This is a genomic window from Roseibium marinum (genome assembly GCF_002906165.1).
GTDB lineage: Bacteria > Pseudomonadota > Alphaproteobacteria > Rhizobiales > Stappiaceae > Roseibium > Roseibium marinum.
The window spans coordinates 1-55,783 of the sequence record NZ_PPCN01000017.1 but is presented as its reverse complement, the minus strand read 5'-3'; the positions used below and the strand labels follow the sequence as shown (position 1 = coordinate 55,783).

The window sequence follows — 55,783 nt, the reverse complement described above, 5'->3', positions numbered from 1 at the left end:
GCGGTCCAAAGGCCGGTGAACCGGGACATCTCAAGTCCGTGCAGGCCGTAGTCGAGCACGTCCTGGATATCGGAGGGATTGAGCACCGGAATTTCCGCATGCTCGAAATAGAATTCGCTTTGCGCCGGCAAAATGGAGGACTTTGCCAGGTGATCGTCACCGGCAAGGGCAAGAACGCCGCCATTACGGTCGGTGCCGGAGGCATTCGCCTGTCGCAAGACGTCCCCCGCCCGGTCGACGCCCGGCGACTTGCCGTACCAGATCCCGAAGACACCGTCGTAATCGGTCGCGCGGCCGATGCCGCCCTCGCCGCGCAGTTTCTGACTGCCCCACACGGCGGTCGCGCCCAGTTCCTCGTTCACGCCCGGTTTGAAGACGACATCATGGTGCTTGAGATGGCGCTGCGCCCGCATCAGTTCGGTGTCATAGCCCGCGAGCGGCGAGCCGCGATAGCCGGAGATGAACCCGCCGGTTTTCAGCCCCGCCTGCCGGTCGAGCCTTGCCCGGTCCAGAGCCAGACGGACCAGCGCCTGGATCCCGGTCAGGTAGACCCGCCCCTGAGTGGCGACATATTTGTCTTCAAGGGTCACCGCTGGCATATGCACATTCATCCGACATCCTCCTAGACCGGCAATTCGGGCGGCAGCGCGTCCGGTCAACCTCTTCTCAGATAAATATCATCCTTTTCTCCGGTAATTTCTGTGCTATCGTCACGGCAATTCGCCCCAACACAGCATAAAAATTCCTGAATCCTTCCATGACAGACAAATATCTTCTCGACCCCTCCGACGTTCGCGTTCTTCGTGTCCTGCAGCGCGATGCCTCGCTGTCCATAGCCGAGGTCGCCAAGGAGGCCGGCATGAGCCAGACCCCCTGCTGGCGCAGGATCAAGCGGTTGAAGGAACAGGGCATTATCCGCCAGATAACCGCCATCGTGGACAGGGAATCCGTCGGCCTCGGTTTCGTCGCCTATTCCTTCGTCAAACTCGCGGTTCCCAGCCGGGACAACATGGAGACGTTCGACAAGCTGGTGCATCACTGGCCGGAAGTCGTCACATGCGAACGCATCACCGGGGCGGTGGACTATCTTATAAAGGTAGTTACAGACGACATCAAAACCTACGACAATTTCCTCAGGCTGAAGCTGCTCGACAACACCTTGGTTTCGGACGTCCAGTCCCGTATCGTGGTCAATACGGTCAAGGACACGGTGGCCCTGCCTCTGCGCGAGAGCTGAACCGCAAGGCGCTTCACGCCATGAACCGGAGCGGCGACAGGCCTGTCGGGTCCAGTATGGGCGTCTTGCCGGCAATCATTTCGGCGAGCAGCCGGCCGGTAATCGGCCCGAGCGTGAACCCGTCATGCGCATGGCCGAAATTCACCCACAATCCCGGGATCGTCGGCGAGGCCCCGACCACGGGAAGGGAATCGGGCAGGCACGGCCGCGACCCCATCCAGGGGGTATCCTGCAGCGGCCGCCCGAGGGGAATGAGATCCTCCGCCCGTCTTCTGGCCATTGCGATGATATTCGGATTTTGCGGAGCGTCGCGCTCGGCCAGTTCGACACCGGTCGTCAGACGAATGCCATTGTCGGTCGGGGTCAGCACCAACCCGTTTTCCACGTCGACGAGCGGACGTGACAGGGAAGCTCCCGACAACGGCCGGTAATGCATGTGATAGCCCCGCTTGACCGCAAGCGGATAGTTTTCGCCCAGCGCCTTCATGATATCCTGCGACCATGCCCCCAGCGCGATGACCGCGTTCCCGGCAAAGACAGTGCCGCGTTCACCCTCAAGACGCCATCCGCCGCGCTTGCGTTGCAGCTTTGCGGCATCGGCGCGGAAATATTTTCCACCTTCCCGGACAAAGCTCCGCCAGAAGGCGTCAACGACCGCGCCCGGATTGGAGACGGAACAGCTCTCGGTCCAGTGGACCGCTTTCAGGCTTGCCGCCCTGTGACTGGCGATTTTCAGGCCAGGTTCAAGGGTGCCGATCTCGCCGGCCGTCAACTCATCGTAAGCGACCCCGAAAACCCTCGCGTAATAGCGCTCTGTCTCGCCCAGGCTGTAGGAGGACCCGGACCTGTAAAGATGTATCCAGCCGCCCTGCCGGTAGAACCTGTCCGCATTCGCGGAGCGCGCAAGCTCAAGATGCTCCTGAACCGCCAGTGCCCGCAAGGGAGCGACGACACGCGAATAAAGTTCCGCGGCCCTGTCGCCGCTGGCCGCGTGATAGCGCCGCAACCAGGGAAGCAGGCGCACCAGCGTCCCAAAGTCATAGGAAACGGCGCTCGATTGCCTGAACAGTATCCCCATCAGCTCCCGCGCACGCAATGGCACCGCGTGCGGCACGAAGCCGTTGCGCTGAACGATGCCTGCATTGCCGAAGGATGCTTCCAGGCCCGGATGTGTCCGGTCGATCAGGGCAACGTCCAGACCCAGACGGCGCAGGTGAAGCGCTGTCGAAACCCCGACGATGCCGGCACCGAGAACCATCACCTCGAAAGACTGGTTTTGCTTTGCCTGCTTCGCCATTTCCTTAAGCCACGCACTCCCGTCCCGTGTCGTCAAACGGATGGAGAATTGCGGCCCGTCTCCCCTCGCGCGTCCCGCATCCGGACGAATGCAGGCGCGGTACGCTCTAAAATCGATAGACTTTCCGCATTCAAATATTCCCATATGAATGCTGGCTGATCTAAAAGACTGGGGCGTAACCTGCCGCCCTACGTTTTTTCCGGAGACAAGTTTAGATGATTCGAGTGTTTGGGGCAGGTCTTGCATGGATAGGCCTCCACGGAACCGCCGCGCTGGCCGTGAGCATATTCATCGGCCTTGCACTACCGGCATTATCCACCTTTTTGCGGCCCTATCTGACCCTGGCCGTTTTCTGCCTCCTGACCCTGGCCTTCCTGCGGGTCGACAAAAACGCGATCAGGCTGCGTCTGCGCCGCCCCGCGCTTCTGGTTGCCGCACTCGTCTGGATGATGCTCGGCGCGCCTCTTCTGACCTGGCTGGCGATCGAAGCCTCCGGTCTCGCGGTCCTCGGTCCGGACGTCGTCCTGGCGCTGTTCATCGCCACCGCCGCCCCGCCGGTCATGGCCGCCCCCGCCTTCATCTATCTGCTCGGCCTGGACGCAACCCTCAGCCTCGCGCTGTCCGTTGCCGCCCTGATCGTGACCCCGCTCACCGCGCCCTTCATCGGCGAGTTGATGCTGGGCCCTTCCCTGCCCCTGAGCGTTGGCGGACTGGCCGTGCAACTGTCCCTCCTGCTCACCGGCGCTTTCCTGCTGTCCGCGGCATTCCGCAAACTGGCCGGTGCGGAGCGCCTTTCCCGCAGCAGTCTTCACATCAGCGGGTTGAATGTGCTCCTGCTTCTCTTCTTCGCCATCGCCGCCATGGACGGTGTCGCGCTGAGTTTTCTGCAAAAGCCGGCGTTCACCCTCGGCCTCACCGCCCTCACCTTCGTATTGGCGCTGCTGCAGATCGGGCTGACCCTGCTTGTTTTCGCCCCCGCCAGCCGCGAGGATGCCTATGCGATCGCGCATACCTGCGGAACCCGCAACATGGGCCTGATGGTGGCGGCATTCGGCGGCACGCTGCCGGAGTTCACCTGGCTGTGGTTCGCGGTCGGTCAGTTTCCGATCTACATGCTGCCGATGCTGCTCAAGCCCTTCGTCCGCGTTTTCTGCCGCCCAAACAGCGAAAGTGTGACGTAGCGGACCTGACAATCCGCCATGTCACGCTTAAGTTGCGGAAATCGAATTCGAACAATATTTGATTTCAAAGGAGCGCGCGGTGACCCACCTTCAACCAGGACTCAGCCTTCTCTTAAAAACAGCGCTGCGCTGCCTGTCATTCCTCCTGGCCTTTCCCCTCCTCGCATCGGCCGCCATCGCCGGTGACACGGCGAAAGCCGAAATCCTTGGCTTTTCAAAAGACGGCGCCTATTTCGCCTTCGAGCAATACGGGATCCAGGACGGCTCCGGCTTTCCCTATTCGGAGATCTTCGTGCTCGATGTCGCCAACGACCGCTGGGTGAAACCCTCGCCCTTCCTTCTGCGCAACCAGAACGAAGACGAAATCGAAGCCGGCGGCATCTTCGACCCGGATGCCCTGGTGACAGCGGTGCGCTCGGAAAACCGCGAAAAGGCGCAACAGCTTCTTCAGACGACGCGGATCGCCGGAAAGGGCCTGACAGCGGGTCACAACCCACGCACCGAACTCAATTCCGACCCGTTCCGGATGGTCGTCGCACCGCGCGATTTCTTCCGCCCCGGCGAGGACGAGCTGGAATTGAACCTGAACGAATACCTGCTGACCTCGGACACATGCGCGGGCATCAAGATCGACGATACGCGCGGCTTCCGGCTGACCATGACCTACAAGGGCCAAATCCGCGTTCTGAACGAGGACACCAGCCTTCCCGAAAGCCGCGGATGCCCGCTCGCCTATCGCGTCGAGCGCATCGTCACCCATTTCCCGGAAGATGGACCGCCGGTCTACGCGGTCCTGATCCAGATGGACACCCACGGCTTCGAAGGCCCGGACCGGCGCTACCTGGCGATCACCGGACAACTCTGAGCGGCAAGGATCTCAAGTTCCTGCCCGGAAATTAGCGCGAAAAACTCCAATTATGAACGGTCCAGTTTTCGGGGTTCAGAGCACCATCAGCTAATGAAATGGTAGCAGTAGACCTAAATATGGTGTCGACCATTATGAGTTGCCCCAATCAGACAAAACATCTCCCAAGGCTGTAGATAGCCGGAATTTTAAAACTCCGCTCCTAAAATCACTACCCCCATCCACAAGAAATACGTAAAAATATATCCCTTTATCTTTTGTCTCTGCAAATTCAAATATAATTTTCGTAACAAGCGGGGGAATATCTTCTCGCATTATCGCTCTGCAACTCCCAAATCCTTGCGGCGCATATTCGTTAAGCTGAATCATTAAAGAATCTATTTCACCATATTCTTCCAAATCAATGCTTTTACCGATAGCTGACTTGAATTTGTTGCCGTCACCACTCCTAAGTGCCTGAAGAATTTCATTCAGCGAATTTGACCATTTTTTTCCATTTACTTCGCATGCGTCTGCAGCACCTACGCAGCAAATCCAAATCGCAAATACATAAAATCCGTATTTTTTCGCAGAAACAACAAATTCTCTCATGATCTAAACCTATGTATCTTAGTGGTTATTGGTATCGTGCAGATATTCTCTGCAACGGTCACCATCCCGCAGCGCCGGAAGAACCCCTCCGGCTGCGCCACGGCCTTGTCAAAGATCGCCCGGGCCTTTCCTTCAGAAAACGCAATATCCCGAAAGATCGTTTTGAGATGCACTTCACGCGCAAGATGGATGCCGGCGCGGCAATCGGTTTCCGAGCCGTCCGCCAGCCGGGGTTTCACGCTGCTGCGTTTGAGCGCGGGCGCAGCACCGATTGCATCACTCGATCCAAGGGTGAGAGATCCAGCAATGCTCAACCGCGCGGCCCCAGCTTTTGATAACCCCGCATGAGAAACGCCATAGTCAAGAACGCTATCTCAAGCGGCTTCGACGTCGTCAACTGTGACATCTTTCAAGATCCACTCATATGGACCAATTTCCTTGTTATCTGTCATTTTTTCTCACAAAAACACGCGTCAGCATTGCCATCATCGGCACTGACGCCCAGGACAAACTTACTGACACGCCAGATGCCAATATCGGAAACCCGGGTCCCACCCAGAATTGCATCAGAGGTACGCTGGTCTTCTCTTCAATAGGAAAGGGGAAGAATAGTATAAAATAGAAAAATCCACCCACTGTTAAAGTATAAATTATAGATCCGAACAGTTTTTTAAAGCTTAACTCAGCAGAATTATGGCCTCTTTGAATATTATATGCATACAATTTTATATAAATTAAAGATATAATAGCTATTGATGGCAAGAACATTAAAAGTGAAGAGATATACCAGAACATCACTTGGTCACCCATACCAAGTAATGAATCATATCTTTTTTGGGCAATTGGGAACAATGAGAGAGTCGTCTCAGACAAGGATCTGCGTAAAGCAACTGGGATTAAGAATGGTGCCGCGTAGACGCAAACCAAAAATACAGGAATGTATATCTTAATAAATTTTTTATAAAATCTATTCCAGCTATCGTATAGCTCTTTACATTCCATCACAGAGCCAATTACATAATCTAAGAGAAATTCATGTTTTCTCTTAAACGTTTCATAGTCTTCTTTATTTGAACTACGGTTCACGCAATGCGCTCCTAAAATGTCAGCTTCGTTCCGTTTGCAGTGGCCACGAGATATTTCCCCCCAAGCGTTACCACCGCTCACCGCCGGAAGAACCTGTCCGCATCTTCCACATTGTCGTCATTGGTGACATGCACCATCCGATGCGTGCAGCTTCTGACCTTGGCCCAATGACGCACCGTCTGGACGAGGCGCAGCGCGACCTTGCCGCCGAGCAGCGTGCCGGTGTCCAGAAAATGTTCGCCCGCATTTACCGAGGCAAAGACCAGGAGCCCGTCTTCGGTCAGTAACACATCCGCGCTCGGCACAGCATAAATCAGCCCAAAGCATTCTGGCTGGGACCTCGCATTCTCAAAGATCGCCCGTGGCTTGTCTTCAGAAAACTGAATTTCCTTAAAGATAATGCGCCGACACGCTCCCCGCGCCAGATGATACCCGACTCGCACTGTCTGGCGATCACCGGACGGCTCGGAGCGCTGAAAAACCTCCGGTACCGGCCACCTTTTTGTTCTCATGACGCATAAAACGCGAGAACACTCCTGCGCGGGTTGTTCAATCCATAGATCCTGAAACTGATTGTGTTTGGTCACCAACCAGTTTCAGACCTTCAATGCGAATGAACAACCTTCTTGGAACTCACACCTAGCGTGCCTTCACGACGGGTATCTAATTGATACTGCGCAGATTTGAGTCTACTAGTATGGAGTTCTAAGTTGTACTTATAGTTTGCGGCAATATTTATGGTGTCTATATTAGATTGGAGGGATGCAGCAGCGGCAGTAAAGGCAGCTGACCGGAAATCTCCTAATCTGAGCGCGATTGCCGCGCTGGTAATAGAATCCGCGGTTGACGCGAGAGAGGCCGTTATTTGATTAAATACGTTCACATTGTTGTCGTATAGACTCTGCTGTGCTTCTTTCTTAATGGTGTCCAGATCTGAATCACTAAGTGTGCTATATCTTCTGTATCGATCATCCATAATAGGGCTAATCTATTATTTGCAGTTTCTGTATATATAGGCATTGATATTTCGAATAATACTTCCGGTAAATTCCGTTGGATCTATAAAAACATCTGAATCGTCAATTCCGAAAGTATCAAATCTCTTTCCGTTACAGTATTGATATTTTATTTGAAATGCCTCCCTTGGAGAAGAACTTTTAAAATTGAAAGTGGCAAAAGATAAATTCTTCTCAGGGAGGAAGGAATTCTTTATTCTAATTTTACTAATGTATCTAAGGTCATATTTTTTACTATAGTTACTTACGGCATCACTATATTGGCAAACATTATTATCGTAGCGCACAATTAATGCGCAGTCAGAAATAGTAACTTTCACTGTTTGATTGTTAAATCTATGAATTGACTGTTCAAATTCACGCTCCAATATTTCCTTATTTTCTTCTACAAAGTAGTAATAAGGGAAAAATTTATATAGAAATAATAGTAAAAATATTATCGAAGCAACAAGAATTGCTTTCTTTTCGATTTTATTACTTATCATTTATCTCACTCAAGGTATGCAGAAGATATTTCCCCCCAATCGTCACCATCCAGCAGCGCCGGAAGAACCTGTCCGCGTCTTCCGCGTTCTCGCCAGTGGTGACATGCACCATGAGATGGGCGCAACTGCGCGTCTTCGCCCAGTGGCGCATCGCATGGACGAGGCGCAGCGCGACCTTGCCGCCGAGCAGCGTGCCGGTACCCAGAAAATGCTCGCCCGCTTGCACCGAGGCAAAACCCAAAAGCCCGTCTTCGGCAAGCGGCCGCTCCGCCCCCGGCACGGCATAGATCAGCCCGAAGCGGTCCGGCTCAGCCATGGCCTTGTCATAGATCGCCCGGGCCTTGGTTTCAGAGAACGGAATATCGCGAAAGATTGTGTGCAAATGCGCCTCGCGCGCCAGATGGATCCCGGTACGGCAATCCGTGCTGGAGCCATCCGCCAGCCGGATCTTTACACTGGCCCGCAAGGGCGCGGCTTCGCCACCGGCGGCCCTCCGGCCCGCTGCATCGGCCGGCGTTTTCATTTCGTTTGAAGCGCATTCACCCGTCACACGTTCGCCCCTGCCGGTTTGTCCCGATTGTGCGCCCTTGCACCGCCCCGGGCACTTCATTTCCAAATCGTAGTGCAAGCTTCCCACTGATTACGCCCATTTCTGCGAGAGAGTCGAGCTGAACGCTCCTGCCAAAACCTAAAAGCGCTCCCGCCTCCGTGCTCCCAAATTCAAGCACACCTTGTGCGTTAAGTTCATTTTCAGTTGTCATTGGAAACCTGTTTTTTGATGAGCGACGCTGTCACGGCAATACAAGCCGCGGTCACGTAAGAATAAGCTGATACTATTGCTGGATACAAAGCTCCGACCAGTAGCGTTCCACGATGACTTGTGGAGCTGATAGTGTCAGGGCGATACCATTCAATAAATGGGAAGTATCCGAATAAAACTATTATTAAAACTGAAAAAAAAGTTATTAAATTCAGCTTCTTCCAATCAACGGTAACTGTGAAACACAAGAATACGGTGTAAAAAGGAGTGATGAAATGAAATAAGAAAAAGATCATTATATAGTATTTTGCGGTAAAAAAACTCACCTGCAGCGCAGAGGCATACCGTGTAATGTAAAACTCGCCAAAGAGGGAGTTACACCATTGGAGGAAAGCCAATATCCCGGCCGGAGATTCATTCGTAGGGAGCAAATAACAAATCGAAGGAAAAAGAACTAAGTAGAAAGCTGGAGCAACATACCTGTTTACAATTTTTGCTTTATTCATATTTCTTCCAGAGTGCTAAGCTAATTGCGAGCTCAATTGAGTGGCTGCAAAACAAGGGTGTCGCATAGGTTAGCCCGAACCGCTCCGGCTGGGACGTCGCCTTGTCAAAGATCGTCAGCGCCTTGTCTTCGGAAAACGGAATGTCCCTGAAGATCGGGCGCCCGTGCACCTCCCGCGCCAGATGAACCCCGGCCCGGCTATCCGCCTCCGACCCGTCCGCGATGCGGAGCGTGAGGCCGGGGCGGGCATGCGAACGCTCGTCCGCATCACCGGCCGCCTTCCGGCCCGCAGACTGCCTGCCTGCCGTATCGCCCGGCGTTTTCATCTCGTTTGAAGACAGTTCGCCCAACACCTGTTCGCCCTCGCAGGCACGTGGCCAGTGCCCTTTTCCCCGGCACCACACCGCCGGATCTGCTTCGTTGCCTTGCCCCCGGACGCCTTCTTCCAGTTGCACCACCAAGCTACCGATATGCGGATATTTAACAAGCCACTTGGCGGGCAACCCGCCCGCGAACCGTACAGGTTCCCTCGCGGACTCAACGCTTTATTTTAAGGAAAAAGCTTGGGAACCGGGAAGGTTCCGAAAGTGGGCCAGGAACCGAGTTGGGGTGTGCAAGCTGGAATTCATGACGGAGGAAGGCCGCTGCGAACTGTGGCACCTCCATGCGGCAGTTGGCTGCAGCCTCCACAAACTGGAATTCCCCGGTTCCGGATTGGCTTTCTCACGCCGCCGCAGCAACCGCAGTGCACCAGTCCTTCCGCGTCGCCCGTGTCCGCCTGCTCACCCCGTCGCCATTATCGTCGTAGCGGTTGGTGATCGACAAGCCGTCGGCGCTGGTCACCGAATGGATCTCATAGGCCTTGCCGCCATCGGCCGCATAGGCGGTGGTGGTCAGGCTGCGCGTGCCCGTGCCGTCGACGGATTCCACCTGCTCCACCCGGTGGCCCTCGGCTTCAGCGGCCAGCAGCATGTCGCCAACCGTGCCGGTGGTGCCGTCCGAACGCGTAAACGTGGTCTTGCCGGTGATCACCGACCCGTCGCTCAGCTCAATGTTGCTCGCATCCGCTGTCAGGTCGATCTCGGTGATGCCGAGCTCGGCCAGTGTCCTGGACACCGTCGAGCCGTCGGCCAGGGTGACCATCACCTTGAACTGGCCGAACGCGTCGTCGCCGGCGTTCAGGACGCCGTCGCCGTTGCTGTCAAACACCGAAGCCAGGGCCTCCAGGTCGCTGGTCGATGTCGGGTCCCATTCGGTGAACACGAACTGGCGCTTTTCGGTGATCTCGTCCCGCCCGTCCGGATCGAAATACAAAACCCCGTCGCCTTCACCCGCCCAGGCCGTGCGATGCAGAAAACCGTCGCCGCCCGTGTCCATGAACACCATCGACCGGTCCAGCGCCGTGACCTCTAGGCCGTCGCCGTCAAGGTCGAGAACTACAGGAGACATCGGAACACTGCCGGGATCGGAACCTCCCCTTGTTCCGTCCCCCTTGTCCCCGCTGCGCGTAGCACCTTCGTTGCCGCCAGTCTGTTGTGTATTGCCTCCAGCCTGTTGGCTTCTTCCACCCGCATCCGGATCGCCGTAGCTGCTGCTGTGCTGACCATCCGGGTTCGCGCTGCCACCGCTGTTATTGTTGTTACCGGGGTTGTTGCTGCTGTCGCCGTTAGAGCCCCCACCGGAATTGCCGCCACGTGTTCCGTCTCCCAAGAGCCCACCGCGAGTCGTGCCCTCATTTCCGCCTGATTGACTTTTTCCAACCGAATAACTTGTTCCTCCTGCGTCCAGGTCGCCGTAACTGCTGCTGCCTGAATTCGACTGGCTAGAACTTGCCGCGCTGGTGTTCTGGGTCGTGGCGGAGGCTGCGCTCGAGTTGCCTGCATCGGGGTTGCCATAAGAACTGCCGCCGTCGCTTCTGCCGGCATAGTGGGGCGTAGGCAGGTCGACAACGGTTTCAGGGCCGTTTACGTCCGTCGCGGATTTGCGCTGCGCGGCTAGCTCTTCCTGCTTTTTGGCCTGCAGTCCAGCATAAAACTCCCAGCCGCCCTGGTCGCCCAAAACATCTAGTGCGTTGGTTTCGTAACCAATAGGAATCGATCCTATTTGTCCTGGATACCGGAAGGAAGATAAGGATCCAATGGGTAGTCTCGGTCCAGGAATTGTTTCTATATCGTGACCAAAATACGACGCGGGCACCTCATGAATAGAGCCCAAATTACTTAAATTGATAGCAGCGCTTCCGTATCCTCCAAATCCGATAGGACCGACAATATTTGGTGCGCCTACAATACTACCGCTACTTACAAGGCTGACACCGTCGCCATTGAATCTGAAGCCGGCAAATACAGAAACTCCGGAGCCAAAAGCTATTGTCCCACCAACCCCAATATCATAAGTTGTATCTTCAGGGCCAAAGGTAACTCTTGCTCTAAGTCCTAGTAGCGACCCAGAAACACGCCCCTGAACAGCGTTCGATAGATCGCTCGCTAGTTCTCCGACCGATACCCGCCCTTCGTAACCAAAGCCGACAATACCGATTCCATACTTACCGCCAACGTCTATGCTCAGAACGTCACCATTACTTCCCATTTTAAACGTCGACACCTTCCAAAATATCTTTTGCCTTATTGAGTGAATTTATGTGCCTTTTAAGGTCTTTCAATTCTATTTTATGGTATTGAACATTCCCTGAATAATTGTATTTTACAAAAACACACTTCTTATCAGAGTTGCAAATAAACATTATAGAGTTTTTGCTTATTCTATATGATGATTTAATATTGTGTCTAAATAAAAAAAGTCTATCAATTAGCGATGGCTTGTAGTTTTCAGCGTCATTTTTCATTTATTCACCCTCAATGATAACACTATTTGGATCGAAAAATTCCCCGCCCAAACTAACATTTCGATTTATATCGTGAGATATCACTGACGTATTGTCTCTTAGTGTTTGATTGTTGTTGCTTCATGAATACGTATTGCGCATCGACAGGAATTTTGTAGGAATGGTATGTCTCGGCAATTAGTGCACGCGTGCGCCCCACGCGCCAGATGGATGCCGGTCCGGCAATCGGTTTCCGAGCCATCCGCCAGCCGGAGTTTCACGCTGGTCCTTGCAGGCGCGCTGACGTCCGTTTCACCGGCCGTCTTCCGGCCCACAGACTGCCCGCCCGCTGCATCGCCCGGCGTTTTCATCTCGTTTGAAGAGAGTTCGCCCAACACCTGTTCGCCCTTGAAGGCACCTGGCAAGTGCCTTTTTTTTTGGCACTGCCCCGCCGGATCTGCTTCGTCACCTTGCCCCCGGACACCTTCTCCCGGTTGCACCCCAAGCTACCGATATGCGGATATTTGACAAGCCACTTGACGACAACCCGCCCGCGAACCGCACAGGTTTCCTAGCGGATTCAGCGCTTTATTTTCTGCAAAAAACTGGGGAACCGAGAGGTTCCGAAAGTGGCCCAGGAGCCGAGTTGGGGTGTGCAAGCTGGAATTTATCACGGAGGAGGGCTGCTGACGAACTGCGGCACCTCCATGCGGTAGTTGGCTGCGGCCTCCACAAACCGGAACTCACCAATTGCAGGTTATCCGAAGTCAAACGAGAATTCAGTCAAGGCGTAGGGTATGGTCCAACAGTCTCAATGCCTTTTTCTTGCGCCTGTCCATCAGCCGTGCTAGCGGGCGGTTACTCTTTCAAGACCTTCCGGAGCCCCCAGATGACCCGCCCGCTCGCCATCGCCCCGTCCATCCTTGCCTCGGACTTTTCAAAGCTTGGCCAGGAGGTCCGAGATGTGGTGGAGGCCGGTGCGGACTGGATCCATCTGGACGTCATGGACGGGCATTTCGTCCCCAACATCACCTTCGGCCCGGATGTGATCGCAAAGCTGCGCCCTCATACCGACCGGATCTTCGACACCCATTTGATGATCGCGCCCTGCGATCCCTATCTGGAAGCCTTCGCCAGGGCCGGGTCCGACATCATCACGGTGCATGCCGAGGCCGGGCCGCATCTGGACCGCTCGCTGCAGGCCATCCGCAATCTGGGCAAGAAGGCCGGCGTCTCCCTGAACCCGTCGACACCGGAGAGCGTCATCGAATACGTACTCGACCGGCTGGACCTGATCCTGGTGATGACCGTCAATCCGGGTTTCGGCGGCCAGAAATTCATCGGCTCGATGGTGGAAAAAACCCGCCGCATCAAGGCGATGATCGGCGACCGGCCGATCGACCTGCAGATCGACGGCGGTGTCACCCCGGACACCGCCCCGCTGGTCAGCGCCGCCGGCGCCAATGTGCTGGTCGCCGGATCGGCCGTCTTCAAGGGCGGAACCATCGAGAGCTACAAAACCAACATTTCGGCGATCCGGAAGGCTGCGGAAGCGGCAATTTCCTGAGGTCACGGTCAGGCCTTCAGATCACTGACAGGCGCTTACCGGTATCCGGCATAACCCACCTATCCCAGATGACATTCCTTCGGCTAGGGTAGTCGCGACAGGGATCGGGGGATTCGTCTTGGCGCATATGCAACGTAATATCGGACTGCTGGGCCTCACTTTCATAGCCATCAGCGGCATACTGGGATCGGGCTGGCTGTTCGCGCCTCTGCTCGCGGCGCAGGCCGCCGGCCCTTCCGCCCTGATCGCCTGGGTGATCGGCGGCTTTGCCATGCTGCTGCTCGCGGCAACCTTCGCCGAAATCGCCGCCATATTGCCGGTTGCCGGCGGCATCGGCCGGGTGCCGCATTTCTCGCACGGTTCGGTGGTGTCGATGGCCATGGGCTGGACCGCCTGGATCGGCTACAACACCACCGCCGCCATCGAGGTGGAGGCGGTGCTGCGCTATTCGAAAAGCCTGGCGCCCTGGCTTTACGGCGAAAGCGGCCATCTGACCACGTCAGGGCTTGGCGTTGCCTGCGTGCTTCTGGCGGTTTTCACGGTATTCAATGCCTTCGGCGTGAAATTCTTCGCCCGCATCAACACGGCGCTCACCTGGATAAAGATCCTGGTGCCGGCGCTGCTGGCCGCCGTCATCCTGACCTCGGAATTCCGCTATACCAATTTCAGCGACTATGGCGGTTTCGCGCCCGAGGGGCTGAAGGGCATCCTGTCCGCCATATCCACCGGCGGTGTGATCTTCGCGCTGATCGGCTTCCGCCATATCATCGACATGGCCGGAGAAGCCCGCAATCCCAAGGTCAACGTGCCCCTGGCGCTGGTTATCAGCCTCGTGGTCTGCCTGGTGATTTACGGCGCCCTGCAGCTCGCCTTTCTCGGAGCGCTTGACCATAACGAACTCAAGGGCGGCTGGCCGGAGTTGCATTTCTCCGGTGAACTCGGGCCCATGGCAGCCCTTGCGACCGCCGTCGGGGCGCTCTGGATCGTCAGCATTCTCGATACCAGCGCCCGCATCTCCAGCTTCGCCGCCGGCCTTGTCTCCGTCGGCTCCAATGCCCGGCTCGGTCTCGCCATGGCCCAGAACGGGCTGTTCCCGAAATTCATAGAAACCCTGTCGGCCCGGGGCGTGCCACTGTTCGCGCTGATCGTGAATTTCGTTGTCGCGGCCCTGTTTTTCGTGCTGTTGCCCTTCAAGGAAGTTATCGCCCTCAACACCTCCTCGATCGTCATGTCCTTCATTGTCGGCCCGGTCGCGGTGCTGGCCTTCCGGCGGCTTATGCCGGATGCGCCGCGGGCGTTCGTCCTGCCGGCAGCACCCGTCACCGGTTGCCTTGCCTTCATCGTCGCCACCTTGATCATTTACTGGAGCGGCTGGGACACGATGCTGCATCTGGGCATTTGTCTTGCGGTCGGCTTCGCGCTGATGCTTTACCGCAACTGGCAGGGCGGCTTCGACAGTCTCGACTGGCGTGAGGCGACCTGGCTCGTTCCCTTTCTCGCCGGGGTCGTGCTTCTGTCCTGGCTCGGGTCGTTCGGCGGCGGTTCCGGCATCATACCTGTCGGACCTGATATTCTGGTCGTCGGCCTGCTTGCCGCCTGCGTCTACGTGTTCGCCGTCCGCCTCTGCCTGAAGAAGGAAAAATTCGACCGTTACATGGCCGAGGAAAAGATGGACGAGCAGATGGAATACGGCTCGAACGGCAACGGCTCGGCTTAGAGCCGTTTCTCATTAAAAGCCGGCCACCGCCCCGGGACTTCTAACCGTCAGGTCAGGGCGGTGAGGCAAAGCCGTCATGCGGTGGCCGGCCGAAATGAGCCGGGCGCCTACGGCGAGGCAATCACGGCAACTGGGTCAGACTGTCCAGGGTCAGGACACCCTCCAGTTCGAAGAATTTCGCCAGAACACCCTTGTCGTAAAGATCGTCGCCCTCTTCCCACTCCGGGTCGTACTGGCAGCCGACATGGACATGGTTGGGATTGTCCCTGTCGATATCCGGATCGTAGCTGAGAGACCAGACCGGCCTTGTGTCACACTCTCCGAGACTGGAGATGGCGGCGCTGAGCCCGGCGGCCCCTGAGGGGGAGGCCATGAATCTCTCGAAATCGACATCCGCCGCAAGGACAGGCGCCGTATTAAAGATAATCATTAACATTGCCGCACAAGCAATTGATCTACCAGTCATTATAACTCCAATTGAAGAACGTGAAACGCAGTCGCGGCGGTCAAATCTGCATGCCGGAATTCAAAAAAGAATGAACCCGGTCCGGCCCGGTGCGATCAGCTGAGAATGCGTCCGGGATTGCGGGCGGTCTCCCGCCTTGCAAGCCGCTCCGTCAATCCGGCGGGATAAAGTTCGAGCCCCCTGGCGGCGAGTTCGTCCAGCGAGATCCATTTCGCCGTACCGTCCGTTTCGTCGCTTTCCTTGAAAGCGAAACTCTCTTTTTTATAAAAGCTGGAATCCATGAAATGGGCGTGGCAGAAAAACACGACTTCATGTCCCGTCACACCGTGATGCTCATAGATGTTTTCCATCACGAAATGGCTGTCGAGCAAGGAGATCCGGGCGCCGAGTTCTTCCAGAAACTCCCGCTGCAGGGCATCTCGCCAGGGCTCTGCGAATTCGACCGTTCCACCCAGCGGGCGCATCCCGGTCACTCTGCCGCTATCGTCGTGAATATCGGTCAGAAGCAGGGCATCGTCCTGCCAGATCAGGGCGAGCGCTTTCACTGTTATGATGTTCGCAGGGCGCCAGAGTTTCATCGCGCTCTCCCCAGGATGGACTCGGTTGCAGGACTTGCCGTAAAATTCACCTTGCAGCACCGCCCCGCAAGCAAAAACCGCTCCGTCCGCATTGAAGGGGCCGTCCCCCTCTGCTATTGCGCTGCCAGAAAACAAAACACGATAAGGTCCTTTCTCAGATGATCCCGCGCTACTCCCGCCCTGAAATGGTCTCCATCTGGTCGCCGGAAACGAAATTCCGCATCTGGTTCGAGATCGAGGCCCATGCCTGCGACGCGCTGGCGGAACTCGGGGTGATCCCTGCGGAAGCTGCGAAGACAATCTGGGAAAAAGGCGGCAACGCGACCTTCGACATCGATCGCATCGATGAAATCGAACGCGAGACCAAGCACGACGTCATCGCCTTTCTGACCCATCTGTCCGAAATCGTCGGCCCAGATGCGCGGTTCGTCCACCAGGGCATGACCTCGTCGGACGTTCTGGACACCTGTTTCAGCGTGCAGCTGGCCAAGGCGACCGACCTCCTGCTCGCCGACATGGACGCGCTGCTTGCGGCGATCAAGCGCCGGGCCATGGAGCACAAGGACACCGTCTGCATCGGCCGCTCGCACGGCATCCACGCCGAACCGGTCACCTTCGGCCTGAAGATGGCCGAGGCCTATGCGGAATTCGACCGCTGCAAGAAGCGGCTGCTCGCGGCGCGCGAGGAAATCGCCACCTGCGCCATTTCCGGCGCGGTCGGCACCTTCGCCAATATCGACCCGGCCGTCGAGGAACACGTCGCCAGGGCCATGGGCCTTCAGGCCGAGCCGGTTTCCACCCAGGTGATCCCGCGTGACCGCCATGCCATGTATTTCGCCACGCTCGGCGTCATCGCCTCGTCCGTCGAGCGCGTGGCCACCGAAATCCGCCACCTGCAGCGCACGGAAGTACTGGAAGCGGAGGAATTCTTCTCCAAGGGCCAGAAGGGCTCCTCCGCCATGCCGCACAAGCGCAATCCGGTGCTGACCGAAAACCTGACCGGCCTGGCGCGCATCGTACGCGGCTTCTCCATCCCGGCCATGGAAAACGTCGCGCTCTGGCACGAGCGCGATATTTCGCACTCTTCCGTGGAGCGCATGATCGGCCCGGACGCGACCGTAACCCTCGACTTCGCTCTGGCCCGCCTCACCGGCGTCATAGACAAGCTCATGGTCTATCCCGAACGGATGACCGGCAACATGGACCGCCTCGGCGGCCTCGTGCACTCCCAACGCATCCTGCTGGCCCTCACCCAGGCAGGTTCGTCGCGCGAGGACGCCTACCGGCTGGTCCAGCGCAACGCCATGAAGGTCTGGGACAGCTACCAGGTCGCCGGCACCGCGTCCGTCGACTTCCTGACCGAACTCCTGGCCGATGCGGATGTGCGCAACTATCTTTCCGAGGAAGAAATCCGCGACCGCTTCGACCTCGGCTATCACACCAAGAATGTCGATGTGATTTTCAAGCGGGTGTTCGGGGAGGCCTGAGACTCGGTTCGCCCGTAATCGCGTTCGCCGACCATGGTTCAGCAACGTCTAGAGGGACTTCGGGTCGTCCCATGGCTTGACCATGGGACCCATGCCGTTTCATATCCATGATCGCCAGGGGCTGAGCCAGAGCTCGATGCGAAGCAACGGCATGGATTGCCGGATGAAGTCCCGCAATGACGCAGCGCGGGCTCATGGAGACATCAATGCCATTTGATCTCAGCGGTGGGTTTTCATGAAAATAGCGGTCATTTCCGACATTCACGGCAACGTCCTCGCCCTTGAGGCGGTGCTCACCGACCTCAAGCTGGAAGCGCCGGATCTCGTCGTCAATCTGGGCGACTGCGTTTCAGGCCCGCTGTGGCCGGAGGAAACCGCCGCGATCCTCAGGCAAACCAACTGGCCGACAGTGCGCGGCAACCACGACCGCTTCCTGCTGGACGATCCGTTCGACACGATGGGCCCCACCGACGCCTTTGCCGCGGAACGTCTTTCGCAGCAGAGCATGGACTGGCTGCGAACCACGCAGCCGACCATCAGGCTCGACGAAGACATATTCCTCTGTCACGGAACGCCTGAAAACGATGACCGCTATCTGACGGAAAAGGTCGAGGGGCCGAAAGGCCATCTGCCCGACGAGGATACCCTTGCGCGGGAACTGAACGGCGAGACCTCACCCGTGATCTGCTGCGGCCATACGCATATTCCGCGGCTCATTCGGCTTCAGGAAACGGGTCAGATACTGCTGAACCCGGGCAGCGTCGGCCTGCCGTCCTATCAGGACGACCACCCGCAGCGGCACGTCATGGAGGCCGGCAGCCCGCACGCCCGTTACGCGCTGATGACAAACAACAACGGTGCCTGGAACTTTCAGCAGAAAATCCTCTCCTATGACTGGGATGCCGCCAGCCGCGCGGCTCAGGAAAACGGCCGCCCCGGCTGGGCGCGGGCGCTGAAACACGGCTTCTACGGGCCGCTCTCCTGAACCCTGCTGAAAATCATAATCGACTATGTCGCGGAACCCCGGCGCCCCGGCCACGTTTGCCTGCCATCATGGAGATGGAGACAAACATGCGATTGAAAGCATTCATCCTGAGCGGTCTTGCCGCCACCGGTCTTCTGGCTGGAGCCGCGCTTCCCGCCGGCGCGGATCCGCTGCCGCTCATGAGGCCCGGAATTACGGTTGATGCCGGCGGTGCGCCGGTCGTGCGTATCGATAACCGCTCCAAACACAAAAACCGCGGCTTTTACGGCCAGAACGGACGTTTTTACTACAACGGCCACCGCGGCTACCGGAAGCCCCGCCAGGGATACCGGCAGTTCAACGGCTGGTGGTTTCCATCCGCGGCCTTTGCCTTCGGGTTCGGCGCCGGTCCGGGGTACGCACCGCCGCCGCGCTACGCTCCCCCGCCGCGTTATGCAGCTCCTCCGCGTTACGCGGCCCCGCGCCATGCACGCGGCTACAGCCCGGCCCACTACCAATGGTGCGACCAGCGTTACCGGTCCTACCGCCCGTCGGACAATTCCTTCCAGCCCTACAACGGTCCGCGCCGTGCCTGCGTTTCGCCATACGGCCGGTAGGGTACGGCCCCTCACCTGCTACGATTAAAAAACGGCTGAAAAAACCTCAGGATCGTCATCCCGGATCTCCGCTACGCCGCATCCGGGAACACGACCTGAGGTTTTTTCTACTTGAACCCGCGTTCCATCGGCTTTTGGGCTGCCAGAGCACTTGCGTTTGACAACAACGCCGGTCATCTGCGAGAGAGCAACAAGGACAAGATTTGCTCGCGACAGGTAGGGCCCCGTGAAAATTTCCGAGACCGACATTCTGCTCATTCCCGGCTATGGAAAAACGCTGCCTGGCCACTGGCTGCTGCGCTGGCGCGACAAGATGCCGACCGCGCGCGTTGTCAAGCAGGCGGAACTGCACACGCCGGGCAAAAAGCAATGGCTGGAGACGCTTGTCGCGGAAGTGGAAGCTTGCGAAAGGCCCGTCGTACTCGTGGCGCATTCACTCGGCTGCATACTGGTCGCGCACGCCGCCCATGCGCTGAAGGAGAGGATCGCGGGCGCTTATCTGGTCGCACCTTCTGACTGGGACCGGGAGGGACTGGTGAAGGAGTTCGACGGCGGCGATTTCCGCCCCGTGCCCCTCAATCCCCTGCCCTTCCAGTCTCATCTCGTCGCCAGCCGCAACGATCCCTACTGCGACCATGAGCGGGCGCGGGAATTTGCCCTTGCCTGGGGCGCCACGTTCCAGGACGCCGGTCAAGCCGGGCACATCAATCTGGAAAGCGGCCATGGCCCCTGGCCGGAAGGCATGATGTCCTTCGCCCATTTCATGAAGCGGCTGGGCTGACCTAGGTAGAGGTGATCTCGTCCACTTCGCGCCGGGCGTTGGCGATGGCATCGCCGACAAACGAGCGGTCGATGCCGTGGCTGATCAGGCAGAAACCCTGCTGAATGGCTTCCTTCACCTTGTCGGCGTTCATGCAGAAAATACCGGCGAGCTTGCCGGCCTTTACCGCCTTTTCCGCGATCGCGGCGCAGACTTTCGCGTTCGCCTCGCCGTTCGGGTCGAGCCGCGCACCGTTCGACAGCGAGATCGACAGATCGCTCGGCCCGACAAACACTCCGTCAAGCTCGGGAACCGACAGGATATCGTCCAGCGCGTCAATCGCTTCCTGGGTTTCGATCATCGCCAGGGAAAGCGTCTGGGAATTGGCCCCCTTGCGGTACTCTTCCATCGTCTGGCCGCTGAGCATCGCCGCCCGGAAAGGCGACCAGCTTCTGTCTCCGTCCGGGGGATATTTGACGGCTCTCGCGAAGGACACGGCATCTTCCCGGGAATTGATCATCGGCGCGATCAGGCATTCCGCCCCCATGTCGGCCAGACGGCCGGCCAGCGCGTTATCGCCGATCGGAATACGAACGATGCGGTGCGCTCCGCCGAGGGCGGTCGCCGCCAGCGCTTCGCAGGCGGAGGCGAAATCGTACATGCCGTGCTGAAGGTCTACCGTCACCGCCTCATAACCGCCACGCGCCATCATTTCGGCGATCATCGGCACACACAGCACGGACCAGCCGGTGATGACCGGTTTTCCGGATCGTAATTTGTCGGCAAGAAAGGATTGTTCGCTCACGGGCAGCCTCCTCGGTCAGGTCAGTCATCAAACTGGCGAAAGACCCGGGCTGCAAGTCTTATTGCTGCGAACCGGTACGCGCAGGCGAAAGATCAACCTGCATTGCCAGGAAACCTGAATAAACAGTGGCTAAAACGAAAACGCCTGCCGCGGGCGGCAGACGTTATGCATTTCCGTCGTCGGCTGCGCGTTGCGCTCAGCCCTGGTTCTGAACCTGTGCGATGGCCGTATGCATCAGTTCGTCCATGTTGCGGCGAATCTGATGATCGGACTGCTCGACGTTACCTGCATCGAAATCCGCACGGATCTTGCGGAACACGTCTTCGTCGCCCGGCTCCTCGAAATCGGCCCGCACGACTTCCTTGGCGTAATCTTGCGCCTTGTCGCCTTCATAACCCAGAAGTTCCGCCGCCCACAGCCCCAGCAACTTGTTGCGCCGTGCTGTCGCCTTGAACCGCAGCTCCTCGTCATGCGCGAATTTGTTCTCGAACCCTTGTTCGCGCTTGTCGAATGTGCTCATAACTCATCGTCTCCTGAACCGCGCTGATGCACTTCCCCCCATATGGGGCCGATTTGGTCTCTTGCATATCCCCGCACGCGCCGCAAATCAACGCAGATCCTGCTCCCTTGCGTCAAAAGCATAACCTCATCCGTAAAATGGCGGAAAACATAAGATTGTACTTTGCTCCCGCTTCGGGTAAGTTCCGCGCCGCAAAATAGGGATTGCCGCCTGAAGGCGCCCGCCGGTTTGACAAGGACGTCCCGGCAGAAAACAGACCAGGTGAGCAAGGACCCTTCCCAAGGATTCTCTTTTAAAAGATAACGGTATAGCCAATGAACCGCCGCCGCCGCATTTATGAAGGTAAGGGCAAGATTCTCTATGAAGGTCCGGAACCGGGAACGCTGGTCCAGCACTTCAAGGATGACGCCACGGCCTTCAACAACAAGAAACACGAGATTGTTGACGGCAAGGGCGTGCTCAACAACCGTATTTCCGAATTCATTTTCAACCAGCTGAATGCCATCGGCATCCCGACCCACTTCATCCGCCGCATGAACATGCGCGAACAGCTGATCCGGGAAGTCGAGATCATTCCGCTGGAAGTGGTCGTGCGCAATGTCGCCGCCGGATCCATCTCCAAGCGGCTTGGCCTGGAAGAAGGCACGCAGCTGCCGCGCTCCATCATCGAGTTCTATTATAAGAACGACGAGCTCGACGATCCGATGGTGGCCGAAGAGCACATCACCGCCTTTGGCTGGGCCACTCCGCAGGAGCTGGACGACATCATGGCGCTGGCCATCCGCGTCAACGATTTCCTCTCCGGCCTGTTCCTGGGTGTCGGTATCCGGCTTGTCGATTTCAAGATCGAATGCGGCCGCCTCTTCGAGGGCGACATGATGCGCATCGTCGTGGCGGACGAGATCTCCCCCGACAGTTGCCGTCTGTGGGATATCGAGACCAACGACAAGATGGACAAGGACCGCTTCCGCCGCGACATGGGCGGCATGCTGGAAGCCTATCAGGAGGTCGCCAAGCGCCTCGGCATCATGAATGTCAACGAGCGGCCGGCCGGGCCCGGTCCGACACTGGTGCAGTAACAATATGCCCCCCCGCCAAGCGAAAGTTTGGCGGGGGTTTTTCCTTTCGCGCGCCTTCTTCCCTTTCAGAACCGTCCAAGCTGGTGTAAGAGCCAGCAAAAGCCCTGCGGGACGTTGATGGAGACAAGACCTCATGAAAGCACGTGTGATCGTCACCTTGAAAAACGGTGTACTCGATCCTCAGGGAAAGGCCATTGAGGGCGCGCTTGGCGGCCTCGGCTTCGCCGAAGTCAGCTCCGTGCGGCAGGGCAAGGTGTTCGACGTCGAACTGGCTGGCACCGACAAGGCCGCCGCAAGAACCAAGCTCGAACGGATGTGCGAGAAGCTGCTTGCCAATACCGTGATCGAGAACTACGCCATCGAGATCGCCTGAACGAATCGCCATGGATGAAGACACGCGCAGGGCCGTAATCTTCATGGCCGCCAAGGCGGCGGTCTTCATCCTTGTGCCCGCGCTCGCGGCCTTGATCGCCGTTGTCGTGCTGCTTTGACTACTTAGGGGAGTGCCCAATGAAAACCGCCGTCATCGTTTTCCCCGGCTCCAACCGCGACCGCGACATGTTCCATGCGCTGGAACACATCACCGGCACGCGCCCGCTCAGTGTCTGGCACACGGAAAGCACCGTACCCGACGTCGATCTGGTGATCGTTCCGGGAGGTTTTTCCTACGGCGACTATCTGCGCGCCGGAGCGATAGCCGCCCGCTCGCCGATCCTGAAGGATCTGGTCGCCAAGGCCGGGAGCGGCGTTGCCGTTCTGGGCGTGTGCAACGGCTTCCAGATCCTGACCGAAGCCGGTCTCCTGCCGGGCGCCCTGATGCGCAACGCCGGACTGACCTTTGTCTGCCGGGAAATCAGGATGGAGACGGTGAACAACGCCACCCGGTTTTCCTCGAAGTTCCGGAAGGGCCAGGTCTGGCGCTGCCCGGTCGCCCATCACGACGGCAACTATTTCGCCGATGCCGAGACGTTGAAGCGCATCGAGGACAACGACCAGGTGATTTTCCGCTATACGGATGGCAGCAACCCGAACGGCTCGATCAACGACATTGCCGGCATCACCAATGCAAAGGGCAACGTCCTTGGCATGATGCCACATCCGGAAAACCTGATCGAGCCCCTCAACGGCGGCGTCGAGGGTCGACTGCTTTTCGAAAGCCTGCTCGACGAAGCGGCCTGACACCGACAAAACCTACGGGAAACGGCCATGACCGAGCTGAAACTCGATAAGGACACCCGGACCCGCCTCGCCTCGCAGATCCAGCGCTTCCTGGACGAGGAACTGGACGTGGAAATCGGCAACATGGATGCCGACCGGCTGATCGACTTTCTCTCAACCTCTCTCGGTGCCCGCTTCTACAATCTCGGCCTCAACGACGCCCAGGCGCTTTTTGCCCGCAAGGCGGACGACATCAACGACGAAATCTACGCCCTGGAACAGCCGGTCGGCGATCGGGGATAGGGATGCCGGAGAACTCCGGAGCCGCGCGGCGCGCCGTGCTTCAGGCCGCCTGGTTCCGCCTTTGTTTGGGCGGATAGCCGAAGCGGCGCGAAAAGGCCCGCGAAAACGCCGCCGGACTTGTGAATCCACATATCGAGGCGACGGATTTGACCTGTAGCCCGGCTTCCAGTTCGGATCTTGCAATGTCCAGCCGCCAAGTGGAGAGATACCCCATGGGTGTGGTTCCGACGCGTTCCTTGAAGGTGACGGCGAATTGCGTGCGGGACATCCCGGCCGTCTCCGCCAGCTTCTCAAGTGTCCAGATGTCGCCCGGCGCCTCGTGTATCGCGACCAGCGCGGCGGCGATGCGCGGATGCGCCAGGCCGCTCAGCAGACCGGTATCCGCCTTGCCCGCTTCCATTGCATGGCGCAGCAGCCGGATGACCACCACCTCGCACAGCCGCTGGAACGCCGCCTGCCCGCCGCATCTTGGCAGGGCAACCTCCTCGATCAGCGGCATGACCACCGCGGTCAGATAGGGATCCTCGGCCAGCGGCACGGAAATACAGTCCGGCAGGGCACTGACGAGTTGCCCGCCGACACCGGAAATCGTGATACGCGCGGCAACCAGAGGCAATTCGTCCGCCGTTGCCTCCATGTCCCGATGATCCCCGGTCACACCGTTCTTCAACGGGCTGTAGACCAGCCGGAGCGCCCGCTCTTCATTCGCGTAAACTCTGAAATTGGCGGCGTCTTCTTCCGGACTTCCGCTCGGCGTATTTGAAACGTGAACCCTGAGCCGGTCGATGAGAGACGACAGCCGGTCCAGCTTGCCGTTAAAGGATGTCCGATAAGGGACCAGCATTTCCGTACTCCAGATCATCTTTTTAGAATGTTCATGCTGCATTCGTTCACTATCTTAAGGCTATCCGCAGGGAAATGTGAAGCCTTGCTCTTGAGCAGAATGAGGAAACAGATGCTTGTTCCACGCCAACCGGTTCCCGGCCTGACGCTAGAAACCCTTTCGGGCACTCCGTTCGACCTGTCCAAAGATGCCGCAGAATTCGCAACGCTCGTCGTGTTTTATCGCGGCCTGCATTGCCCAATCTGCGCCACCTACCTGAAGGAATTGGGCCGCCTGACCCCGGATTTCGCCGAGAAAGGCGTCAAGACCGTCGCGATCTCCTCCGATGATAAAGACCGTGCCCAACTGATGGCGGACAAGGTCGGTTATTCCGATCTGCGCTTCGGATACGGATTGCCGCTCTCGGTGGCAAGAAGCTGGGGTCTCTTCATCTCCACGAGCCGCGGCACCACCTCCATCGGCATTGAGGAACCCGCCCTCTTTTCCGAACCCGGCGTTTTCCTGGTTAAAGCGGATGGCACCCTGTATTTCTCCGCCGTCCAGACCATGCCGTTCGTACGTCCGCATTTCCAGGAAATGGTCGGCGCGCTTGATTTCGTTCAGAAAAACGACTACCCCGCCCGCGGTGAATATACCGGAGCGGTCTAACCCTCTTCATTGACGATGACTTGGTGAATTCAAGGGAAATGCCGGGCACGAACTGCAGCGTGTCCGGCATTTTTACTGTTTCTCCGGGCTTTCGGGCTGTCCCGGATCCGAAGTCCCTGACATCTCGGTTTCGCGCACTTTCTACCGGAACCTTCGCCAGGTTTCGCCACGGGTATCCCAGAATGGCCTTTCAGCTTCCTGGCGTGCGGTTTCGGCGGTCAGGCCGAGATCCTCGAGCGCCGCGTCCGAAAGCTCCAGCAACTGGCTTCGCGTCCGCGCGGTCCGTCTCCAGCCCGCCACCTTCCTCAACAGGAATGCGATCAGCGACCGGAAGGCCGGCACACGCGATATCCGCCGCCCTCCTATTGTCTCTATTGAACTCATCTCACCACCTCATTACGGTTACAATAACTACAATCATCAACATTGTAGCGCTGCAATCTTATGAATTGACTCCTTTTGAGACGCAATATAGAAAATTGTCACCATGACAAATTGGCACCCAGAGATCCCCGAAGGCCAAGGCCCGCTTTACATCCGTCTGGCGGACCGGATTGCCGACGACATTGCCACCGGTGCGCTCGCCACGGGCGCCAAACTCCCGCCGCAGCGCGACCTCGCCTTTGACCTGGGCGTCACCGTCGGCACCATCGGCCGGGCCTATGCCGTGATCCGTCGGCAGGGTCTTGTTAGCGGTGAAGTCGGACGCGGCACGTTCGTTCTTGGCAGCGCGGAGGCCGCTCAGCTCCAGGAATTCGGCAAACCCGATCTCGGCATGGACGTCCAACCGGCCGCCAACGGCCAACGTTCGGCGGCCGAGCCCCCCTCCTGGGTCCGCGAGGCCACGGCCGTTCCGAAGGATGCCGCCTTTGCCGGCACGCGGATCTCCGTGCCCGCCCCCGGCGCAATCCGTTTCGACAGCACCTCGGCACCCGAAATCGGCCAGGCGGAGATCATCGGCCGCCTGACTTCCGACATCACCCGTGACCACCCGCACGAAATCGCCAGTTACACCCGCGACGTGCCGGAAAGCTGGCGCAGGGCGGGCCGGAAATGGCTGGCGCGCGGCGGCTGGGAACCGGCCGAAGGCAGTATCGTGCCGGCAACCGGCGCACAGGCGGCGATCATGGCGATCATGGCGGCAACCACCGCCCCCGGCGATCAGATCGCCTTCGAGGAACTCACCTACAGTTCGATCTCCCGCGGCGGTGCCCTGATGGGCCGGCGGCCCGTTGAAGTCGCCCGGGACGACGAGGGTCCGCTTCCCGAAGACCTCGCCCGCGTCTGCGCGCAAAAGCACCCCAAGGTGCTGTTCGTGATGCCGACCATGCACAATCCGACACTGGGCCTGATGGGCGAGGCGCGGCGCCGGGACATCGTGGCAATCGCCCGGCAGAACAATCTCTGGATCATCGAGGACGAGGTCTACGGTTCTCTCCGGCAAACATCCCTGCCGCCGCTGGCCGCGCTGGCGCCGGAGCGCACCTTCCATGTCGGTTCCCTGTCCAAATCGGTGACCGCCGGTGTGCGCGGCGGCTGGGTCTCCAGTCCCCTGTCCCACGCGCAGCGGATCTATACGGCGCACAAGATGCTGACCGGCGGCATATCCTTCCTTCTGTCCGAACTTTCCGCCCGCCTGATCCTGTCCGGCGCGGCCGATACCTTCCGCGAAAGGATTCTGGTGGAGATCGCCGCCCGCCATGCCCTCGTCAGGCAACATCTTGGCAGCTACGAGCTTGAAGCGGCTCCCGATGCCCCGTTCCTGTGGCTGAAGGTTCCCGAACCCTGGCTTTCGGGCACGTTCAAGGCCGCCGCGGCGAGCGCGAATGTGCTGATCGACGACGAGGACGAGTTCAAGACCGGCCGCTCGGGCAAGGTCTACCACCGGGTCAGGATCGGTGTCACAAACCCGCTTACCCGCGAGGAGACGGCCGAGGGCCTTCGGATCGTCCGCAATATCATGGAAGACAGCGGCGCCTGTTACGACAGTTTCGAATAGGGAGGTTGCTTCCTTCCCGCCGGAAAAAATCTTCCCGTGGAACCGGACCGCCGGAATGTGATTAGCCTCTCCACTTCCGCGATTTGATCTGCTAAACCGGCGCCAGACAGGCCCAGGCGCCCGCGCCGCAGAACCCCGGACCGACATGATCCCGAACGATATCAAGATCACGCCCGACCTCATTGCTTCCCACGGCCTCAAGCCGGATGAATATGAGCGCATTCTGGAACTGATAGGCCGGGAGCCGACCTTCACCGAGCTCGGCATCTTTTCGGCCATGTGGAACGAGCACTGTTCCTACAAATCGTCGAAGAAATGGCTGAAGACCCTGCCGACAGAAGGCCCCAGGGTGCTGCAGGGTCCGGGCGAGAACGCCGGTGTCGTCGATATCGGCGACGGCCAGGCGGTGGTCTTCAAGATGGAGAGCCACAACCACCCTTCCTATATCGAGCCCTATCAGGGCGCCGCGACTGGCGTCGGCGGCATTTTGCGCGACGTCTTCACCATGGGCGCGCGGCCGGTCGCTGCCATGAATGCGCTGCGCTTCGGCGCGCCGGATCATCCACGCACCAGGCACCTGGTCTCCGGCGTCGTTGCCGGCGTCGGCGGCTATGGCAATTCCTTCGGCGTGCCGACGGTCGGCGGCGAAGTCGAGTTCCATCCCCGCTACAACGGCAACTGCCTGGTCAACGCCTTTGCCGCTGGCCTCGCACAGTCGGATGCCATCTTCCTGGCCAAGGCGGAAGGCGTCGGTCTGCCGGTCGTCTATCTGGGCGCAAAGACCGGCCGCGACGGGGTCGGCGGTGCGACAATGGCCTCCGCCGAATTCGACGACACCATCGAGGAAAAGCGCCCCACCGTTCAGGTCGGTGACCCGTTCACCGAAAAATGCCTGCTGGAAGCCTGTCTTGAACTGATGCAGACAGGCGCGGTCATCGCCATTCAGGACATGGGCGCCGCCGGCCTCACCTGTTCGGCGGTCGAAATGGGCGCCAGCGGCGGTCTCGGCATCGAGCTCGATCTCGACAAGGTTCCGGTGCGCGAGGAGCGCATGAGCGCCTATGAGATGATGCTGTCGGAAAGCCAGGAGCGCATGCTCATGGTCCTGCGGCCCGAAAAGGAACAGCAAGCCGAGGCCATCTTCAAGAAATGGGGCCTCGATTTCGCGATTGTCGGCGTCACCACCGACACGCTGCGCTTCGTGGTTCGCCACCAGGGCGACGTCGTCGCCGACCTGCCGATCAGGGAACTCGGCGACGAAGCGCCCGAATATGACCGCCCCTGGATCGAACCGAAGAAACTGCCGGAGCTCATTGCCGCAGAGGTTCCCGAGCCGCAAGACTATTCCGAAGCCCTGAAAACCCTGATCGGCAGCGCCAACGGCTCCTCCCGCCGCTGGGTCTACGAGCAGTATGACACGCTGATCCAGGGCAACACGGCGGCATCGCCGGGCGGCGACGCGGGCGTCATCCGCGTGGAAGGCACGCGCAAGGGCCTCGCCTTTGCCGTCGACGTGACGCCGCGCTATTGCGAGGCCGACCCCTTCGAGGGTGGCAAGCAGGCCGTGGCCGAAGTCTGGCGCAACCTGACCGCCGTCGGCTCCGAACCGCTGGCCGCCACCGACAACCTCAATTTCGGCAACCCGGAAAAGCCGGACATCATGGGACAGCTGGTCTTTTGCATCAAAGGCATCGGCGAAGCCTGCCGCGAACTCGACTTCCCCATCGTCTCCGGCAACGTGTCGCTTTATAACGAGACCCATGGCGAAGGCATCCTGCCGACCCCGGCGATCGGCGGTGTCGGTCTGCTGCCGGACGTCGGTGTGCGGGCGAACGCGGCCTTCTCACAGGAAGGCGACACGATCCTCGTCATCGGCGGCTATGGCACCCATCTCGGCGCTTCGCAATATCTGGCGGAAATCCTCGGCCGCGAGGAAGGCGCCCCTCCCCCGGTCGATCTTGCCGCGGAAAAACGCCGCGGTACGCTGGTGCGCCAGCTGATCGGCGCCGCCCGCCTCACCGGTGTTCACGACATCTCCTCCGGCGGCCTCGGCGTCGCCCTGGCGGAAATGGCGATGGCAGGTGGCATGGGAGCCACGGTCAAGGTGGAAGGCCCGGCACACGCGGCCCTCTTCGGCGAGGACCAGGGCCGCTACGTTCTCACCGTCGCGCCGGACAAGCTGGAAGCCGTGCTGGAGGACATTCTGGATGCCGGTATCGACGTCCGGCAGATCGGCACGACGGGCGGCGCGGATTTGACTGTTGAGGGCATCCTCACCATATCCGTTGCAAACATGCGCAAAGCACATGAAGATTGGTTCCCGAACTACATGGCGACGGCCTGAATGGCTTGGCCTTTCGGGAACTTCATAAAAAGGACGGACGCACGATGCCGATGAACGCGAATGAGATCGAAACCCTGATCAAGACGGCCCTGCCCGATGCTCAGGTTGAGATCCGTGATCTGGCTGGAGACGGCGACCACTACGCGGCCAATGTTGTCTCGGAGACTTTCCGGGGCAAGAGCCGCGTCCAGCAGCACCAGCTGGTCTATGAAGCCCTGAAAGGCAATATGGGCGGCGCCTTGCACGCTCTCGCCCTTCAGACAAAAGCCCCTGACTGACCCGGACGGGGACCGAACATGGTCTGGCTTGCGCCTATCGCGATACTTCTGGTCTTTCTGATCATGGAATTTCGGATATGGCGAGCCGCTTCCAAACTGCTATATAGCGCCGGATGCAAGCTTGTTGCGGCGGCGAAACACAAGGACACACGCTCATGAGCATTCAGGACTGGATCAAGAACGAAGTCGACAGCAACGATGTTGTGCTCTTCATGAAAGGCACGCCGAACTTTCCGCAATGCGGATTTTCCGGCCAGGTCGTACAGATCCTCGACTATGTCGGCAGCCCGTACAAAGGCATCAACGTGCTGGAGGATGACGATCTGCGCACGGGCATCAAGGAATTCTCCAACTGGCCGACCATTCCGCAACTCTATGTGAAGGGCGAATTCGTCGGCGGCTGCGACATCATCCGCGAAATGTTCCAGAACAAGGAACTCCAGGGCCTGTTCACCGAAAAGGGTGTCGAGACCAAGCAGTCCGCCTGAGCGGACTCATACTGCTGACAAAGGTTTGTTCCCAACGTAGTCATCCCGGCCAAGCGAAGCGCGAGCCGGGACCGGAGAGCCGCAAGTCGTTGCGTATAAGAAACCTTTTTCACCGACAGACCTCGGCTCCCCGATCCCGGATCTTCGCCATGCTGCGTCCGGGATGAGGAACGGGAGTCTGTAAACGGCCGGTGCCCGCCTGAGCGGATTCTATTTCTCAGCTTTCGGAGCTAAGGGACCGTTTCTCCGTCTCTTTTGCTTATTCTCTTGCCGCCCGATCGGACAAAACCGCATCACAATTTACTGAGCGGTTCCCCCCGGGGCGTCATTCCGGAAGGGTGTCCGGGCGTTTCCACACTCAACGCCGGTCACCCCGGCCCCCGAGCCGGGGTCCAATCGTTTCCAGGGCATTCGAATGGGTCCTGAGTGGAAGGCATTTTGCCGCCCAACTCATTTCAGTCCTGCCTTTATCCAACGTTGTCCCGAATCGAATCCGGCAGAATTCGGGCATGCACTCGGCAAATTCTGCCGAATCGTCTAGACTGAACGTAAGGTGAATGCGGATTTCAGGATGAGTACAGGTGCGTTCCGCCATTCTTCGACCATATCGCAAGGCCCTGTAAACGAACGGGCCGGGGAATGGGACCGGGGACGATGAACAAGAAAACGATTGCAGCCACCTCCACCTTCGCTCTGGTCCTCGCCGGGATCGGATTTGCCGTGTCCGGAAGCTTTGACGCCGACCGCGAACTGCGGCGCGTCGATTGCCGCACCATCACCATGTTCACACCGGCCCATAACAAACCCGCCGAGGACCTCTGCGCCAACTACGGCGGCGTGGCCCTCAAGGACGCCATCCCGAGCAAGGAAGCTCTGGTGATCCTGGTCCGCAACCAGCCGATGGGCGGCTTCGACGGCAACAAGGCGCTTCGCTGACGCCTTGAAGTGGACCTCGGCGAGATCACCTCACCCGGTAATCGCCTTCAACTCCAGGAAATCCGCCAGGCCGAATTGGGCGTATTCGCTGCCGTTGCCGGGTTGCTTGTAGCCGCCGAAGGGCACATCCCGGGCGGGCCAAGGCCGCGGACTGCAGCAGCCTCACTCCGCCGCGAACAGCTTCGCCGTCATGGCGAGGCTCGCCCCGCAGGGATCTTCAGCTTCGCCGCCGTCCGGTACATCTTCCCCGTCCGCGGGACGCAGATTGACGAAATCGTAAAGCGACCGATCGAGCAGATGGGAAGGTCGCGAGTTGCCCAGCGCGCGGGCCATGATGCCGAGCCGCCCCGGTGTCTCCTTTTCCCAGGTCTGTAGCAAACGCTTGACTTCGTCTCGCTGCAACCCGTCCTGCGAGCCGCACAGATTGCAGGGAATGATCGGGAAACGCATGCCCGTGGCGAACCTGGCGATGTCGCTTTCGGCCGAGTAGGCGAGCGGGCGCAGCACCAGGAGATCGCCCTCGTCATTGATCAGCTTCGGCGGCATGGAAGCCAGACGCCCGCCATGGAAGAGATTCATGAAGAAGGTTTCCAGAATATCTTCGCGGTGATGGCCGAGCACGATGGCTTCGCAGCCCTGTTCCCGCGCCACCCGGTACAGGATCCCCCGCCGCAGGCGCGAGCACAGCGAGCAATAGGTCCGGTGCGCCGGGATCTTTTCGGTGACGATGGAATAGGTATCCTGGCGCACAATGATATGCCTGATGCCGTTCTCCTCGAAGAACTGCGGCAGAATATGCGTCGGAAAGCCCGGCTGCGCCTGATCGAGATTGCAGGCGATCAGCTCCACCGGCAGCAGCCCGCGCCATTGCAGCTCGATCAGCACCGCCAGCAGTGTGTAGCTGTCCTTGCCGCCGGACAGGCAGACAAGCCATTTCGGCCTGTTTTCATCCGAAGCGCCCTCCGCCAGCATGCCGAAATCGCCGATTGCTTCCCGCGCCTGCCTGAGCAGCCGCTTGCGCAGCTTCTTGAACTCCACGCTGGACGGCGCGTTTCTCAGAAGCGCGGGGACTTCGCTCTCCAGACTGTCGGCGGCAATATCGTTCATGTACCGGGCCTTGGGGCTTTCGGGGACAAACATTCGGATTGCGCTGACATAACGGATCGCCACCGCAAGGCCAAGGGAAAAGCCGGTGCTTTCAAGTGCACGCCTTGCCTCTCCGGGTCAGCGGACTTCGCCCGTTTGAGCAGGATGGGCATCGCATCGCGGTCTCCGCGCATTCCGGACGGTCAGCGGCAAGCTGCAAAAAATGCGCCCTGAAGTTGCACCCGCTTGTTTCCCGTCCCGGAAAATTGCGATATCATCCGGTCACCTGGAGGGCACCAGACACATTTTTTCAGCTCGAAAGGATTATTGTTTTGACCATTACACTCGACATCCAGCAGCCCCAGCCGTTCGATCTTGTCGGCTCGAAAATTCTGATTTCAGGAAACGCGGCGGCATTCGAAGGCACCTTGAGCATCCGCGTATCGGAGGGGCATGACGAATATGCTTCCTTTGCCAACGTGGGCGCTCTCGGGCTCAGGCAATTTCAGGGTTCGATAGACATTCCGGACACCAACAGTTTCCAGCTCAACCGGCTGTTCCTGACGCTTGCCGACGACACCGGCAATGAAAACGGTCCTTCCGTTGTCATCCCGGTCCTCTTCGGCCCGAAAATTCTACCCGGTTACGGTGGCTGGCAACCCTATACGGTGAAGCCGGGCGACACACTCACGAAGATCGCGCAGCAGCAATACGGCAATTCCGACTTTCAGCCGATCTTTCAGGCCAACCAGCACATACTGAACGACCCGAATGTGATTTTCCCAGGTCAGGTCCTCCGGATCCCGAGGAACGATATCTGAAACAGGTGCCTTTGATTGGTGAACAGGCAATACGGAAGAACCATCCAGGCAAAAAAGGCCCGCCGGATTGGCGGGCCTCAGACTGCTGACAAACCCAGTTTCATCAGTCCGGACAAGTGAGACACAAGTCGAGCGCCGATCCGGAATCCAGACATATTGCGCGCCGAAGGCGCATATTACTTGTGATCAGGCGGCAAGGCGGCCGGCGATGTCCGCGACGTAACGGCCCTGGTCATGTGCCAGTTGCAACTCGGTTGCCGATGGCACCCGGGAACCGTCCGCACCCGCGATCGTCGCTGCGCCATAGGGACTGCCGCCCCGTGTCTCGTCGGTCTTCGACAACCCGGCTGACGAATAGGGAAGCCCGACAACAACCATTCCATGATGGAGCAAGGTTGAATGGAAGGAAGTGATGGTTGTCTCCTGGCCTCCCCCCGTGCCGGTCGAGGTGAACACGGAACCGACTTTACCGATGAGCTTGCCCTGCGCCCACAACCCTCCGGTCTGGTCCAGGAAGTTGCGCATCTGGCTTGCCATGTTGCCGAAGCGCGTGGGCGTCCCGAAAATGATCGCGTCATACTGGTCCAGTTCGCCAGGCGTCGCCAGCGGCGCGTCCTGGTCGAGTTTGACCCCCGCATTTCTGGCTACATCATCCGGCATGAGCTCGGGAACGCGTTTTACCGACACGTCGGCCCCCGCGTCGCGAGCACCCGCGGCCACGCTGGTCGCCATGGTTTCAACGTGACCATATGTTGAATAGTAGAGTATCAAGACTTTCGTCATGGTTCGCTCCTTTGTTGGGAAGGGAGATGGTCAGGCAGCTTCTTCGCAGCCGTGGCTCAGCCGCCTGAACTCCACCGGCCTTCTTCAGATCGGGTTTTCAGGGCGTCAGCCGATATAGCTGGGAGGAATTCCTGCGCCGGGTTCAAAAAAGTATCGATCTTCCGATCGGTCAGGATCACGCACGGCATCCGTTCCTGGCGGAAACCGTGCTTGTGTCGCGTGGTTTCTTCAGCTTTCGATGAAGGCAAGAAGGTCAGGGTTCAGAACATCGGCGTTTACGGTCAGCATTCCGTGGGAATATCCCTCGTAAACCTTGAGCGTTCCGTTTTTCAAAAGCTTCACAGACAGGTGTGCTGAATCGTCGATCGGCACGATCTGGTCATCGTCGCCATGCATGACAAGCGTGGGAACGCCGATGGCTTTCAGGTCTTCTGTCTGATCGGTTTCGGAAAAGGCCTTGATGCCATCGTAATGAGCCTTGGCGCTGCCCAACATGCCTTGCCGCCACCAGTTCTGTACGGCACCCGGGATCACTGCCGCACCTTCACGGTTGAATCCGTAGAACGGGCCCCCGGGCACATCCAGGAAGAATTGCGAACGGTTTGCTGCGAGACCGGCGCGAAGTCCGTCGAACACTTCAATCGCCAGGCCGCCCGGGTTGGATACCGTTTTCAGCATGAGGGGAGGAATCGCGGCAACAAGAACTGCCTTGGCAACGCGTCCCTGGGGTTCGCCGTACTTTGCGACATAGCGCGCGACTTCCCCGCCACCTGTCGAGTGGCCGATGTGGACAGCGTTCCGAAGATCGAGATGTTCGGCGACAGCCGAAGCATCGGCGGCGTAGTGATCCATGTCATGTCCTTCGGACACTTGGGCGGAGCGGCCGTGCCCGCGCCGGTCATGCGCGATGACCCGGTATCCCTTGTTAACGAAAAACAGCAATTGCGCGTCCCAGTCGTCTGAACTGAGCGGCCAGCCGTGATGGAACACGATCGGTTGCGCATCACGCGGTCCCCAATCCTTGTAGAAAATTTCAACGCCATCGGATGTAGTTACGGTTGCCATGGTCATGTCTCCTTGAGCATAGGCGGGTGATGTTGCCGGCAGGGTGAGAGCCGGCAGGAAAAGGGTTATGGTCAGCACCCCTCCGCCGATCAGCGCCTCACGGCGCGTCAAGGACAAAGGGGTCTCGGTGACGTGGGTCATCGCGCGGCTTCCTTTTCGTCAATTGAAGGTTTGGCTTGCGGATAGAGGTTCGGCGGCTGTCGGTCTGAATGCGCCGGCGGCGCGACTTCTGTCGGGATGCGCCGCCAAATCGCGTTCAGTTGCCTTCGTGGAGATGGAACATCTGGTAGGCATAGGCGATGGCGGGGCCGTACCCGCCGCCATCCTCCCTCATGACCGTCGTGATGTCCGCATAGGCCGCCTGGCGCGCCCGGTCGCGCCGCAACTCGAGCCCGTATCGCATCCAGGTAATCGGTGTGGCACCTGCCTGGGGGGCCATGCGCTGGATGGCCATCGTTTGGGCTTCTTCCCACACGCCGCCGGAAGTGTCGGTCACGACTTTGCCTTTCCCGTGACGATTGACCTCGTCGATGAAGCCCTTGTCTTCCCGGGCGGTCATGGTGGACCGATCAATTGGCACCTGTTCGGGAAAGACAATGGCGTTCTCCGGTAATATCGGTCCGGAGAAGGTTTCGGCCGCTACTGTCGTGAGCACGGTCGGCACCTGAAATGTTTTGCCGAACTTGGCCAGCGCGGCACCACCGTCTTCCATCTCAGCGCCATCGTGAGACCGGACCGCGAACGCCATTTGAGGCTGACGATCGGTCAGGATCAGAACGTGGTTGTCGGGCGTCAGCAGATCTGAACCAGGGTTCGGTTCCGCAACCTGTGCAAAGGCGGTAAAGGCGAATGTGACCGCCGCAATGACCGTGATCGTTGCCAGCAATGAAAGCCGGGGTGCCCGTTTCGTCGTGATTTTGAATTGCAGCAATGGATCTCTCCTTGAACTATCGGTTTCCGCTGTGGCCGCAGCGTGCGGCAGGCGAGGATGTCTGCAAGGGCATCTGCGTCCCTGCCCTCTCAGCATTGATCAAGCGCGGAAATCTGGCGAGTTAGGAGATGTTAGGCGGCGTTAGGCAGCGTTGGCCGAAAGGACGCCGGAGCGCTCACGGTGCCCGGGCCGCACATGAATATTCCCGGCAGCGTCATGTCAGCCGGGCTGAACTCTTTGAGTTTGTGTCAGGCCGAGCCTGTACGCAGCAGGGCGTGTGCGCTTTCCACGATCCCACCGGTCGCGCCGCGGGGAAACCGGCGTGTCAGTTCAGCCAGGTCACCGCGCCACCTCCGGCGTTCTTCGGCCTGTTCGGCGCGTACCGCGAGTTCGATCAGTGCCTGCATCTCCAGATGATGCGCAGACTGGTGGCGCGCGACTTTCACGGCACGTTCAAGCCAGGCAACGGGACTGGCTCCGGTCGACGTCTCGATCGCGGCAGCCGTTACGAAGTGGGCGGCCAGATCGTATTTGCCGCCAGACCGCTCGCTAAGATCTATGCCTGCCTGAAGCGCATCCCGCGCAGCATCATCATCCCCATTCGCCAGGTGGCCCTCCGCGAGGCTTCGCTGAAATGCCGAAACGAGGACATGGTGCGTATCGGACTGGCAGGCAAGAATTGCGGAGGTCAGATCGATGATCCCTTGCCTGTACTCGCCCCGTGCAACGCGCAATTGTCCAAGTAGCCCTCGGGCGACATTGCCATAGGGTGTCAGGGAAAAACGGTCTGTTGTCGCAAGGAGCCTGTCGATCCAGACATCCGCGGTATCATGATCGCCGGCCCAGATTGCCACCGTCGCGGTATAAATATGCGCAATGCAGATGGACACCGGCCGTTGACGCCGGTCGGCGCTTGCAATCGCCTCGACCGCCACCTTCCGAGCCTTCTGCGTATCGCCCATAAGCCAGGACGCCCTGGCAAGCGCTATCAGCGCACGAATCTTGTGATCGAAACCGAAGTAATCGACGTGCAGATCCGACGCGACGGGAACATGCCGGAACCCTTGTTCAAGAAATCGAACCGCCTTCTTCTGGTCTCCGGCCATATGCGAGCTCACCCCGTTCATCCAGTCGACCATTGCCAGCGCTTGTGGTTTGCCAGAGGCCGTCGCGATATCGGAATTCCGGTTCGTGAAGTTTGCCATCGCATTGAAATTCGCCACACGCGTCATCAGGATGTCCTGCCCGGCAAGCAGGTGTAGCTGATGTTCCAGAAGGCCGAGATCTTCCGCCACGGCCATGCCCCGATCCAGACTCTCCTGAACGAAGTGCTGGTTGCCGAGGCTAAACATCGATGCAACCGCCAGCCCTTCGAGAAGCAGCAACTCAAGTACGGTTCCCCGTTCTTCCTCGCTGATCTTTTCAAGCCCTCTCCGGGACCACAACTCACAGTCAGGAAGTTGCGACAACCCGTAAAAAACCGGTGCGGCCCGCGCTGCCAGCCTGACAAAGAGCACACGATGTTCCGGCTTTTTGTACGTCCAGTTCAATGCCGAGCGCAGGCCCGCGACGGATGACGAATAACCTGTCATATCCCGCCCGCCGAATATGGCGTCCTCCACCGCATCGTCTTTCAGCCTTGCGGTTTGATATTCCGCGTGTCGAAGGGCAACGGCATCATAATCCCTGTCGTCAGACAATTTGGCGGACACATAGGATTGCGTCGTTTCAAGCAGTTTGAATTGCACGGGAGAGGCCGTGGAGGCCGTAAACACCAGCGATTTTTCCACCAGTCCGGCAAGCTGGCTGCCAACTTCGAAAAGGCCGGTTTTGGCATCCTGGACCACGGCTTGCGCGGCTTTCATCGTGAATGGACCGTCAAAAATCGCCAGCCGGACCAGAATGCGCTTTCCCGTATCGCTGAGGAGACCGAAACTCCAGTCGATCATGGCTCCAAGCGTTTGATGCCGCGGCACGGCCGAACGCTGTCCGCTCCAGTGCAAATTGATGCGCTCATCGAGGAGATCGGCGATCCCCCGGATGCCATAGGTGCTGACCCGGCTGGCGACAAGCTCGATCGCCAGCGCGATACCGTCGAGTTGTCGGCAGACGTCGACTACGATTTTCGCGTCCCTGTCCGTCAGCGGTTCCCGGTGCCCGCCTGCCGCCGCTCGATCCATGAAGAGTTCAACGGCGGATGACGCCAGAGCCCGCTCTGCCGTGACGGGCTCCTCCTTTCCCGGAATTGCGAGCGGAGCGAGACGAAAAACATGCTCGCCAAGGGCTCGTAAGGGTTCCCGGGTCGTCGCCAACAAGTGGACTTGGGGAGCCGCCTCGACGATTCTTTCACACACGGAAACGACGGCCTCGGAGAGGTGCTCGCAATTGTCCAGGATCAAAAGCGCATGGGCGTCCGCGAGATGACCGGCAACAACCGAAAGTATATCTCCCCCTTGCGGTGGCAGCCCAAGGCCGGAGGAAATGATACCGGCAACTGATGAGCTATCCACGACCGGCGAAAGGTCAAAGAAGTGTACCCTCCCTTCAAACCTATCGGCCAGGCGGTGTGCGGTGGCAAGAGCAACGGTGGTCTTGCCCATGCCTCCCGTGGCGACAATGCTCACGAGTCGGCTTGTCTCAACGAGTTCGACCAGTTTGCGCGCATCGTCATCGCGGCCGATGAAGCAGCCAGGCATGGCGGGAAGACGCGATTGACGAATTCCCTTGCCACCGTTCCTTGCAGTCTTGTCGGCGGCTTCAGCATTTTCGCCGCTTTCATGCCAGTCGACCGGCGCAACGAGACAATATCCCCGGCCGACAACATTCTGGATGTACTGCTGATTGCCCTGACCATCGCCAAGTGCCTTGCGCAGCAATGACATCTGAAAACGCAGATTGGTCTCTTCGACGGTCAAACCCGGCCACCCCCGCTCCATGAGGGTATCCCGGGACAGCACCTGCCCGTGGTTTTCGACAAGAGCGATCAGAATTTCCATGCCGCGGCTGCCGACGGGTACGTGTGATCCGTGCCGCGTCAACAAACGTTGGGCAACGATGAGCTCAAAGGATCCAAACTTGGCCACGCGAGGCATCTGGTTGAATCCTTCTCCTGTGTTCGCCCGTTTTAAAGAATGCTTTGCCTAACCGACTATATCTGACTCAGTATTTTTACCACTAATCATCCGCGAATTCGACTATAGCGTGTCGCGTTTAAGCGGATTCATGGTTTCATGGTTTCAGGAAGACGCCCGAGGCAGCGTTTGCATTGCAAATGCGTTCGGGCGATTTCCTGAATTCAATTTAACGTGACACGCTTTGGAGATGCGCACTCCCGGGGGAACACCAGAGGCTAGGCAAAAGAAAAGGGCCCGCCTTACGGCGGGCCCTTCCCCTCAAACAATATTCGGCGGTTGATTACCGCGAATAGAACTCGACCACCAGGTTCGGTTCCATCTGTACCGGATAAGGCACATCGGAGAAGCCCGGAACGCGGCTGTAGGTCGCGGTCATTTTCGAATGGTCCACATCGATGTAATCGGGAACGTCACGCTCGGCGGACTGGACAGCTTCCAGAACCAGCGCGAGCTGCTTGGACTTTTCACGAACTTCGATGACATCGCCCGGACGCACCTGATAGCTCGCGATGTTGACGCGCTGACCATTGACCTTGATGTGGCCGTGGTTGATGAACTGACGGGCAGCAAACACGGTCGGAACGAATTTGGCGCGATAAACGATCGCGTCGAGACGGCGCTCCAGCAGGCCGATCAGGTTTTCGGACGTATCACCCTTCTGACGGGATGCGTCGGAATAGACCTTGCGGAACTGCTTCTCGGTAATGTTGCCGTAGTAGCCTTTGAGCTTCTGCTTTGCGCGGAGCTGAACACCGAAGTCGGACATTTTGCCCTTGCGGCGCTGGCCGTGCTGACCCGGGCCGTATTCACGCTTGTTGGCCGGGCTCTTCGGACGACCCCAGATGTTTTCGCCCATCCGGCGGTCGATTTTGTACTTAACGCTGTGGCGCTTTGACATCGCGGTTTCCTTTGAATTCGCGTTGTTTTTCTATAAAGGAAACGCGCCCTCCTTTATCCCGGTGCCCGCATTGAACGGACTGGTGGGATCGACAGGGACCCAGCAAGACGGCGCCGGCTGGGATACCCACGGGTGCGTAAATCCGGAAGACAAAAGCCAACCGGACCGCGCGGAGATACAAGCCACTCTCTCAAATGTCAATGCGGCAGCGACCGCCGCGTCAGGCAAACAGGGTTTTTTTCCCGAAATTCCGGATTTTCACACCCGATTTCTCGTCCGTTTCCATTGCTTTTCGCCCTTCCGCAACATTCCATGCAAAAACAATGCATAAATTTAGACTTTTTTAATTGCGACTTTTCACTATGCAATCGCGGTTGCAACCATAGCTAATTATAACAATTAAACTGTCCGCGCGTATTCCCATTGCACGACCGAAGTTTCAACCTTCAGACCTTCTTAACAAGGATCGACATGTCAGCTCATCGAATTTCAGCCCTGGAGGATGGTCTCTTCAGCCCGGCGCTGCCGGGCGTTTCAATGAGCTCCATGCTGGAAAAGCTGGAATACGCCCTGCAGCCTGTCGCCGATATCGGAACAGGCGTTGTCTATGGCTATGAAGCCCGGATCCGCAACTACGATCTGTGCGGAGCCTCCTCTCCCGGCGACCTGTTCGACCGTGCCAGCGCCGAAGGGTACCTGCCACAACTGGAGGCCTCACTTCTGCGCAAGGCTGTCGAACAGTTCAGTGGCCTGAACATCGCACAGGATTCCAAGCTCTACTTCAAGCTGGATTCTCGCGACCTGGGCGAGGACAACGATCCGCGCATGCGGCTGGCGGCCCTGGTGCGCGAAGCCGGCCTTGACCCGAATCAGGTCTGCCTGGAATTTTCCGAGCGCCACCGGCAAACCTTCACCGACGTCACCCATCATGCCATCAACGATCTCAGACAACTCGGTTTTCTGATCGTACTCGACGATTTCGGGCGCGAATCTTCCGAGTTGCGGCTCCTGCATGACCTTTCGCCGGACTTCGTCAAGATCGACCGCTTTTTCCTGAACGGCATTGACAGCGACCCCCGGCGGAAACTCTTCGTCACAACCGTCACCAATCTCGCCCATGTGCTCGGAGCGCGGGTCATCGCTGAAGGTGTTGAAACCGAGCGTGAATTCAAGGCCTGCAGGGACGCGGGATGCGACCTCCTCCAGGGGGAATTCGTTGCCAGCCCTTTCCATGACGCTTCTCGGGCAAGGCTCTTTTATGACCATATCCGCCCGGTCAGGTCGGGCCGCAAGCGTCGTGAGGAGCAGGAGCGGATCCGCAACGAACTCCTTCTTCTGCCGACCATTCAGTACGGTGCGTCCATGAACGAGCTTCTCGACATGGTCGTGCACAACCAGGAAGCCAACGTCGTCCCGGTGCTGGATGCCAACAGGGAACCCCGCGGCCTGATCCACGAACGGGATCTGAAAGCCTATCTTTATGCGGGCGCTCCGGAGGACGAGGATACCAGGGCCGCGCTGGACTTCCCGCTCCGCTCCTTTGTCCGTGCCTGCCCGGTCGCCGATATCGATTCCAACGCGGACATGCTCCTGGTGACCTTTGCCTCATCGATAAATTCGGACGGCATCATCATCACCGAGAATTTCCGCTATTGCGGCTTTCTCTCCGCCACGTCGCTCCTGAAGATCATCCACGAAAAGCGCCTGCAGGAAGCGCAGGACCAGAACCCCCTCACCCGCCTTCCGGGCAACGGCGCTATCATGCGCTTCATTTCGCAAACGGCTGGCAAGGGAACGAAGGTCCGGCACCTGTGCTATCTGGATTTCGACAACTTCAAGCCCTTCAACGATACCTACGGCTATCGCCAGGGCGACAGGGCCATCATCCTGTTCAGCGAGCTTCTGCAGCGCCACATTTCCGGAACAGGAACCTTTATCGGGCACCTTGGCGGGGACGATTTTTTTGCCGGCTTCTCCAATGCCGACCAGACGGATGTCGCCGCCAGAATGCTCACCCTGCAGCGCGCCTTCCGTGTGGATGTGGAAAGTTTCTACGAGCCGGAGCACCGCGCGCAAGGCTATATCAAGGCCCAGGACCGGTTCGGCACCACCCGCCGGTTTCCGTTCCTGCAGTGCTCGGTCTCCATATTGACCCTGCCGAGGAACACCACCTTGCACCCGGACAAGCTCAACGACGAGATATGGGAATTGAAACGGGCCGCCAAACGCTCCGATGACGGCCTCGCGGTCAAGTGCCTCGCCGCCTGACGACCCGGTCATTGATCAGAACCAGCCCGAACCCGGCCAGAAGCCTTTCCAGCACAGGGTCCTTTGGTGCTGACGTGAAGATGGCGCTGTCCGGAGCCTGCGCAGGTTCTTCCGCCGCCGCGCTGCCCAGAACCCGCACGAGCTGCCGCGCAATAGCTTCCGCCGGGTCCAGCCAATCAACCGGCCAGGGCGCGATCTTGCGGAAGCGGTTGGCCAGAAGCGGGTAATGCGTGCAGGCCAGAACGACGATATCGGTGCGCCGGCCGTCCCGCTCCACAAAACAGTCCGAGATTTCCGCCAGAAGGTCTTCGTCTGAAACGGCGTCGCCGCGCATATGGTGTTCCGCCAGCTCCGCCAGCGTGTCGGAGCCCACCAGACGCACATGGCACTGGCCGGCAAAACTGTCGATCAATCCCCTCGTATAGGCCCGGCGCACGGTGCCCGGCGTCGCCAGGACCGATATCAGACCGGAGGACGTGCGCTCCGCCGCCGGTTTGATCGCCGGAACCGTGCCGACGAAGGGCACCTGCGGATGCGCCTTGCGCAAGGCGTCGCCGACGAGGGTGAAGGCCGTGTTGCAGGCGATGACGACCGCCTTGGGGCGATGGGCGGCGATGAGGCCCTCGAAAAGCGACAGAAGCCGCGCCTTGAGATCGGCTTCGGGCCAACGTCCGATCGGAAAAGCCGCGTCGTCGGCGACATAAAGCAGACGCTCGTAAGGCAACAGATAGCGGGCCTCGCGCAGGACCGTCAGTCCGCCAAGCCCTGAATCGAAGAAGAGAACCGGTCCCGCCGGTGCCGCGAGGCGCGCCTCATTCTTCACTTTTTTTGCCGCCCCGCTTCTTGCGCGGCCGCGTTTCGCGCTTTTCCAGCGCGGCGACCACACCGCGCAGCGAGCGGACTTCCTGGTCCGTCAGTTGCGCCTTCTGGAAAATGTTGCGAAGGGTGAGAACCATATGCGGGCGCCGTTCGGGCGGACGAAAGAAGGTCGCCTCGTCCAGGGCCGCTTCGAGATGCCCGAAGAAACGCACGATCTCGTCCTTGTTCGCCGGCGGATGCACTTCCTCCGACAAAAGGAAAGGCAGCGCGCCCGATGTTGCCTGCTTGCGCCACTCGTAGGCACACACCAGCACCGCCTGGGCGATGTTCAGGGAGGCGAAATCCGGATCGACGGGCAATGTGACGATTTCATCGGCCAGCGCGATCTCCTCGTTGTTGAGACCCCAGCGTTCCCGTCCGAACAGATACCCTGTGGCATGACCGTTCTCACCCAGTTGCACGGATTTGGCCGCGGCTTCGTCCGGGCCGCGCACCGGCTTTGACACCTCGCGCGAGCGTGCCGTCGTCGCGTACACGAACTGCAGATCGGCAATCGCCGCCTCGACGCTGTCGAAGACCTGCACATTGTCGATGACATGGTCCGCCCGGGCCGCGGCAGCGCGCGCGCTGTCGCTTGGCCAGCCGTCGCGCGGGTTGACGATCCTGAGATCGACCAGTCCGAAATTCGCCATGGCCCGCGCCGCCGTGCCGATATTCTCGCCAAGCTGCGGCTCGCACAGGATCACCGCCGGCGGCCTTGCCGTCACATTGCGGGCCTCATCCCTGATTTTCGCGTTCTTGCTCATAGGGGCGGGATTTAGCGGTTTCTTGGAAAAATGGAAAGCTGGTTCAAACCGATTTCCACGCGCCCCGGACGCAGCGGCAGCCTGCGGTGCTTTCGGCCAGGGCAACGGAGGGACAACCGGGAGACAACTTTAAATTGTTGATTCTTTTAAGAAAAATCATGACGCTGCACCAAGATCCGGGTAATAATTGGCAAAAATAACGATGAGAATCATGAAATCACGATGCCAATGCCGCAAACCTATTTTCACGCCTCCCTTGATTTCGACGCCTTCCTTCAGGATGTCCGCGACACCTGCATGCTGCAAACGCATCATCAGGCCTACCACACCCTGCGCGCCGTTCTTCACACCTTCCGTGCCCATCTGACCACCGAGCAGGCACTGGAATTCGCAAACATCCTGCCGGCCGTAACCCGGGCAATCTTCGTCGAGGACTGGGTCGAGGATTGGCAGCCCGGCGAAACGCCCCCGCCCTTTCCGGACCGCGTCGCACTGACGCGCAAAGTCAAATTCGTGCGCCAGGATCACAATATGGCGCCGGACACCGCAATCGCGGATGTCGCAACGGCCCTCAGGCGATCCTCGGTGGATGAAAGGCAGCTGGATCGCGTGCTCGCAAGATTGCCGGAAGGCGCGGTCGATTTCTGGAATCCCCACGTTTGATACCAACCGTCCGTCTTCCTCCCGATTGCCTTTTCGTCAGCCTTTGCTAGAACTCCCCGGGACAGGCCGCCTCCGCCTTGCGGAGGGCTGGCAATTGATTGCGTACAATTGTATACGCATCTCGAAAATCCACCGGAGCACGCAACTTCCGCTCCACGGGACAATGCACCTAACGCTAAGGAAATGGGAGAGTCATGGCCGACATAATCTACACAAGGGTCGACGAGGCACCGGAACTGGCAAGCGCCTCGTTCCTGCCGATCATCCGCTCCTTCACCAAGGCAGCCGGCCTGACCATAGGCACGAAGGACATTTCCCTTGCCGGCCGTATCCTGGCGAATTTCCCGGAATATCTGACCGCCGACCAAAAGCAGCCGGACGACCTGGCCGAACTCGGCGCCCTGGTCAAGCAGCCGGAGGCGAATGTCATCAAGCTGCCGAACATTTCCGCCTCCCAGCCGCAGCTGAACGCGGCGATCAAGGAATTGCAGGCCCAGGGTTACAAGCTGCCGGACTATCCTTCCGAGCCGAAAACGGACGTGGAAAAGACCGTCAAGGCGAAATACGACGCCATCAAGGGATCCGCCGTGAACCCGGTTCTGCGTGAGGGCAATTCCGACCGCCGCGCGCCGAAGGCCGTCAAGGAATATGCCCGCAAGAACCCGCATCGCATGGGCGCGTGGCAGCCCTCCTCCAAGACACATGTCGCCACCATGGACGCGAACGATTTCCGCGCCAACGAAAAATCCGTGACCGTTCCGGCTGCCTCAGCCGGTACCGCGAAGATCGAATTCGCCGCCGCGGACGGTGCCGCCACGACGCTCAAGGGCGACTGGCCGCTGGAAGAAGGCGATGTCATTGACGCCACCTACCTGAGCGTCAGGGCGCTGGACGCCTTTCTGGCCAGGGAAATCCGCGACGCCAGGGATCAGGGCATCCTGTTCTCCCTGCATTTGAAGGCCACCATGATGAAGGTCTCCGACCCGATCATCTTCGGCCATTGCGTCAAGGTTTTCCTGAAGGACGTTTTTGACAAGCACGCGGCCACCTTTGCCGAACTCGGCGTCAATCCGGACCTCGGTATCGGCGATCTGGAAGCCAAGATCGCAACCCTGCCGGCCGTCAAGGCCACCGAGATCCAGGCCGATATCAAGTCCGCCCTCGACAGCGGCCCGGCCCTGTACATGGTGAACTCCGACAAGGGGCTCACCAACCTGCATGTTTCCTCCGACGTCATCATCGACGCCTCCATGCCCGCGCTGATCCGTGCCGGCGGCAAGGGCTGGGGCCCGGACGGCAAGGAAGCCGACGCGAAATGCGTGATCCCGGACAGTTCCTATGCCGGCGTCTATGCGGCGGTGATCGATTTCTGCCGGGAAAACGGCGCGCTGGATCCGGCCAGGATGGGCACCGTGCCGAATGTCGGCCTGATGGCCCAGAAGGCCGAGGAATACGGCTCCCATCCGCAGACCTTCAAGGCACCGGCGGACGGCACCATCCGCATCGTCGACCAGGCGGGAAACACCCTGATCGAACATGCGGTCGAAGAAGGCGACATCTGGCGCGCCTGCCGCACCAAGGACGCGCCGATCCGCGACTGGGTCAAGCTCGGCGTCAGCCGTGCCCGCCTTTCGGGCATGCCGGGCGTATTCTGGCTGGACAAGAGCCGCGCACATGACGCGGAGCTGATCAAAAAGGTCGAAGCCTACCTGCCCGAGCACGACACCAGCGGTCTCGACCTGAAGATCATGGCGCCGGAAGACGCCGCCAGATTCACCACGGAGCGGATCGCACGCGGCGAAGACACGATCTCCATCACCGGAAACGTCCTGCGCGATTACCTGACCGACCTCTATCCTATCCTGGAAGTCGGCACCTCCGCGAAGATGCTCTCCATCGTTCCGCTGATGAACGGCGGCGGTCTGTTCGAGACCGGAGCCGGCGGTTCGGCCCCCAAACATGTTCAGCAGCTCATGGAGGAAAATTACCTCCGCTGGGATTCGCTGGGCGAGTTCTGCGCCCTCGGGGCCTCGCTGGAACATCTCGCCAACGCCAAGGGAAATACCAAGGCGGCAATCCTTGCCGAAACCCTGGACAGCGCGGTTGAAAAGCTGCTCGACAACGACAAGTCCCCGTCCCGCAAGGTCGGCGGCCTGGACAATCGCGGCAGCCATTTCTATGTGGCGCTCTACTGGGCCAAGGCTCTCGCCGCTCAGGACAAGGATACGGATCTGAAAGCCCGGTTCGCGCCGGTTGCCGAGGCGCTCAGCGCCAACGAGGATGCCATTGTCGCCGAGTTGAACGGCGTTCAGGGCGGCCCGGCCGATACCGGCGGCTACTATCACGCCCCGCAGGCCAAGGTCGATGCGGTCATGCGTCCGAGCGCGACGCTGAACCGCATCATCGGCTGATCCGCCAGAAGATCGAAAACAACAAAAGGGCGGCCCCGGGGCCGCCCTTTTTTGTCATTTCAAAGCAATCGCCTAGCCGCGAATGAAGGCCAGAACGTCCTTGTTGAACTCTTCCGCCTGAAGCTGCGCAAGACCATGGCTGCCTTGCGGATAGATCTTCAGGGTCGCGTCGGCGACGATCTCTGCTGCCCGGTGGGCGGAAGCCTTGATCGGAACGATCTGGTCGTCGCCGCCGTGAACAATCAGGGTCGGCCGTTTGATCGCCTTGAGATCGTCCGTGTAATCCACTTCGGAGAACTCGCGGATCGAGTCGTACTGACCCTTGATCCCGCCGGCCAGGCCCTGCAGCCAGAAGCTCTCGCGCAGTCCTTCGTTGATTTCCACACCTTCGCGGTTGAAGCCGTAGAACGGGATTGTCAGATCCTTGAAGAACTGGGAGCGGTTATAGGCCGTGCCCTGGCGGATGCCGTCGAAAACTTCCAGCGGCGTGCCGTCCGGATTGTCCGCCGTCTTCAGCATCAAGGGCGGAACCGCGCCGACGAGAACGACCTTAGCGACCCGGTCGTTGCCGTGACGTCCGACGTAGTGGGTAACCTCGCCGCCACCGGTCGAATGGCCGATCAGGATGACGTCGCGCAGCTCGAGACGCTCGATCAACTCGGCCAGATCGTCGGCGTAGCGATCCATGTTGTTGTTGTCCCAGACCTGGCTGGAACGGCCGTGGCCGCGGCGGTCATGGGCAATCACCCGGAAACCGTTCTGCCCGAAGAACAGCATCTGCGCGTCCCAGGCATCGCCGGAAAGCGGCCATCCGTGCGAGAAGACGATCGGCTGTCCCCGGCCCCAATCCTTGTAGAAGATTTCTGCACCGTCTGAAGTCGTGAAGGTCGTCATTTTCAAGTTCTCCTGTTCTGAAAGTTCCCTCGACACCCCAAAAGCCGGGGTCATCATCATGCTGAGCCCGATCACACCACCGCCGATCAACGTCTGGCGGCGGCTTACATCCGGCCCTTCGATCTTGATTCCCATCGGGTTATCTCCATTTTACTCGTGCACGATTTAATCGTGTGCGATGTATATGATTTCAAAACTCCCGGATGTCAATGGTTGCCCGAGAAAAAAAATCTGCTTAGGAACGGAACATGTCTGATCACCAAAACCCGCGAGAATCCGCCGGACCGGCAAAAGCCTCCGCACGACCAGGCTCCGATACGGAGCTGGACGATTTCATCTGCTTTGCGGTCTACGAATCCAATCTGGCTTTCAACAATCTCTACCGATCGTTGCTGGGGGACCTGGGGCTCACCTACCCGCAATATCTGGTCATGACGCTGCTCTGGCGGCGCGACAGGCGGACCGTCAGGGAGATCGGCGACGCCCTTAGCCTGGAATACAACACCCTGACACCGATGATTAAACGCCTGGAGGCTTTAGGCCTGGTGTCGCGCGTCCGGGACGAGCAGGACCAGCGCGTCGTCAACGTCACATTGACGACTGAAGGAACCGCGCTTCAGGAAAAGGCCCGCAAGATCCCGCAATGCATTGCCGAGGCCACCGGGCTTTCTGTGCCGGAATTGAAGGACCTGAAAGCCAGGCTCGACACCCTCCGCTCGAATTTGCGGTCCGGTGGCGGGCAGGAATAATTCTGCTGCTCTCACGGCCGGCCGGTTCAAAAACCGAAACAAAAAGGGCGGCCCGGTGGCCGCCCTTTCAAGTTTCTGTATAAGCCTTGCGCCTTAAGCGGCGGCCTCGTGCAGGCGGCTGTTGAAGGCCATGTTCCTGGTGAACGGCGCCAGCGTCTTGGCAGCGGCCAGAACGGCGAGATCCGCCAGCGGCTCGCCGATAACCACCAGCATATAGGCTGCGCCGAATGAGCCGATCGAGGCCATGTTTTCCGCGCCGAAGCCCTGGCCGTAGAAAGCCCAGAAAGCCACCCAGGCAACGATGCCGCCCTGATAGGTGGTGGAAAGGGCCAGAGCCTGGGCGTAGGAAACGTCCACATAGGCTGTCTTCTGCGCAATGAGCTTCTTAGCCACAGCACCGACGGCCCAGAGCGGCACGATCAGCGTGGTGACGTTAATGCCGTATTGCGGCAGATCGAACGGTGCGAACAGGAGACCCTGCAGCAGCAGACCGGCGGCAAGGCCGATGGCGGCAGGTCCCGCCCCGAACATCAGGAACAGCGTCGAGCCGAGAATGAAATGCACTTCTGAAACGCCGACCGGATAATGCGGCAGCAGTTCGAAGAAGGAAAACACCAGAAGCGTGGTGATGAGCGAGCGCACGGCGAGGCTCGCCACACCGCTCTTGCGGATGGTGTCGAGCGCCATTTTGCCCAGAAGGCCGAAGGACGCGACGGCCGTGCCGTAGCTAAGAATGGTTTTGGCGCCGTCAACGATGCCGGGTTCGATATGCATGTCTTGTCTCCTTTGCGCACCCTCCGTGCGCGAACAGGGTTTCTGATTGGCTTTTCAACAAAGCCCTCGGATGGCAGGTCTCCTGGCTCACGGGTCTCAGCGCCGCCCGCCTTCCCGGCCAAAAGGCCAGTGGCTGAAGGGCATTGCTCACCGCTTACAGTTGCGGGGGCAGCCACGGTATTGGTCCCTGTTGGGTACGCCGCACCGTGTTCCCATTTCATCCGCCGTCACATTCGTTCAGGCAGAACCATCGCGCCGCATAGATTTGCAGCGATTGCCGGAGGACTGCAAGCGAATTCTCGTCAAATCCTGTCACGCAACCACGCTCGTCCCGCTCCGCCTAAGACCCGGCCCGCCGTTTCAACGAAATGACGGCGATAAGCGTCAGGGCGAGAAAGACTCCGGCCGGATAAAGTAGCGCCGCCTGCACCGCCGCGAGATAGGCGGCTGGAGAGGAAGCCAGTGAAGGGGACGGTCCGAGGACCTGAAAGAAAATCTGTCCCTGCAGGGCGATCCCCAGAGCAATGCCGATCTGCTGGAAGGCCTGCAGCACGCCAGACCCCGCCCCGGCATCCGCACTGGAGACACGCGAAAGAATACTCTGGAACAGGGCGGCGATGGTGACCCCGGTGCCGAGGCCGACGCTCAGCAGCGGCAGGAGAAAATCCGCCCCGGTCAACGGAGTGCCGACGGTCGCAAGACGCACCGAGACCATGCCGAGAAACAGGATGAAGATGCCGAAGGCGACCCGCCGATCGGGCGTGCGGCTGGCGAACCGGCCACTCAGATAGGCCCCGATCATCACCCCCACCGGATGCGGTGCAAGAGCGATTCCGGCCGCCAGCGGCGACAGGCCGAGACCCGATTGCAGGAAGATCGCCAGTACGAAAAAGACACCGGCCAGTCCCGAAAAGAAAGCGCAGACGAGCGCCAGCCCGCGAAGGAACATCGGGTCTGACAGGAGAGCGGCTGGCAGAAGCTGCGCCAGGCCCGCCGCCGCCCGGCGCGCCTGCAGCTTCAGGAACAACCCGCCCAGCCCCGCCGAAAGGGCCATCAGGGCGAAGCACCACAGCGGCCAGCCGAACCGGCGTCCCTCGACCAGCGGAAAAACAAAACCGGCGATCGCCAGCGCGAACACGATAGTGCCGGCCCAGTCGGCCGTCACGCGCTCCGCTGCCCGGATTTTCGGGACGAAGCGCCAGGCACCGTAAAGCGAGAACATGCCGACCGGAATATTCACCAGGAAGATCGGTCTCCAGCCGAGCCCTGCGATATCCGCCGATACGATTACCCCGCCGACCAGCGGCCCCGCCACCGCTCCAAGCGCGCTGATCGTCCCGAAAAGGCCGAAGGCCTTTCCCCGTTCCTCTTCGGGAAAGATCACATGCACGATGGCAAGCACCTGCGGCACCATCATCGCGGCAGCTAACCCCTGGACGGCGCGGCTGGCAACGAGGCTGCCGGTATCCGCAGCAAGTCCGCAGGCAAGCGAACTCAGGCTGAAACCGGCAACGCCCCACATGAAAACCCGCTCGCGGCCGATCACATCGCCAAACAGGCCGAAGGGCAGAAGCCCCGCCGCAAAGGTCAGAACGTAGATGACGAGCACCCATTCCAGCTCGGTGGCGGATGCGTGAAGCCCCTCCCGGATTGCGGGAAGCGCGAGATTGACGGCGCTCACATCCAGAATATTCATGAACATGGCAAGATAGAGCGCGGCCAGGGCCGCCCAGCGTCTCGGCATCCCCTCACCTTTTTCCGCGACCGCTGACATCGTTCCGGTAACTCCCCTGTCGAAAATCGCTGCATTCGTTACTTATAAAGTTACAATATTTTATCTGTCAATCTTTTGTATCGCTGTTTGTAACGTGACCGGACATGCCTTATCCTCGCGGCAACAGCGGAGATCAGAAATTGCGCACCGACAGCCGTCTGCCGCGCGTGCTTCATGCGCTTTTGCACCTGGAGCAAGCGGAAGAGCCGTTAACGTCAGAGCAGATCGGAAAGATGCTCAACACCAACCCGTCGCTGGTCCGCCGGACAATGGCAGGCCTGCGCGAGGCCGGTTTTGTCGGCTCCACCAGGGGGCATGGCGGCGGCTGGGTTCTGGAAAGGCCGCTGAACGAAATTACCCTTGCCGACGTCTACGCCGCTCTCGGTTCGCCAGAGCTTTTTTCCCTCGGCCGCTCCGGCGACGCCCCCGCCTGCCTGCTGGAACGCGCCGCCAACAGGGCCACCTCAGCGGCGCTGGACGCGGCGCGGGAAACGTTTCAGGCCGAACTCGAACGGGTGACGGTCGCCGATCTGGTGAGGCCGCATGCGCGGGAGATCAGGGAGCATCAGGAGAAGAGAACCGGCAAGGTTCCCGAAGCCGGCGGTCAATGAGAAATCCCGCCCGTTCCGCTTCGTTAAACCGGACAAATTCAGCCCTTGCTGCGCGCAGGTCCGGAAGGACGTTGTAAAAGTTCAATGCTTCCGTGTTCAAATGCCGGTCAAGCAAATGCGGCAACCGGCGAAACTGCATGGTGGATCGAATTGCGAGCCCACGGAAGAAACCAAGCTCGATGCTCTTTGTTCCCCGGGAAATCCGGCACGGCCACCCCTTGTCTCTCAAATCAATATTGTATACAAGCGCGCACAATTATAATCTGCTAAAGCACCTCCTCAGAGACATGCGTCTGCACCACCCCATCTTCTGAAAAAACGCGAGGCCGAGTTTCCATGGCAAAGATCAAAGTCGACAATCCGGTTGTCGAACTCGACGGCGACGAGATGACCCGGATCATCTGGCAGTTCATCAAGGACAAGCTGATCCATCCGTATCTTGATGTCGATCTGGAGTATTACGATCTCTCGATTGAAAAACGCGACGAGACCGACGACCAGATCACCGTCGACGCGGCCAACGCCATCAAGAAGCACGGTGTCGGAATCAAATGCGCCACCATCACGCCGGACGAGGCGCGGGTGGAGGAATTCGGCCTGAAACGCATGTACCGCTCGCCCAACGGCACGATCCGCAACATTCTCGGCGGGGTGATCTTCCGCGAGCCGATCATCATGCGGAACGTGCCCCGGCTGGTACCGGGCTGGACCCAGCCGATCATCGTCGGCCGTCATGCCTTCGGCGACCAGTACCGTGCCACCGATTTCCGCTTTCCGGGCAAGGGCAAGCTGACCATCACCTTTACCGGCGAGGACGGCGAGGTGATCGAGCGGGAGGTCTATGACGCGCCCTCCGCCGGCGTCGCCATGGCCATGTACAATCTCGACGATTCGATCCGCGACTTCGCCCGCGCTTCGCTGAACTACGCCCTGCAGCGCAAGGTGCCCTGTTATCTCTCCACCAAGAACACCATCCTGAAAGCTTATGACGGCCGCTTCAAGGATATCTTCGAGGAGATCTACGAGGCCGATTTCAAGGAGAAATACGCCGAGGCCGGCATCTGGTACGAGCACCGCCTGATCGACGACATGGTCGCCTCCGCGCTGAAATGGTCCGGCGGCTATGTCTGGGCCTGCAAGAACTATGACGGCGACGTGCAGTCCGACACGGTCGCCCAGGGCTTCGGCTCTCTCGGCCTGATGACCTCCGTGCTGATGACGCCGGACGGCAAGACGGTGGAGGCGGAAGCCGCCCACGGCACCGTGACCCGCCACTACCGCCAGCACCAGCAGGGCGAAAGCACCTCCACCAACTCCATCGCCTCGATCTTCGCCTGGACCCGCGGCCTCGCGCACCGTGCGAAGCTCGACGGCAACGACAAGCTGGCCCGCTTCGCCAAGACCCTGGAAAGCGTCTGCGTCAAGACGGTGGAATCCGGCTACATGACCAAGGATCTCGCGCTGCTTGTCGGCCCGGACCAGTCCTGGCTGACCACCACCGGCTTCCTCGACAAGATCGACGAAAACCTGGCAAAGGCGATGAGCGAGCGTTAACCCCGGCGGATGGAGGCTCGCGACGGTCTGTCCATCCGAACCTTTGCTAGGTGATCTCGCTTCGCTCGCCAGGCGTGTGTCATTAACCTGGGCTTTCACACCTCGCACGAGAGCAATGATCGCCTTTTCCGCATTCATATGATTCCAACTGGAAGCATGTTGATCTAGGCTCTCCCCCGCCGGGGATTGAGGAGAGGCTTGGTGCTGACAATCGAGAAGCTGAGGACGCCGCTGGTCGGACCGGTCGATCTCGCCCTGGAAAAGGGCAGCTTCACGGCCATATCCGGTCCTTCAGGAGCTGGAAAATCGCTGCTGCTGCGCGCCATCGCCGATCTCGACCGGAGCAGCGGTTTCGTGGCGCTCGAAGGCACGGAGCGGGAGAAAATGCCCGCGCCGGACTGGCGCAGACAGGTTGCCTATGTTCCGGCCGAAAGCGGCTGGTGGGCGGATGACGTGCGCGATCATTTCGCCGAAGCGCCCGATCTCGGTGGACGGCTGGAGGCAGTCGGCCTGAAGGACGCCCTTTCCTGGCAGGTTTCGCGGCTCTCCACCGGAGAGCGCCAACGCCTTGCCCTGATCCGCGCGTTGCAGCTCGGCCCGAAGGTTCTGCTGCTGGACGAACCCACTTCGGCACTCGATCCGCCGGCCGTTGCCAGGGTCGAAATCCTGATGAAGGACTGTACGGCGAAAGGCTGCGCCATCCTGCTCGTCACCCACGATCCGGGCCAACCGGAACGCCTTGGCGCCCGTCACTTGTACATGGAAAACGGCAGGCTGTCCGGCTCCCCTTCCCGGGAGGACGCTCAATGAGCGGATATCAGGCCCTCACCTATTGGGATCTGGTCGCCGCCTCGGTCTTCCTGATCCTGAACGCGGTTTTCTCCATCGCCCTCAATCTCGGCCTGGCGCGCACCCTGATCGTCTCCGCCCTGCGCATGACCGTTCAGCTCATCCTGGTCGGCCTGATCCTGAAGGCGATCTTCCTTGCGGGCTCCCTGTGGTGGACGCTGCTTGCCGCCGCCGTGATGGCCGCCTTCGCCGGACGCGAGATCCGGGCGCGTCAGGCGCGGCGGCTCAGCGGGCTCTGGGGGACAGGCCTCGGCGCCGGGGCGATGCTGCTCGCCGGCTCGCTGGTTACGCTCTACGCCCTTGCCGGGCTGATCCGTCCGGACCCCGTCTGGCAACCGCAATACGCCCTGCCGCTTTTCGGCATGATCCTCGGAAACACCATGACCGGCGTCAGCCTCGGCCTCGACACGCTGCACACGGCGCTCGCGCAGGGAAAGCGCGACGTGGAAGCCCGGCTGCTTCTGGGCGGAACCCGCTGGGAGGCCACGCGCCCGGCCCTGCGCCAGGCGTTGCGGTCCGGTTTCACACCCATTATCAACGCCATGGCGGCGACCGGCGTCGTCTCGCTGCCGGGCATGATGACCGGCCAGATCCTCTCCGGCGTCGATCCGCGCGAAGCCGTCAAATACCAGCTTCTGATCATGTTTCTCCTCGGCGGCGCCACCGGTCTCGGCGTGCTTGGAGCAACTTTCGCCAGCATCTGGCGCCTCACCGACACAAGGCACCGGTTGCGACTCGACCGGTTGGATACACGATGATTGATCTTTTTGGAGCCGCTTATTCGGTCTATGTGCGCTCGGCACGGATGGCACTGGAAGAAAAGGGCATCGCCTACCAGCTTGTCCCGATCGACGTTTTCGCACCCGGCGGACCGCCGGACAGCTTTCTCGAGCTCAACCCCTTCGGCACTATCCCGGCGCTCAGACACGACAATTTCACGCTTTATGAAACAGTGGCAATCCTGCGCTATGTCGATGAAGCCTTCGACGGACCACCGCTGCAGCCTGAAGAGGCAGGTGGCCGCGCAAGGATGACCCAGATCCTCTCGATCCTCGACAGCCATGCCTACCGCACCCTTGTCTGGAACATTTACGTCGAACGGGTCGTGAAACCCCGGGAGGGAGCACCGGCGGACGAGGTCGGGATCGCCTCGGCCATAGGTCCCGCCCGCACGGTTCTGGCGGCGCTGGATGACCTAGTTGAAGACGGACCGTTTTTGCTCGGTGACAAGCTGACGCTCGCCGATTGCCACGCGGCACCGATGCTGGCGCTGTTTGAAAAGTCCGACGAGGGTGTGACGCTGCTGAAAGGCGCCCCGAAACTTTCCCGCTGGCTGCAAGATTTCCAGCGGCGCCCGTGCTTCGAGGCGACGAAGCCGGCATGAGGCTCCACATCTAGAGCGTATCCGTTTTTCGATGAATCGAATGTGATGTGACATGTCAGGTTAGGTCTGATTCAAGCTTTCCAGCAATGGAGGGCGATTTAATG

Annotated in this window: 58 protein-coding genes and 1 riboswitch (1 of these 59 cut by a window edge); of the genes, 30 read left to right on the top strand and 28 right to left on the bottom strand. The window is 59.5% G+C overall.

Annotated features, from left to right (window positions below; all coding sequences use genetic code 11):
* A protein-coding gene (locus tag CLV41_RS25350) for an indolepyruvate ferredoxin oxidoreductase family protein (protein WP_103225281.1) crosses the window boundary here: on the bottom strand, positions 1 to 611 show its beginning. Its footprint begins 2,911 nt before the window's first position; the window shows 611 of its 3,522 coding nt (coding positions 1-611); the start codon lies at positions 609 to 611; its stop codon lies off the left edge, out of view.
* 146 nt (positions 612 to 757) lie between these two features.
* Here CLV41_RS25350 and CLV41_RS25345 point away from each other — a divergent pair, with 146 nt between their 5' ends.
* Positions 758 to 1,237 carry an Lrp/AsnC family transcriptional regulator gene (locus tag CLV41_RS25345; protein ID WP_103225280.1) on the top strand — a complete coding sequence of 160 codons (480 nt, stop codon included), beginning with the start codon at positions 758 to 760 and terminating at the stop codon, positions 1,235 to 1,237.
* A gap of 13 nt (positions 1,238 to 1,250) precedes the next feature.
* Here the strand turns inward: CLV41_RS25345 and CLV41_RS25340 are convergent, their stop codons facing one another.
* A complete protein-coding gene (locus CLV41_RS25340) occupies positions 1,251 to 2,534 on the bottom strand; it encodes an NAD(P)/FAD-dependent oxidoreductase (protein WP_103225279.1) in 1,284 nt (427 codons plus the stop codon).
* A 215-nt stretch (positions 2,535 to 2,749) separates the two neighbouring features.
* Between CLV41_RS25340 and CLV41_RS25335 the strand changes: the two genes are divergently transcribed.
* Positions 2,750 to 3,715 (top strand): sodium:proton symporter, encoded by a 966-nt coding sequence (locus tag CLV41_RS25335; protein WP_103225278.1) that lies wholly within the window; start codon positions 2,750 to 2,752, stop codon positions 3,713 to 3,715.
* A 79-nt stretch (positions 3,716 to 3,794) separates the two neighbouring features.
* Positions 3,795 to 4,580, top strand: a complete 786-nt coding sequence (locus CLV41_RS25330; RefSeq protein ID WP_103225309.1) for a DUF2259 domain-containing protein — start codon at positions 3,795 to 3,797, stop codon at positions 4,578 to 4,580.
* A 132-nt stretch (positions 4,581 to 4,712) separates the two neighbouring features.
* Here CLV41_RS25330 and CLV41_RS27655 read toward each other — a convergent pair whose 3' ends face one another.
* The 9 genes from CLV41_RS27655 to CLV41_RS25300 all read right to left on the bottom strand — a co-directional run bounded on the left by CLV41_RS27655 (position 4,713) and on the right by CLV41_RS25300 (position 10,472).
* Complete coding sequence (locus tag CLV41_RS27655; RefSeq protein WP_146048640.1) at positions 4,713 to 5,171, bottom strand: hypothetical protein; 459 nt, start codon at positions 5,169 to 5,171, stop codon at positions 4,713 to 4,715.
* Positions 5,168 to 5,485: a hypothetical protein gene (locus CLV41_RS25325; RefSeq protein ID WP_103225277.1), complete on the bottom strand. Its 318-nt coding sequence runs from the start codon at positions 5,483 to 5,485 to the stop codon at positions 5,168 to 5,170. Before CLV41_RS25325 ends, CLV41_RS27655 begins: the two co-directional genes overlap by 4 nt.
* A 127-nt stretch (positions 5,486 to 5,612) precedes the next feature.
* Positions 5,613 to 6,338, bottom strand: a complete 726-nt coding sequence (locus tag CLV41_RS27650; RefSeq protein ID WP_146048639.1) for a hypothetical protein — start codon at positions 6,336 to 6,338, stop codon at positions 5,613 to 5,615.
* A complete protein-coding gene (locus CLV41_RS25320) occupies positions 6,335 to 6,547 on the bottom strand; it encodes a hypothetical protein (protein WP_146048638.1) in 213 nt (70 codons plus the stop codon). The genes CLV41_RS27650 and CLV41_RS25320 overlap by 4 nt, the downstream gene beginning before the upstream one ends.
* A 701-nt stretch (positions 6,548 to 7,248) precedes the next feature.
* Positions 7,249 to 7,758, bottom strand: coding sequence for a hypothetical protein (locus CLV41_RS27645; RefSeq protein WP_146048637.1), 510 nt, complete (start codon positions 7,756 to 7,758; stop codon positions 7,249 to 7,251).
* On the bottom strand, positions 7,748 to 8,281 hold the full coding sequence (locus tag CLV41_RS25315; protein WP_103225275.1) for a hypothetical protein: 534 nt from the start codon (positions 8,279 to 8,281) through the stop codon (positions 7,748 to 7,750). Before CLV41_RS25315 ends, CLV41_RS27645 begins: the two co-directional genes overlap by 11 nt.
* 227 nt (positions 8,282 to 8,508) lie before the next feature.
* Positions 8,509 to 9,024, bottom strand: coding sequence for a hypothetical protein (locus CLV41_RS27640; RefSeq protein WP_146048636.1), 516 nt, complete (start codon positions 9,022 to 9,024; stop codon positions 8,509 to 8,511).
* Positions 9,017 to 9,481, bottom strand: coding sequence for a hypothetical protein (locus CLV41_RS25305; protein WP_146048635.1), 465 nt, complete (start codon positions 9,479 to 9,481; stop codon positions 9,017 to 9,019). The genes CLV41_RS27640 and CLV41_RS25305 overlap by 8 nt, the downstream gene beginning before the upstream one ends.
* Positions 9,482 to 9,746: 265 nt before the next feature.
* Positions 9,747 to 10,472 carry a hypothetical protein gene (locus CLV41_RS25300; RefSeq protein WP_103225272.1) on the bottom strand — a complete coding sequence of 242 codons (726 nt, stop codon included), beginning with the start codon at positions 10,470 to 10,472 and terminating at the stop codon, positions 9,747 to 9,749.
* A 2,264-nt stretch (positions 10,473 to 12,736) separates the two neighbouring features.
* On the opposite strand from CLV41_RS25300, the gene rpe reads away from it, so the two are divergent.
* Together rpe and CLV41_RS25285 are read left to right on the top strand one after the other, a co-directional pair.
* On the top strand, positions 12,737 to 13,414 hold the full coding sequence (gene rpe / locus CLV41_RS25290; protein WP_103225270.1) for a ribulose-phosphate 3-epimerase: 678 nt from the start codon (positions 12,737 to 12,739) through the stop codon (positions 13,412 to 13,414).
* 127 nt (positions 13,415 to 13,541) lie between these two features.
* Positions 13,542 to 15,131, top strand: coding sequence for an APC family permease (locus CLV41_RS25285; protein WP_103225269.1), 1,590 nt, complete (start codon positions 13,542 to 13,544; stop codon positions 15,129 to 15,131).
* 121 nt (positions 15,132 to 15,252) lie between these two features.
* On the opposite strand, the gene CLV41_RS25280 is transcribed toward CLV41_RS25285, so the two are convergent.
* Positions 15,253 to 15,561 carry a hypothetical protein gene (locus CLV41_RS25280; RefSeq protein ID WP_103225268.1) on the bottom strand — a complete coding sequence of 103 codons (309 nt, stop codon included), beginning with the start codon at positions 15,559 to 15,561 and terminating at the stop codon, positions 15,253 to 15,255.
* Between the two features lie 131 nt (positions 15,562 to 15,692).
* Entirely contained in the window at positions 15,693 to 16,175 is a 483-nt protein-coding gene (locus CLV41_RS25275; protein ID WP_103225267.1) for an NUDIX hydrolase, read from the bottom strand.
* 158 nt (positions 16,176 to 16,333) lie between these two features.
* On the opposite strand from CLV41_RS25275, the gene purB reads away from it, so the two are divergent.
* The 4 genes from purB (at position 16,334) to CLV41_RS25255 (ending at position 20,024) form a co-directional block, all read left to right on the top strand.
* Positions 16,334 to 17,662: an adenylosuccinate lyase gene (purB, locus tag CLV41_RS25270; protein ID WP_103225308.1), complete on the top strand. Its 1,329-nt coding sequence runs from the start codon at positions 16,334 to 16,336 to the stop codon at positions 17,660 to 17,662.
* A gap of 235 nt (positions 17,663 to 17,897) precedes the next feature.
* Positions 17,898 to 18,647 carry a metallophosphoesterase family protein gene (locus CLV41_RS25265; protein ID WP_103225266.1) on the top strand — a complete coding sequence of 250 codons (750 nt, stop codon included), beginning with the start codon at positions 17,898 to 17,900 and terminating at the stop codon, positions 18,645 to 18,647.
* A gap of 86 nt (positions 18,648 to 18,733) precedes the next feature.
* A complete protein-coding gene (locus CLV41_RS25260) occupies positions 18,734 to 19,243 on the top strand; it encodes a BA14K family protein (protein WP_170107315.1) in 510 nt (169 codons plus the stop codon).
* Between the two features lie 226 nt (positions 19,244 to 19,469).
* Complete coding sequence (locus tag CLV41_RS25255) at positions 19,470 to 20,024, top strand: RBBP9/YdeN family alpha/beta hydrolase (RefSeq protein WP_103225264.1); 555 nt, start codon at positions 19,470 to 19,472, stop codon at positions 20,022 to 20,024.
* 1 nt (position 20,025) lies between these two features.
* On the opposite strand, the gene CLV41_RS25250 is transcribed toward CLV41_RS25255, so the two are convergent.
* Both CLV41_RS25250 and CLV41_RS25245 read right to left on the bottom strand, forming a co-directional pair.
* The gene (locus tag CLV41_RS25250) at positions 20,026 to 20,808 is read right to left on the bottom strand and encodes an HpcH/HpaI aldolase family protein (RefSeq protein ID WP_103225263.1); all 783 of its coding nucleotides are present in this window, start codon (positions 20,806 to 20,808) and stop codon (positions 20,026 to 20,028) included.
* 196 nt (positions 20,809 to 21,004) lie between these two features.
* Positions 21,005 to 21,328 carry a DUF1476 domain-containing protein gene (locus CLV41_RS25245; protein WP_103225262.1) on the bottom strand — a complete coding sequence of 108 codons (324 nt, stop codon included), beginning with the start codon at positions 21,326 to 21,328 and terminating at the stop codon, positions 21,005 to 21,007.
* Positions 21,329 to 21,642: 314 nt separating this feature from the next.
* Between CLV41_RS25245 and purC the strand changes: the two genes are divergently transcribed.
* The 5 genes from purC (at position 21,643) to CLV41_RS25220 (ending at position 23,868) form a co-directional block, all read left to right on the top strand.
* On the top strand, positions 21,643 to 22,407 hold the full coding sequence (purC, locus tag CLV41_RS25240; protein WP_103225261.1) for a phosphoribosylaminoimidazolesuccinocarboxamide synthase: 765 nt from the start codon (positions 21,643 to 21,645) through the stop codon (positions 22,405 to 22,407).
* Positions 22,408 to 22,540: 133 nt separating this feature from the next.
* Positions 22,541 to 22,780 carry a phosphoribosylformylglycinamidine synthase subunit PurS gene (gene purS, locus CLV41_RS25235; protein WP_103225260.1) on the top strand — a complete coding sequence of 80 codons (240 nt, stop codon included), beginning with the start codon at positions 22,541 to 22,543 and terminating at the stop codon, positions 22,778 to 22,780.
* A gap of 10 nt (positions 22,781 to 22,790) precedes the next feature.
* A complete protein-coding gene (locus CLV41_RS28230) occupies positions 22,791 to 22,898 on the top strand; it encodes a phosphoribosylformylglycinamidine synthase-associated small membrane protein (RefSeq protein WP_103225259.1) in 108 nt (35 codons plus the stop codon).
* Between the two features lie 19 nt (positions 22,899 to 22,917).
* Positions 22,918 to 23,586: a phosphoribosylformylglycinamidine synthase subunit PurQ gene (purQ, locus tag CLV41_RS25225; protein ID WP_103225258.1), complete on the top strand. Its 669-nt coding sequence runs from the start codon at positions 22,918 to 22,920 to the stop codon at positions 23,584 to 23,586.
* Between the two features lie 27 nt (positions 23,587 to 23,613).
* Positions 23,614 to 23,868, top strand: a complete 255-nt coding sequence (locus CLV41_RS25220) for a DUF2164 domain-containing protein (RefSeq protein WP_103225257.1) — start codon at positions 23,614 to 23,616, stop codon at positions 23,866 to 23,868.
* A 40-nt stretch (positions 23,869 to 23,908) separates the two neighbouring features.
* On the opposite strand, the gene CLV41_RS25215 is transcribed toward CLV41_RS25220, so the two are convergent.
* On the bottom strand, positions 23,909 to 24,712 hold the full coding sequence (locus CLV41_RS25215) for a helix-turn-helix domain-containing protein (protein WP_103225307.1): 804 nt from the start codon (positions 24,710 to 24,712) through the stop codon (positions 23,909 to 23,911).
* 111 nt (positions 24,713 to 24,823) lie between these two features.
* Between CLV41_RS25215 and CLV41_RS25210 the strand changes: the two genes are divergently transcribed.
* A complete protein-coding gene (locus tag CLV41_RS25210; protein WP_103225256.1) occupies positions 24,824 to 25,360 on the top strand; it encodes a peroxiredoxin-like family protein in 537 nt (178 codons plus the stop codon).
* Between the two features lie 141 nt (positions 25,361 to 25,501).
* Here CLV41_RS25210 and CLV41_RS25205 read toward each other — a convergent pair whose 3' ends face one another.
* Positions 25,502 to 25,744 carry a DUF1127 domain-containing protein gene (locus tag CLV41_RS25205; protein WP_103225255.1) on the bottom strand — a complete coding sequence of 81 codons (243 nt, stop codon included), beginning with the start codon at positions 25,742 to 25,744 and terminating at the stop codon, positions 25,502 to 25,504.
* Positions 25,745 to 25,847: 103 nt separating this feature from the next.
* Between CLV41_RS25205 and CLV41_RS25200 the strand changes: the two genes are divergently transcribed.
* The 5 genes from CLV41_RS25200 to CLV41_RS25180 all read left to right on the top strand — a co-directional run bounded on the left by CLV41_RS25200 (position 25,848) and on the right by CLV41_RS25180 (position 31,405).
* Positions 25,848 to 27,359 (top strand): aminotransferase-like domain-containing protein, encoded by a 1,512-nt coding sequence (locus CLV41_RS25200; RefSeq protein WP_103225254.1) that lies wholly within the window; start codon positions 25,848 to 25,850, stop codon positions 27,357 to 27,359.
* A gap of 145 nt (positions 27,360 to 27,504) precedes the next feature.
* Positions 27,505 to 29,703 (top strand): phosphoribosylformylglycinamidine synthase subunit PurL, encoded by a 2,199-nt coding sequence (purL, locus tag CLV41_RS25195; protein WP_103225253.1) that lies wholly within the window; start codon positions 27,505 to 27,507, stop codon positions 29,701 to 29,703.
* Positions 29,704 to 29,747: 44 nt separating this feature from the next.
* On the top strand, positions 29,748 to 29,981 hold the full coding sequence (locus CLV41_RS25190) for a BolA family protein (protein WP_103225306.1): 234 nt from the start codon (positions 29,748 to 29,750) through the stop codon (positions 29,979 to 29,981).
* A 155-nt stretch (positions 29,982 to 30,136) separates the two neighbouring features.
* Entirely contained in the window at positions 30,137 to 30,469 is a 333-nt protein-coding gene (gene grxD, locus CLV41_RS25185) for a Grx4 family monothiol glutaredoxin (protein WP_103225252.1), read from the top strand.
* A gap of 654 nt (positions 30,470 to 31,123) precedes the next feature.
* Positions 31,124 to 31,405, top strand: coding sequence for an antitermination protein (locus tag CLV41_RS25180; protein ID WP_103225305.1), 282 nt, complete (start codon positions 31,124 to 31,126; stop codon positions 31,403 to 31,405).
* 162 nt (positions 31,406 to 31,567) lie between these two features.
* Here the strand turns inward: CLV41_RS25180 and ttcA are convergent, their stop codons facing one another.
* Positions 31,568 to 32,512, bottom strand: coding sequence for a tRNA 2-thiocytidine(32) synthetase TtcA (gene ttcA, locus CLV41_RS25175; protein WP_103225304.1), 945 nt, complete (start codon positions 32,510 to 32,512; stop codon positions 31,568 to 31,570).
* A 311-nt stretch (positions 32,513 to 32,823) separates the two neighbouring features.
* On the opposite strand from ttcA, the gene CLV41_RS25170 reads away from it, so the two are divergent.
* Positions 32,824 to 33,312: a LysM peptidoglycan-binding domain-containing protein gene (locus CLV41_RS25170; protein ID WP_103225303.1), complete on the top strand. Its 489-nt coding sequence runs from the start codon at positions 32,824 to 32,826 to the stop codon at positions 33,310 to 33,312.
* 186 nt (positions 33,313 to 33,498) lie between these two features.
* Here the strand turns inward: CLV41_RS25170 and wrbA are convergent, their stop codons facing one another.
* The 5 genes from wrbA to rpsD all read right to left on the bottom strand — a co-directional run bounded on the left by wrbA (position 33,499) and on the right by rpsD (position 40,123).
* A complete protein-coding gene (gene wrbA, locus CLV41_RS25165; protein ID WP_103225251.1) occupies positions 33,499 to 34,095 on the bottom strand; it encodes an NAD(P)H:quinone oxidoreductase in 597 nt (198 codons plus the stop codon).
* A gap of 228 nt (positions 34,096 to 34,323) precedes the next feature.
* Positions 34,324 to 35,166, bottom strand: coding sequence for an alpha/beta fold hydrolase (locus CLV41_RS25160; protein ID WP_408014293.1), 843 nt, complete (start codon positions 35,164 to 35,166; stop codon positions 34,324 to 34,326).
* Positions 35,167 to 35,416: 250 nt separating this feature from the next.
* Positions 35,417 to 36,091: a cysteine hydrolase family protein gene (locus CLV41_RS25155; RefSeq protein WP_208987727.1), complete on the bottom strand. Its 675-nt coding sequence runs from the start codon at positions 36,089 to 36,091 to the stop codon at positions 35,417 to 35,419.
* Positions 36,092 to 36,339: 248 nt separating this feature from the next.
* On the bottom strand, positions 36,340 to 39,183 hold the full coding sequence (locus CLV41_RS25150) for an ATP-binding protein (RefSeq protein WP_103225249.1): 2,844 nt from the start codon (positions 39,181 to 39,183) through the stop codon (positions 36,340 to 36,342).
* Between the two features lie 322 nt (positions 39,184 to 39,505).
* Positions 39,506 to 40,123 (bottom strand): 30S ribosomal protein S4, encoded by a 618-nt coding sequence (rpsD, locus tag CLV41_RS25145; RefSeq protein WP_103225248.1) that lies wholly within the window; start codon positions 40,121 to 40,123, stop codon positions 39,506 to 39,508.
* A 471-nt stretch (positions 40,124 to 40,594) separates the two neighbouring features.
* Between rpsD and CLV41_RS25135 the strand changes: the two genes are divergently transcribed.
* Complete coding sequence (locus CLV41_RS25135; RefSeq protein WP_103225246.1) at positions 40,595 to 42,391, top strand: bifunctional diguanylate cyclase/phosphodiesterase; 1,797 nt, start codon at positions 40,595 to 40,597, stop codon at positions 42,389 to 42,391.
* Here CLV41_RS25135 and murI read toward each other — a convergent pair.
* Positions 42,372 to 43,214 (bottom strand): glutamate racemase, encoded by an 843-nt coding sequence (murI, locus tag CLV41_RS25130; protein ID WP_103225245.1) that lies wholly within the window; start codon positions 43,212 to 43,214, stop codon positions 42,372 to 42,374. The genes CLV41_RS25135 and murI overlap by 20 nt on opposite strands.
* Positions 43,204 to 44,016, bottom strand: coding sequence for an RNA methyltransferase (locus CLV41_RS25125; protein WP_103225244.1), 813 nt, complete (start codon positions 44,014 to 44,016; stop codon positions 43,204 to 43,206). Before CLV41_RS25125 ends, murI begins: the two co-directional genes overlap by 11 nt.
* Positions 44,017 to 44,238: 222 nt before the next feature.
* Between CLV41_RS25125 and CLV41_RS25120 the strand changes: the two genes are divergently transcribed.
* Positions 44,239 to 44,679 carry a DUF2267 domain-containing protein gene (locus CLV41_RS25120; RefSeq protein WP_103225243.1) on the top strand — a complete coding sequence of 147 codons (441 nt, stop codon included), beginning with the start codon at positions 44,239 to 44,241 and terminating at the stop codon, positions 44,677 to 44,679.
* 194 nt (positions 44,680 to 44,873) lie between these two features.
* A complete protein-coding gene (locus CLV41_RS25115; RefSeq protein ID WP_103225242.1) occupies positions 44,874 to 47,090 on the top strand; it encodes an NADP-dependent isocitrate dehydrogenase in 2,217 nt (738 codons plus the stop codon).
* 72 nt (positions 47,091 to 47,162) lie between these two features.
* Here CLV41_RS25115 and CLV41_RS25110 read toward each other — a convergent pair whose 3' ends face one another.
* Positions 47,163 to 47,984, bottom strand: coding sequence for an alpha/beta fold hydrolase (locus CLV41_RS25110; RefSeq protein WP_103225301.1), 822 nt, complete (start codon positions 47,982 to 47,984; stop codon positions 47,163 to 47,165).
* Between the two features lie 248 nt (positions 47,985 to 48,232).
* On the opposite strand from CLV41_RS25110, the gene CLV41_RS25105 reads away from it, so the two are divergent.
* Positions 48,233 to 48,733: a MarR family winged helix-turn-helix transcriptional regulator gene (locus CLV41_RS25105; RefSeq protein ID WP_103225241.1), complete on the top strand. Its 501-nt coding sequence runs from the start codon at positions 48,233 to 48,235 to the stop codon at positions 48,731 to 48,733.
* 93 nt (positions 48,734 to 48,826) lie between these two features.
* Here CLV41_RS25105 and CLV41_RS25100 read toward each other — a convergent pair whose 3' ends face one another.
* Positions 48,827 to 49,507, bottom strand: a complete 681-nt coding sequence (locus CLV41_RS25100) for an energy-coupling factor ABC transporter permease (protein WP_103225240.1) — start codon at positions 49,505 to 49,507, stop codon at positions 48,827 to 48,829.
* A gap of 55 nt (positions 49,508 to 49,562) precedes the next feature.
* A riboswitch (cobalamin riboswitch) is annotated at positions 49,563 to 49,774 on the bottom strand.
* Between the two features lie 73 nt (positions 49,775 to 49,847).
* Complete coding sequence (locus CLV41_RS25095; RefSeq protein ID WP_103225239.1) at positions 49,848 to 51,281, bottom strand: MFS transporter; 1,434 nt, start codon at positions 51,279 to 51,281, stop codon at positions 49,848 to 49,850.
* A gap of 140 nt (positions 51,282 to 51,421) precedes the next feature.
* On the opposite strand from CLV41_RS25095, the gene CLV41_RS25090 reads away from it, so the two are divergent.
* From CLV41_RS25090 to CLV41_RS25070, 5 genes are all read left to right on the top strand, one after another.
* Positions 51,422 to 51,892: an Rrf2 family transcriptional regulator gene (locus CLV41_RS25090; protein WP_103225238.1), complete on the top strand. Its 471-nt coding sequence runs from the start codon at positions 51,422 to 51,424 to the stop codon at positions 51,890 to 51,892.
* Between the two features lie 336 nt (positions 51,893 to 52,228).
* Positions 52,229 to 53,446, top strand: coding sequence for an NADP-dependent isocitrate dehydrogenase (locus tag CLV41_RS25085; RefSeq protein WP_103225237.1), 1,218 nt, complete (start codon positions 52,229 to 52,231; stop codon positions 53,444 to 53,446).
* 201 nt (positions 53,447 to 53,647) lie between these two features.
* Positions 53,648 to 54,256 (top strand): ABC transporter ATP-binding protein, encoded by a 609-nt coding sequence (locus CLV41_RS25080; protein ID WP_103225300.1) that lies wholly within the window; start codon positions 53,648 to 53,650, stop codon positions 54,254 to 54,256.
* Positions 54,253 to 55,053, top strand: coding sequence for an ABC transporter permease (locus CLV41_RS25075; RefSeq protein WP_103225236.1), 801 nt, complete (start codon positions 54,253 to 54,255; stop codon positions 55,051 to 55,053). Before CLV41_RS25080 ends, CLV41_RS25075 begins: the two co-directional genes overlap by 4 nt.
* Complete coding sequence (locus tag CLV41_RS25070; RefSeq protein ID WP_103225235.1) at positions 55,050 to 55,679, top strand: glutathione S-transferase family protein; 630 nt, start codon at positions 55,050 to 55,052, stop codon at positions 55,677 to 55,679. Before CLV41_RS25075 ends, CLV41_RS25070 begins: the two co-directional genes overlap by 4 nt.
* Positions 55,680 to 55,783: the final 104 nt, after the last annotated feature.

What these genes read in the sequence shown, in the direction of transcription:
- CLV41_RS25260 (WP_170107315.1), top strand. Translation starts at nt 18,734, where the DNA reads ATGCGATTGAAAGCATTCATCCTGAGCGGTCTTGCCGCCACCGGTCTT.
- purQ (WP_103225258.1), top strand. Translation starts at nt 22,918, where the DNA reads ATGAAAACCGCCGTCATCGTTTTCCCCGGCTCCAACCGCGACCGCGAC.
- purS (WP_103225260.1), top strand. Translation starts at nt 22,541, where the DNA reads ATGAAAGCACGTGTGATCGTCACCTTGAAAAACGGTGTACTCGATCCT.
- CLV41_RS27640 (WP_146048636.1), bottom strand. Translation starts at nt 9,024, where the DNA reads ATGAATAAAGCAAAAATTGTAAACAGGTATGTTGCTCCAGCTTTCTAC.
- purC (WP_103225261.1), top strand. Translation starts at nt 21,643, where the DNA reads ATGAACCGCCGCCGCCGCATTTATGAAGGTAAGGGCAAGATTCTCTAT.
- grxD (WP_103225252.1), top strand. Translation starts at nt 30,137, where the DNA reads ATGAGCATTCAGGACTGGATCAAGAACGAAGTCGACAGCAACGATGTT.
- CLV41_RS25095 (WP_103225239.1), bottom strand. Translation starts at nt 51,281, where the DNA reads ATGTCAGCGGTCGCGGAAAAAGGTGAGGGGATGCCGAGACGCTGGGCG.
- CLV41_RS25280 (WP_103225268.1), bottom strand. Translation starts at nt 15,561, where the DNA reads ATGATTATCTTTAATACGGCGCCTGTCCTTGCGGCGGATGTCGATTTC.
- CLV41_RS25075 (WP_103225236.1), top strand. Translation starts at nt 54,253, where the DNA reads ATGAGCGGATATCAGGCCCTCACCTATTGGGATCTGGTCGCCGCCTCG.
- CLV41_RS25125 (WP_103225244.1), bottom strand. Translation starts at nt 44,016, where the DNA reads ATGAGCAAGAACGCGAAAATCAGGGATGAGGCCCGCAATGTGACGGCA.
- rpe (WP_103225270.1), top strand. Translation starts at nt 12,737, where the DNA reads ATGACCCGCCCGCTCGCCATCGCCCCGTCCATCCTTGCCTCGGACTTT.
- CLV41_RS25200 (WP_103225254.1), top strand. Translation starts at nt 25,848, where the DNA reads ATGACAAATTGGCACCCAGAGATCCCCGAAGGCCAAGGCCCGCTTTAC.
- CLV41_RS25135 (WP_103225246.1), top strand. Translation starts at nt 40,595, where the DNA reads ATGTCAGCTCATCGAATTTCAGCCCTGGAGGATGGTCTCTTCAGCCCG.
- CLV41_RS25115 (WP_103225242.1), top strand. Translation starts at nt 44,874, where the DNA reads ATGGCCGACATAATCTACACAAGGGTCGACGAGGCACCGGAACTGGCA.
- CLV41_RS27645 (WP_146048637.1), bottom strand. Translation starts at nt 7,758, where the DNA reads ATGATAAGTAATAAAATCGAAAAGAAAGCAATTCTTGTTGCTTCGATA.
- CLV41_RS25215 (WP_103225307.1), bottom strand. Translation starts at nt 24,712, where the DNA reads ATGCTGGTCCCTTATCGGACATCCTTTAACGGCAAGCTGGACCGGCTG.
- CLV41_RS25085 (WP_103225237.1), top strand. Translation starts at nt 52,229, where the DNA reads ATGGCAAAGATCAAAGTCGACAATCCGGTTGTCGAACTCGACGGCGAC.
- CLV41_RS25220 (WP_103225257.1), top strand. Translation starts at nt 23,614, where the DNA reads ATGACCGAGCTGAAACTCGATAAGGACACCCGGACCCGCCTCGCCTCG.
- CLV41_RS25105 (WP_103225241.1), top strand. Translation starts at nt 48,233, where the DNA reads ATGTCTGATCACCAAAACCCGCGAGAATCCGCCGGACCGGCAAAAGCC.
- CLV41_RS25315 (WP_103225275.1), bottom strand. Translation starts at nt 8,281, where the DNA reads ATGAAAACGCCGGCCGATGCAGCGGGCCGGAGGGCCGCCGGTGGCGAA.
- CLV41_RS25180 (WP_103225305.1), top strand. Translation starts at nt 31,124, where the DNA reads ATGAACAAGAAAACGATTGCAGCCACCTCCACCTTCGCTCTGGTCCTC.
- CLV41_RS25205 (WP_103225255.1), bottom strand. Translation starts at nt 25,744, where the DNA reads ATGAGTTCAATAGAGACAATAGGAGGGCGGCGGATATCGCGTGTGCCG.
- rpsD (WP_103225248.1), bottom strand. Translation starts at nt 40,123, where the DNA reads ATGTCAAAGCGCCACAGCGTTAAGTACAAAATCGACCGCCGGATGGGC.
- CLV41_RS25110 (WP_103225301.1), bottom strand. Translation starts at nt 47,984, where the DNA reads ATGACGACCTTCACGACTTCAGACGGTGCAGAAATCTTCTACAAGGAT.
- CLV41_RS28230 (WP_103225259.1), top strand. Translation starts at nt 22,791, where the DNA reads ATGGATGAAGACACGCGCAGGGCCGTAATCTTCATGGCCGCCAAGGCG.
- CLV41_RS25275 (WP_103225267.1), bottom strand. Translation starts at nt 16,175, where the DNA reads ATGAAACTCTGGCGCCCTGCGAACATCATAACAGTGAAAGCGCTCGCC.
- CLV41_RS25100 (WP_103225240.1), bottom strand. Translation starts at nt 49,507, where the DNA reads ATGCATATCGAACCCGGCATCGTTGACGGCGCCAAAACCATTCTTAGC.
- CLV41_RS25210 (WP_103225256.1), top strand. Translation starts at nt 24,824, where the DNA reads ATGCTTGTTCCACGCCAACCGGTTCCCGGCCTGACGCTAGAAACCCTT.
- CLV41_RS25190 (WP_103225306.1), top strand. Translation starts at nt 29,748, where the DNA reads ATGCCGATGAACGCGAATGAGATCGAAACCCTGATCAAGACGGCCCTG.
- CLV41_RS25150 (WP_103225249.1), bottom strand. Translation starts at nt 39,183, where the DNA reads ATGCCTCGCGTGGCCAAGTTTGGATCCTTTGAGCTCATCGTTGCCCAA.
- CLV41_RS25245 (WP_103225262.1), bottom strand. Translation starts at nt 21,328, where the DNA reads ATGAGCACATTCGACAAGCGCGAACAAGGGTTCGAGAACAAATTCGCG.
- purL (WP_103225253.1), top strand. Translation starts at nt 27,505, where the DNA reads ATGATCCCGAACGATATCAAGATCACGCCCGACCTCATTGCTTCCCAC.
- CLV41_RS25340 (WP_103225279.1), bottom strand. Translation starts at nt 2,534, where the DNA reads ATGGCGAAGCAGGCAAAGCAAAACCAGTCTTTCGAGGTGATGGTTCTC.
- CLV41_RS25160 (WP_408014293.1), bottom strand. Translation starts at nt 35,166, where the DNA reads ATGACCATGGCAACCGTAACTACATCCGATGGCGTTGAAATTTTCTAC.
- CLV41_RS25120 (WP_103225243.1), top strand. Translation starts at nt 44,239, where the DNA reads ATGCCAATGCCGCAAACCTATTTTCACGCCTCCCTTGATTTCGACGCC.
- CLV41_RS25285 (WP_103225269.1), top strand. Translation starts at nt 13,542, where the DNA reads ATGCAACGTAATATCGGACTGCTGGGCCTCACTTTCATAGCCATCAGC.
- purB (WP_103225308.1), top strand. Translation starts at nt 16,334, where the DNA reads ATGATCCCGCGCTACTCCCGCCCTGAAATGGTCTCCATCTGGTCGCCG.
- CLV41_RS25265 (WP_103225266.1), top strand. Translation starts at nt 17,898, where the DNA reads ATGAAAATAGCGGTCATTTCCGACATTCACGGCAACGTCCTCGCCCTT.
- wrbA (WP_103225251.1), bottom strand. Translation starts at nt 34,095, where the DNA reads ATGACGAAAGTCTTGATACTCTACTATTCAACATATGGTCACGTTGAA.
- CLV41_RS25335 (WP_103225278.1), top strand. Translation starts at nt 2,750, where the DNA reads ATGATTCGAGTGTTTGGGGCAGGTCTTGCATGGATAGGCCTCCACGGA.
- CLV41_RS25070 (WP_103225235.1), top strand. Translation starts at nt 55,050, where the DNA reads ATGATTGATCTTTTTGGAGCCGCTTATTCGGTCTATGTGCGCTCGGCA.
- CLV41_RS25300 (WP_103225272.1), bottom strand. Translation starts at nt 10,472, where the DNA reads ATGTCTCCTGTAGTTCTCGACCTTGACGGCGACGGCCTAGAGGTCACG.
- CLV41_RS27655 (WP_146048640.1), bottom strand. Translation starts at nt 5,171, where the DNA reads ATGAGAGAATTTGTTGTTTCTGCGAAAAAATACGGATTTTATGTATTT.
- CLV41_RS25345 (WP_103225280.1), top strand. Translation starts at nt 758, where the DNA reads ATGACAGACAAATATCTTCTCGACCCCTCCGACGTTCGCGTTCTTCGT.
- ttcA (WP_103225304.1), bottom strand. Translation starts at nt 32,512, where the DNA reads ATGAACGATATTGCCGCCGACAGTCTGGAGAGCGAAGTCCCCGCGCTT.